Below are 57,671 nucleotides of genomic sequence, written 5' to 3' on the forward strand. Positions count from 1 at the left end.
CTGATTTCTATGACACTTGCAAGTTATTATTATATATTTTTTGATTTTTTATGATGGCAAAAATTCTATGAATGATCTTATTTCTTACAGCATTTAAGACGCTCATTTTGTTTTTGCCTTCATTTACCTTTCGATGGTAATATTGTTTTAAATCAGAAGGCAATTGGATCGCCCTCATGGCTGCTAAATGCAGTATTTTCTTAATGCCTTTATCTGCATAGATAGAAACCGATGCCCTACCAAAAACAGAAGTTCCTGAACTTTTTGAAAATGGCGCCACTCCAGCATAACAGGCAAATTTACGAGGATTTGTGATCGATTTAAATGCATTTGTTTTAATCAACATATTCCACGATAAAATAGGACCTACTCCAGGAATAGCACGTATTAAATGGTATTGGTGCTTCAATACACTATTGTGCTCAATAACCTCAATTATTGATTTGTCGGTTTGTTTTATTTTTTCAGTTAGTAATTGAATAAGTTCAGCTCCGTGCTCTTCCAGTTGCGGCAAGTCAAGATCTGCAATCAGTAGGTTTTCTTTGTTTTTTGCTTTGAGTTGGGCTCTTTGCTTAATTAACAGGTTCCTATGGGATATAAGTGCTTTCAGCTTTTCTATTCCCGGTTCTGGTTTTTGATGTGGTTCGAGTTCTGTGTGGTTTTTTTCCAGGAATTTAGCAATACGGAAGGCATCTATAATATCATCTTTTCCTCTGGTGAGTCCAATACTTTTGTGTAAATGCAAAGGATTTACTTCGTAAAAAACGATATTTAAAGAGGTTAAGACTTCAATAATCTTACGGCCATATCGCCCCGTATTCTCAATACAGACTTTTAAACTTTGTGGCTTTGAGCCACTAAAAAAAACTTTTATAGCTTTTTTGTTGTTATCAATACGTTTGGCCAGTTTCTTCTCACCTTTTATAGAACAAATATCCAATGTGTTTTTACTGATATCAATACCTACAAAAGTCAATGAATTTTTCATAATTTTGGTTTTAGTTATGAATGGATTAAATTAAATAGGACTCAATTCCTTAATAATGGGCTTTTAATCCCGAATTTCTATTTGAGTTACTATTTAGGGAAAGAGTAGGTACTGAATCAGCATATAGCTCTTTTAACTGGAACTTGTTATAGTTAGCCTACTCTTTTTTAATCCTTAATTTACACAAATTTTACTCTTGCAAGTCTAAAGGAACTTGTTTTCAGCTTCTAAGGTGTTTTGATTATCAATTTTTTAGATCCCCGATAAAGAATCGGGGCAGGCTCTGAAATAAATCCAGGATGACAATTTTAAGAACTTTTCAGACAGCTTTTTTTTAATACATCAGTTTAATTTCTTTTAAATCGAAGGTTTTAAACTTTTCGTCTTCAACTTCGATATTTAGCCTTCCACTCTTTGTCACCCCTCGAATAATACCGGTAAGAAAGGAAGCATCAGGTAGCTGAAAAGTAGACACCCTATCCCTTCTAAATAAATGCTCTGTATACTCTTTTAAAATAGACGTTTCGGCAAATGCAGTAATTTCGGTAATCTTTTTTTCGAATTCATCCGTAATTTTTTTAAGCAATTCGTCCAGGTTAAATTGACTTCCGGTAACAAGTTTAAGGGAAGAAGCTTGTGGCAAACCGGGAAAATTTGTTTGATTTACATTAAGGCCTACCCCAATTACCGAAGCTGCAATTTCATTGTTTTTTAGAATATTTTCGATAAGAATTCCGCTTATTTTATAGCGTTCTGACAATATGTCGTTAGGCCATTTCACCTTTAAAGCGGGAACATTAAATTCCTGAAGCACTTTAAGAATGGCCAAAGAAACCGTAGCGCTCATCAAAAATTGATGGTTTACATGTACCTTAATTTTTGGGTATAGTACGCTAAAGGTTAGGTTTTCACCTGCATTAGAATGCCAACCAGCACCCCTTTGCCCCCGGCCTCTAGTTTGCTCGTAAGCTACTACACATACCGGCTTAAATGAAGTATTTCCGCGATAAAGTTCCCGGGCAAATTCGTTGGTAGAATTGGTGGCATTAACTTTGATTATACGCATAATAGTAAATAGAAATAAAACAGGCGTTAAATGTTATGTAAACAACACCCATTAACAGCCAAAAAGTAATAACTTTGCGAAAATAATTAATTTTAATGGCAAACAAAGCACCGAACAACGATCAACTTATTGCACATATAATTAAAGGAATTGAAGACGTAAAAGGTAACGATATTGATATTCTGGACCTTAGACAAATTGAAAACACCGTTTGTGATTATTTTATAATTTGTAATGGTACTTCCAACACACAGGTAAACGCCATAGTGAATTCCGTTCAAAAAACTGTAAGTAAAGCTCTTAAAGATAAACCCTGGCACATAGAAGGTGGAGAAAATGCCGAATGGGTACTTTTAGACTATGTGAACGTAGTTGTACACGTTTTCCAAAAACATATCAGAGAGTTTTACGATATTGAAAGCCTTTGGGGGGATGCAAAAATCACTTCCATAGAAACAAATTATTAATTATCTAATTTAGAATTACCGAGAATGGCGAAACAGCAACCCAAAAAAAACATTGATCCCAAAAAGCCTAAATTTAGTGCTTATTGGATCTATGCCGCTATAATAATCTTCTTTTTAGGACTTAACTTTTTTAGCGGAGGCGGTTTTAGTGAACCTGCTAAAACCAACCCGGCAGAATTTCTTAATTTCTTAAGGGAGGGAGACGTAAAGAAGGTAGAAATTGTAAACCGTAAACAAGCCAAAGTCTATCTCACTGAAGAAGCTTCCCAAAAAGAGATTCATAAAAATGCAAACGATCCGGAATTATTCAATACCGGCGGGGAAACCCCTGCCTATAGTTTTGAGTTTGGAGATCTGCAAAATCTTGAAAACGATATAAAAGAGATAAAAGCAGAGAACAATCTTGAAACGACGGTGGTTTACGATACACAAAGCAATGTTTTGGGAGAAGTATTCTGGGCATTGTTGCCATTTATTTTAATAATTGGTGTTTGGATTTTCATCATGCGCAAAATGAGTTCCGGTGCCGGTGGTGGTGCAGGAGGCCAAATTTTTAATATCGGAAAATCAAAAGCTAAATTATTCGACCAAAATACCGATGTAAAGACATCTTTTAAAGATGTGGCCGGCTTAGAAGGTGCAAAAGAAGAAGTTCAGGAAATTGTAGATTTTTTAAAACAACCAGACAAATACACCTCTCTAGGGGGTAAAATTCCAAAAGGAGCACTTTTGGTAGGACCTCCCGGAACCGGTAAAACCTTACTGGCAAAAGCCGTTGCCGGTGAAGCCAAAGTGCCTTTCTTTTCACTTTCCGGTTCAGACTTCGTAGAGATGTTTGTAGGGGTGGGTGCCTCAAGGGTACGCGACTTGTTTAAACAGGCGAAAGAAAAATCACCATCAATTATTTTTATAGATGAAATAGATGCCATTGGACGTGCCCGTGGAAAAAGCAATTTCTCAGGTTCTAATGATGAACGTGAAAACACCTTAAACCAGTTACTAACAGAAATGGATGGTTTTGGAACAAACACCAACGTAATTGTAGTAGCTGCCACTAACCGTGCCGATGTTTTAGATAAAGCCTTAATGCGTGCCGGAAGATTTGACCGTCAAATTTATGTAGACCTACCCGATCTAAACGAGCGAAAGGAAATTTTTGAAGTTCATTTAAAGCCGCTTAAAAAAGTAGCCGATGAACTGGATACTGAATTTTTAGCAAAACAAACACCGGGATTCTCTGGTGCAGATATTGCCAATGTTTGCAACGAAGCTGCCTTAATTGCCGCTCGTAAAGGTAACAAAGCTGTTGGTAAACAAGATTTTCTTGATGCTGTAGACCGAATTGTTGGCGGCCTGGAGAAAAAGAATAAAATTATTACGCCCGATGAAAAAAAGGCCATTGCCTATCACGAAGCCGGTCACGCGACTGTGAGCTGGATGTTAGAGCACGCAGCCCCACTTGTTAAAGTAACAATTGTGCCACGCGGGCAATCTTTAGGAGCTGCCTGGTATTTACCTGAAGAGCGACTAATTGTTAGACCAGAGCAGATGCTTGATGAAATGTGTGCTGCCCTTGGAGGAAGAGCTGCAGAGAAGGTAGTTTTTAATAAAATTTCAACAGGTGCTTTAAGCGATCTTGAGAAAGTTACCAAGCAGGCCAAAGCAATGGTCACCATTTACGGTCTAAATGATAAGATTGGAAATTTAACCTATTATGATTCTTCAGGACAGGGCGAATATAACTTTACCAAGCCTTATAGTGAAAGCACATCTGAGCTTATTGATAAAGAGATTTCTAACCTAATTGAAACTCAATATCAGCGTGCCATAGATTTGCTTACTGAGCATAAAGACAAACTGGGTCAATTGGCAGATATCCTTCTGGACAAGGAAGTGATTTTTAAGGATGATTTAGAGCGTATCTTCGGAAAAAGGCCTTACGACAAAGAGGAGGAAAAAACCGAAGTGCAAGGAAAAAAAGAAACGCCTAAAGTTGAAGAAAAAGCTTCGGAAACCGAAGAGCAGCATCCAGCTCCCGGAACCTCAGAAGATAAAGATACATTAACCGAAAACAATTCGGTTAATAAATAGTTCACAACCACGGTTTAAAAAATCTTAATTTGCCATAGTGTTAAATTAAGATTTTTTACCTTTGGTTAAAATGACGTCGAGAACCACACCCAAAATTCTATGAGTCTATTTAGAAGATTTCTTAACCCTAAATCTAAATCAGACAAGAAGCAGGAATCTCCTGAAAAAGCTGAGCGGGGAAAATACATGCCTGAGGTAAAATTACCTACCGATGAACGTTTCATGTTGAATTTCAAAAACAACGGAGGTAAATTCCTTTATTGTGAGAACGATAATGAAATGCTTGAGGCTTTTGACAATATTTTACTGGAAAACGACTGGTACGAAAAACAGTGCTTTTGTCTGGATCCAAATCTTCAAGATAAATTTAAAGGTTTCAACCTGGATTTCACAAAGTCTGGTTCTGCCCCTTTTTTTCTATCTACCTGCGAGTATTTGGTAGCCAATGATGGTTCTATACTCATCTCTTCAAATCAAATTAAAGAGTGCAAACTCAATGATTTACCCGATAATTTTGTTATTATCTCTTCTACAAGTCAGTTAATTGATACTATTGGCGAAGGTTTACGTGGCATCAAATTTAGGAACAAGCAAAGAATCCCTTCTAACATCACGACCATTAAAAATTTTGAAACTCAAAAAGAGGGTGACTTTATGAGCTATGGAAGTAGTACAAAAAACCTATATTTGCTCCTGCTGGAAGATTTATAAATATGAGGGAAGCCATTATTAGAACTATTTCAGGATTATTGTATGTATCCATATTGGTTGCTTCCATACTTTCTTCCGAATTTATCTTTATTAGTTTATTTTATTTGCTCGGACTTGTGTGCCTCATAGAAATGCAAAAATTATTGCATCTCAAAAGCTATGCGCTTTATGCTGTACAAGCTTTGCTTTTCTACCTCTTTAGCTATCTTAAGTTTAATCAGGACGCCACCATACTCTTACTTTTTATAACCATTTTTGTAAATCTATTTTTGGTTAAAGATTTGTTGGTGGTAAGAAAAATACCCGTTTTTGAAAAGAAGAAATATATTATAATTATTTTTTATCTCATTTCTTCTGTTATTTTCCTTACACTAATCCCAACTATAGAAGGTGTCTTTATCCCTAAATTGGTAGTTGGCATCTTTATACTTATTTGGACTAACGATACATTTGCTTATATTGTAGGTAAGAATTTTGGCAGCAAGAAGCTTTTTGAAAGAATTTCGCCTAACAAAACAGTAGAAGGTTTCCTGGGTGGTGTGGTTTTTAGTGGAATAGCAAGTTTTTTTATTTTCTATTACACACAATTTCTCACTTTCCCCATTTGGCTTGGCTTAGCCATTATACTGAGTGTTTTTGGGACTTTAGGAGATCTTATCCAATCAAAATTTAAACGTCAGGCCGGTGTAAAAGACAGCGGAAAACTAATGCCAGGCCACGGCGGATTATTTGACAGGTTAGATAGTATTATTTTTTCAAGTCCGTTTGTATATGCTTATCTCTATATTCTAGATTATGTTTCATAAAGAAGGTTATAAAATTATGGCGATAGCAGCTGTGCTGCTTATTGCAATAAACGTAGTATCATATTCGTTTATAAACACCTATTGGATAAAATTTGCTATCCTGGTGGTTACTATCGTTCTATTTTTGCTAATCATTCAGTTTTTTAGAAATCCTAAAAGAAAAACTGTTTTAAATGATACCAATGTAATTGCACCCGTAGATGGTAAAGTTGTAGCCATTGAAGAGGTTGAAGAAAAAGAATACTTTAAAGATAAGCGTATTCAGGTATCTATTTTCATGTCGCCAATTAATGTGCACGTAACAAGGCACCCTATTGGTGGTAAAGTGAAATACAGTAAATATCATCCGGGTAAATTTTTAGTAGCCTGGCATCCTAAATCTAGTGAAGAGAACGAAAGAACCACGGTTGTTGTGGAAAACCCTGTTGCCGGTGAGATATTATACAGGCAAATTGCCGGAGCATTAGCAAAAAGAATTGTAAACTATGCTAAAGTTGACGACAAAGTTATTCAGGGTAGCGATAGTGGATTCATAAAATTTGGATCCCGGGTAGACGTTTTCCTACCGCTAAACACCCCTATTTTGGTTGAATTAGATCAAAAAGTAAAAGGTGGCCTAAGCGTGATAGCCAATATTGAAGAATAAGCAAAACGTTATGTCTTATACAACAGAAGAAAAATTTTTAAAAGCATATGAAATGGCGAGCAAAACCACTCAAAAATTTGCGCCAGATATTATGTTGCATTTTTATGCTTATTACAAAAAAGCCACTCAGGTAAATGGTTTTTACGCCCCTCCCATGAGCGAAGGCGATATTAGGAATGCCTTTAAAGTAAACGCTTTATTACAGATAAAAAATATTAGCAAGCAGGAAGCCCGCGAAAAGTATATAGAGCTGGTAGAAGAACATATTGGCGAAGTAACATAATTGTAGTTACTCCGCCTTTATTTTTGTTTTAACTTAAACCTTTTAAGCTGGCTTTAATAGCTTTAATCTTCGCCTCAGCATCAGCTTTCTTTGCTTTTTCTATAGCTACAACTTTTTCGGGCGCATTATTTACAAATCGCTCGTTAGAGAGCTTCTTCTCTACAGATTTTAGGAAGCCTTCATTATATTTTAATTCTTCTTCCAGTTTTTCAATTTCAGCTTCAACATCAATAGCACCGGCAATAGGAATAAAGTACTCATTAGATTTCACTCGGAAGGAAAGCGCACCTTCCACCTGTGTATCTACGTAATTAAAAGCATTTATATTACCCATCTTTAAGATCACAGGATCAAAGAATTCTGAAGCATTTTCGTTGTTCATTACCATTAGGTCTATGGTATTTTTAAACGAGATATTTTTCTCTTTTCTTACCTTTCTTATCCCTGCAATGACTTCTGAAGCCAAAGCAAATTCGTTAATTATTCCTTCGTTATAATCCTTAATCTCCGGCCATTTCGCTACAATTAAGGCTTCAGAAGGTTTTCTTTCAGTAATTTCCTGCCAAATTTCCTCAGTAACAAACGGCATAAACGGATGAAGAATTTTTAAGTTATCTTCTAAAATTTCTATTACTGCTTTATATGTTTTGCCATCTATAGGCTCACCGTAAGCCGGTTTTACCATCTCAAGGAACCAGGAACAGTAATCGTCCCAAATCAACTTATAAGTGCTCATTAAAGCATCACTCATCCTATATTTAGCGTAGTGATCTTCAATTTCCACGAGGGTTTTTCTAAACCTGGCGGTGTACCAATTAATTGCAATTTTTGAGGTTTCGTCCTGCTCCTTTTCTTCAGAAACTTCCCAGCCCTTTACCAGCCTGAATGCGTTCCAAATTTTATTTGAAAATGCACTACCCTGTTTACAAAGATCTTCTTCAAACATCAAATCGTTTCCGGCCGGAGAACTTAAAAGCATTCCTACCCTAACACCATCGGCTCCATATTGCTCTATTAAACCTAGCGGATCGGGTGAATTCCCTAAGGACTTGGACATTTTTCTCCGCTGCTTATCACGAACAATCCCGGTAAGATAAACGTTTTTAAATGGTCGTTCTCCCCTGTATTCGTAACCGGCCATAATCATTCGTGCTACCCAGAAAAATAAAATTTCGGGAGCAGTCACAAGATCGTTAGTTGGATAATAATATTTAATTTCTTCATTCTCCGGTTCTAAAATCCCATTAAAGACACTCATGGGCCATAACCAGGAAGAAAACCAAGTATCCAGAGCATCTTTATCCTGAATTAATTCTTCTGCCTTTAAATGGGCATTTCCAGACTTTTCTCTCGCTTTCTCCAGGGCTTTCTCTGCAGTTTCGGCAACCACAAAGTCTTCTTTTCCGCTACCGTAAAAATAAGCCGGAATTTGATGTCCCCATAAAAGCTGACGGGAGATATTCCAGTCACGAACATTCTCCATCCAATGCTTATAGGTATTCAAAAATTTATCGGGCACCAGGTTAATTTCATCACCAACAACAGCATCTATTGCAGGTTTGGCCATTTCTTTCATCTTTAGAAACCACTGGTCACTAAGTTTGGGTTCTATAACAGCACCGGTGCGTTCACTGGTCCCTACTTTATTAATATGCTCTTCAATTTTGGTAAGCACGCCCATTTCTTTTAGTTCTTCTACGATCTCCTTTCTAACCTGGAACCTATCTTTCCCTTCATAATGCATTCCGTAAGCATTAAGACTGGCATCGTCGTTAAGGATATCTATCACTTCAAGATTATGCTTATCTCCAAGCATTTTATCATTTTCATCATGGGCCGGCGTCACTTTTAAGCAACCCGTACCAAACTCTACATCTACATATTCGTCTTCAATAATTGGGATTACCCTATTACAAATTGGAACAATCGCTTTTTTACCTTTTAAATGGGCAAAACGTTCATCGTTTGGATTGATACAAATTGCCGTATCCCCCAATATAGTTTCGGGACGTGTAGTAGCTATACTTAATACGTCATCACTACCTTCTACTTTATAATTAAGATAAAAAAGCTCGCCCTGTTTCTCTAAATGAATTACTTCCTCGTCAGAAAGGGTAGTTTTTGCCTGTGGGTCCCAATTTACCATTCGATACCCGCGGTAAATGAGTCCTTTTTCATATAAATCAACAAAAACCTTAATTACAGAAGCTGACATCTTTTCATCCATGGTAAACTTGGTGCGTTCCCAATCGCAGGAGGCCCCCAGCTTTTTTAGTTGCTCAAGGATAATCCCCCCATGTTTATGTGTCCACTCCCAGGCATGCTGTAGAAATTCCTCACGACTAAGATCGTTTTTATCAATTCCTTCTGCCTTTAATTTTGCCACTACTTTTGCCTCAGTTGCAATAGAAGCATGATCGGTACCCGGCACCCAACAGGCATTATAGCCTTTTAATCGAGCTCTTCTCACTAAAACATCCTGAATGGTATTGTTAAGCATATGCCCCATATGTAAAACACCGGTTACGTTTGGTGGTGGAATTACAATAGTGTATGGTTCTCTATCGTCTACCTCTGAATGAAAATAATTGTTTTCCATCCAGTAGTTATACCATTTATCTTCTACTTTTTTTGAATCGTATTGGGAAGCAATCGCCATATTGGTCTGGTTTTTGAAAAATAAGAGCAAAAGTAAATATAACTTAAGGATTATAAAAGAAGTTGATTTGATTATAATTTTGTGTACACAGCAATTCGGCTTATTTTTATCATTCGTTTTTAAATATTAATAATTATGAAGAAATTTATTGCTATCGCCATTTTTGTTGTTGCTGGTATAGGCACGGTTATGGCGCAGGAAAAAGCCAAGATAGAATTCAAAACTGAAACTATTGAATATGGCGAAATAGAAAAAGGAAGTGATGGTGTTCGCGTTTTTGAATTCACCAATACAGGCAATGCCCCATTGGTTATTGCCAATGTAACCTCTAGTTGTGGTTGCACCATTCCTAAAAAACCGGAAGAACCAATTAAGCCGGGAGAAACAGGAGAGATTCAGGTAAAGTACAACACAAATCTTGTAGGCCCAATTAGAAAAACAATCACTGTATATTCTAATGCCGAAGAATCAACAAAATCACTTAAAATTAAGGGGCGGGTTATTGAAAAAGATAATAATAGTCTTAACTATTAAAGCCTAAAAAGCCGTTTAAAAAGTCTTATGCACATTAAAATAAGCTTGTAAAGTTTTTAAAATTATAAATCTTGAATCAAGTTTAGATTAGCGTTATCTGGCATTTTAAACGGCTACTTCTATACTTTTAAGTTTCAAATTTAATTTTAAGGAACAATTTTTAGTTTTTGATAAATTATAACTAAAAACTAATCAGAAATCTTCTTAGATTTTTGCATGTTTGCAATGTATTAAAATAAATCTCATGCCAAATATATCGAACAAAGGGCGCAATATGCCCGAATCTCCAATAAGAAAACTAGTACCCTTTGCTGAAGCAGCTGTAAAAAAGGGAAAAAAAATCTATCAATTAAATATTGGCCAACCGGATATTGAAACCCCAAAAGCAGCTTTGGCAGCAGTTAAAAGCAATGATATAGATGTGCTTTCATACAGTCATTCTGCGGGTTTTGAATCTTATAGAACCAAACTAGCCCAATATTATAGAAAAAATGATATCCCGGTAGATGCACAGGATATTATTATTTCAACCGGGGGCTCTGAAGCTTTGATGTTTGCTATGGGAAGTATTACCGACCCGGGTGATGAGGTAATTATCCCAGAGCCTTTTTACGCAAATTACAATGGTTTTGCAACCGCATCTGGGGTGCAAATCGTTCCCATTAAAGGAAGCATAGAAAATAATTTTTCGCTTCCTGCAATTTCAGAATTTGAAAAATTAATCACCGACAAAACAAGGGCTATTCTTTTATGTAATCCCGGAAATCCTACCGGTTATTTATACACCCGTGAAGAAATACAGCAACTTGCAGATTTAGCCCTGAAACATGACCTTTTTATTGTTGCCGATGAAGTGTATCGTGAGTTTGCATACGATGGGGTTAAGCATCATTCCATTATGAGTATTCCCGGCCTGGAACAACACGCCATTATGGTAGATTCGGTTTCTAAACGCTACAGTATGTGCGGAGCAAGAATTGGCTGTCTTGTTTCAAAAAACCTGGAAGTAATGCGTGCTGCCATGAAATTTGCACAGGCAAGATTGAGCCCGCCTACCTTCGCTCAAATAGCCGCAGAAGCTGCATTAGACACTCCAGATGAATATTTTGATGAAGTAAACAAAGAATATACAGAGCGAAGAAATCTTTTAATTGAAGGTTTAGAGAGTATACCGGGTGTAAAAGTTGCCAAACCTAAGGGGGCCTTCTATTGCATTGCCGAGCTTCCTGTTGAAAATGCCGACAATTTTTCACAGTGGTTGTTAGAAAGTTTCGATTACAATAATGAAACGGTAATGATAGCTCCTGCAGCCGGCTTCTACTCTACCCCTAACACCGGTCTAAACCAGGTGAGAATTGCATATGTATTAAAGAAAGAAAATCTGGAGAGAGCCATTGAAATCCTAAAGATTGCTCTAAAAGAATATAATAAATAACACATCATCTATGCAGGTTGCTGAAAATTTCTCCCTGAAGCAATACAATACTTTTGGTGTAGATGTAAAAGCCAGAAAATTCATATCTGTAAGCAGTAAAAAAGAGTTACGTGATGTTTTACAGCAGGCTTATGCAACAGAGATATTTGTACTGGGAGGCGGTAGCAATATGCTGCTTACCCAGGATATAGATAAAACGGTTGTTCATATTAACATTAGTGGAATTGAACTTATTTCTGAAAACAACGAAGAAGTTATCTTAAAAGTTGGTGCCGGCGAAAACTGGCACCAATTTGTATTATATTGTATTGAAAAAGGCTATGGCGGACTCGAAAATCTTTCTTTAATACCCGGTAATGTAGGTACTGCTCCTGTTCAAAACATTGGTGCTTATGGGGTTGAACTTAAAGACAGCTTTAAATCTTGTGAAGCCCTGCGCATACAAACTTTGGAAGTTGAAACCTTCAATAACGAACAATGTGAATTTGGTTACCGAAACTCTGTTTTTAAAAACAAACTAAAAGGTCAATACATTATCACCTCGGTAAACTTTAAACTTAGTAAAAAAAATCATGAGTTAAGCACTTCTTACGGTGCGATCCAGGCCGAATTAGACAAGCATAATATCAAAAAACCTACTATTAAAAATATTTCTGATGCCGTTGTACATATTCGTCAACAGAAACTACCAGATCCGAGGGAGTTGGGCAATAGTGGGAGCTTTTTTAAAAACCCAATAGTTAGCGAGACTGAATTCAAGAAGTTACAACAGCAATTTCCTGAAATGCCCTTTTACGCTGTGCAGGCCAACCAAATTAAAATCCCTGCAGGCTGGCTTATAGACCAGGCAGGTTTAAAAGGATATCGCAAAGCTGATGCCGGTATACATAAAAACCAGGCTTTGGTTTTGGTAAATTACGGAAATGCCAGCGGGCAAGAAATTTTAGAATTATCTAAAGAAATTCAGGAAAAAATTTATCAGAAGTATAATATAAAACTAGAAGCTGAAGTGAACATTTTTTAGATAAAAAGTTTAAAATTGATTTTACAAAAAATATCCCCGCAACAGGATACTAAAAAAAGAGGCTGTTTATAAACAGCCTCTTTATATTTGTTAATCAATCAATATTTACGAAGCTTTTTTCATTACTACACCGTCAATAAGGTGCACCATTCCGTTAGAAGCTTCAATATCTGTAGCGATAATGGTAGCTGTGTTCCCATTTCCATCCTTAAGCACAATATTATCTCCATCTGCCATAGCTGTAAGTTCTGCCCCTTCCATAGTAGCAAAAGTTACTTCACCACCTCCATCTTCAATCATCTGACTTAAATCTGAAGCCGTAATTTCTTTATCTACTACGTGATATTTAAGAACACCTGCTAATTGATCTTTATTCTCACTCTTCATCAATTCATCTAAGGTAGCTTTATCAACTTTTTCGAAAGCACTGTTGGTAGGTGCAAAAACTGTATATGGACCTTCATCTTCGGTAAAGGTTGTTGCCAATTCGGCATTTTTCAATGCACTAACTAAGGTACTTAGAGAATCGGTTGCCATCGCTTTGGCAGCAATACTATTAGATTCCATTTCCATGCGTTCCTCTTCAGCTTTCATTTTAGCCTCTTGCTCTGCTGCTTCCTGCTCCATTTTTGCCTTTTCCTCTTCCTTCTTCTTGGTATCTTCGCAAGAAGTAAAGCTAAATGCAAAAACAGCTAACATTATTAATAAAATTTTAGATTTCATAATTTAGTTTTTAATGGTTTAGACCTCCTAATTTATCACCTAAACTTTACAATTACAGCGCATTACGATTAAATTTTAGTTAAAGTGTGTAAAGCTTATGCTAATATGCGTTTGAATTTTCCCAAAAGTCAATTTATTGCTATTTTTGCACTAAATTTCATCGTGTGACGGCCAGAGGGGTATTACATAGATTTTTTAAGGTTTAGATATAAAATCTATAGTCTTTAAATTTCGATTTTTGGCTAAATATCTAATGTCACATTCATATTGAAATTAATTAGAAGGGGGAGAAATTAGAAATATCACGTAGTTATGCAGTTACTTATAATAACAGTTTTGCTTTTAGGGTTGGCTTTCGCCGGAATAGCCATTAAAATATGGGGAAAAAAAGACGGTAAATTTGCCGGAACCTGTGCCAGCCAGAGCCCATTTTTGAATAAAGAAGGAGAAGCTTGCAGTTTTTGCGGAAAATTACCCGAAGAACAAGGCGATTGTTCTGGAGAAAAGAAGGCTAACTAAGTTTCATGGCAGCAATTCTACTGGGGCTTTTTTTTCTGTTTTCAATAATTATTTTAGGCTTTTACCTCGCTTTTTTTGCTTTTGCCAAAGATAAAAGTAAAAATCCCGAAGAGATAGACTTGCCTATATCGGTTATTGTTTGTGCCAAAAACGAAGCCGAAAATCTTAAAAACTTCCTTCCTCCCATTCTAGATCAGGACTACCCTAATTTTGAAGTAATTATTATAAATGATGCTTCTTTAGATAATACCTTAGAAGTTATAGAGCATTTTCAAAGCCTGGACGGCAGGGTTAAACTTGTAAATGTTAAAAACAATGAAGCATTTTGGGCAAATAAAAAATACGCACTTACCTTAGGTATAAAAAAGGCTCAAAACCCGTATTTAATATTTACCGATGCAGACTGTGCGCCACAAAGCCCAAATTGGATTAAACACATGGCTAACGGATTTCTGCAAGAAAAAAGCATTGTACTAGGCTATGGTGGGTATTTTAAAAACAGTAAGTCTTTACTAAACAAGCTAATTCGTTTTGAAACCTTACTTACCGCTATTCAATATTTCTCCTATGCAAAATTAGGAAACCCGTATATGGGTGTGGGAAGAAACCTGGCCTATACTTCCAAACAGTTTTACGACCAAAAAGGTTTTGCCAATCATTTACATTTAAGATCTGGAGATGATGACCTTTTTGTTAACGAAGCAGCAAACTTTAAAAACACCTTTATATGTCACCATCCGGAAGCAAGCACGAGAAGTGTTCCTAAAACAGATCTAAAATCCTGGTTTCACCAAAAAAGAAGACACGCATCAGTAGTAGGATTTTACAAAACAAAAGATAAAATATTATTGGGCTTGTTTTTTACTGCACGCTTCTTCTTTTGGATTTTACTTGCCATTTTGCTTATACTCCAGTTTCAGTGGCAACTGGTTGTAGGTTGCGCAGCAGTCGTGCTATTGGTACAGGGAATAGTGTACACACAATCGGCTAGAAAATTACAAGAAACAGATGTAATTTGGTTGTTTCCCTTTTTAGAAGTATTTTTAATTTTCACCCAATTTGGCATATTTATCGCGAACAGCATTTCAAAACCAAGGCATTGGAAATAGATCAGCAATTGCTCCTTACCCGAATTAAAGCGGCAAAAAATGGAAGCCAGTCGGCTTTTAATTATCTACTCGATACATTTTGGGACAGCGTATATGGATTTCAGCTTAAGAAAACGGGCAACGCGTACGAATCAGAAGATATCACTATTCAAACTTTTTCCAAAGCCTTTAAAAGGATTGAAACTTTTGATGAGGAATATTCTTTTAACACCTGGCTAATAGCCATTTCAAAGAATATTCATGTTGATATGATTAGGAAGCAAAAATCTTCTATTAGCTCTCAAACTACCTCAGACCAAAATGAAAAAGTATACCGCATAGCTGATGAAACACCTACAATTGAAGACAAATTAATTAGCGAACAACACTTAGCTCAACTACTTACCGACATTAAACAGTTAAAACCACACTACCAGGAAGTTATTAATCTTAGGTACTTTCAGGAAAAATCTTATAAAGAAATTGCTGAAACCCTGAATGAACCCATGAATAATGTAAAAGTAAAACTTTTAAGAGCCAGGAAGTTACTGGCAAAAATCATTGAAGAAAGAAAATCGGTGTAAGTTCTTTAGGACTTAACGATCTAATTTATGCAGTTCATTAGATTATTGTATCTTTGAAATCTAGATTTTTACTATGAGTACAGACACTATAAGCCCCGTAAAAGAAAAGCCTAAAGCTAAACCAAAATGGCTAAGGGTAAAACTTCCAACCGGTAAAAAATATACCGAACTTCGCAGCCTGGTAGACAAATATGATCTACATACAATTTGTACTTCCGGCAGCTGCCCAAATATGGGGGAATGCTGGAGTGAAGGTACTGCTACCTTTATGATTTTAGGAAATATTTGTACCCGTTCCTGCGGATTTTGTGGTGTAAAAACCGGCCGTCCGGAAACAGTAGATTGGGACGAACCTGAAAAAGTTGCCCGCTCTATAAAAATTATGGGGATTAAGCACGCCGTGGTAACCAGTGTAGACCGCGACGATCTTAAAGATATGGGATCTATAATTTGGGCGGAAACCGTGAAAGCCATTCGCCGAATGAACCCTGAAACCACCCTAGAAACTTTAATACCAGATTTTCAGGGAAATGAACGCAATATAGACCGTATAGTAGAAGTAATGCCAGAGGTGGTTTCCCACAATATGGAGACGGTTAGAAGACTTACCCGGGAGGTTAGAATTCAAGCCAAGTACGATCGTAGTCTTGAAGTTCTTCGCTATCTCAAGCAACAAGGTGTAAACAGAACCAAATCTGGAATTATGTTGGGACTTGGTGAACAGGAAAACGAAGTAATACAAACCCTGCATGATCTTAGAGCAGCAGACGTAGATGTGGTAACTATTGGGCAATACCTACAACCCAGTAAAAAACATTTACCGGTAAAGCAATTTATCACCCCAGATCAATTTAAAAAATATGAGGCAATTGGGCTGGACCTCGGATTTCGCCATGTAGAAAGTAGCGCCCTGGTTCGTTCTTCCTACAAAGCACATAAACATATAGATTAAGGTTTTTTTTTTCCGATTTAAATGAACAAAAGCATCAATATAGCCATAAACGGTTTTGGCCGTATTGGGCGAAGCCTATTTAGGCTTTTAATATCACATAAAAGCATCAATGTAGTTGCTATTAACGATGTGGCCGACGCCAAAACCCTGGCTCACCTTTTAAAATACGATAGTATCCACGGAATTTCGCCTGCTGAGATTTCTTCCGAAGAGGACAAGCTTATAGTAAATGGAATCTCTATCCCTCTATTAAACGAATCCCATCCCAAAGAGATTAACTGGGAGAAACATAGAGTTGATATTGTAGTAGAATCTACAGGAAGGTTCAAGACCAAAGAGGAACTTCAACATCACATTACCAATGGCGCGAAAAAGGTAATTTTATCTGTTCCACCTGAAGATAATGATATTAAAATGGTGGTATTGGGCGTCAATGAACATATCTTGGATGGTAGTGAAGAAATTATTTCAAATGCCAGCTGCACTACCAATAATGCCGCCCCCATGCTAAAATTGATTCATGAAAATTTTATAGTAGAACAAGCATATATTACAACCATACACTCATACACCTCAGACCAGAGCTTACACGACAAACCACATAGGGACCTTAGAAGAAGCCGTGCAGCAGCCCAATCTATAATTCCTACTACTACTGGAGCAGCAAAAGCATTAACCGGTATTTTCCCCGAGATTAGTGAAGTTATTGGAGGTTGTGGAATTAGGGTTCCCGTACCCAACGGTTCCCTAACAGATATGACCCTTAATGTTCGTAAAGAAACCAACATAACGGCCGTAAACAAACTCTTTAAAGATGCGGCTACAACTTCCTTAAAAGGAATTCTTAGTTACACCGAAGATCCCATTGTTTCTATAGACATTAACAATAATCCGCATTCTTGTATTTTTGATGCTCAAATGACATCGGTGATAAGTGGTAAGCTAGTCAAGATTATTGGATGGTATGATAATGAGATCGGTTATTCCAGTCGTCTTATCGATTTAATTTCAATGGTTAATGAGAAATAACTATCTTTATATCCATTAAGCGTATGCTGATTTTCCATAATGAAGAGATTCAACTTTATACTAATATTCGTATTTTATTGTAATTTTTCTTTTGCAATTCAGCAAGACGATTCCAAACATCTTCAATTGGCCAATGAAAGAATTCAGCAGTTAATCAACGATGCTGAAGTTTCAGTAAATACATTAGATTTTGACCGCGCCATTGAACAATTAAATTCTTCTTTAGAACTTTCAAAATCTATTGATGATAAGCGCTTTATTGCATTATCCAGTAGTATTCTTGCCAAACTTTATTATATAAGACACGAATACGATAAAGCGATAACCGAGTTAAACCGGGCAATTTCTATTCAACGTGAAGTGGGCGACGAAAAAGGATTGGCTTACAGCTATGTAAATTTTGCTAAAATTTTTATGGCTAAACATAACAAAACCCGGGCAAACCGTTATCTCAACCTGGCAGAAGAACTCTACTTAAAATTAGACAATCAGGAATACCTTGGAATAGTTTCTTTAAACCGGGCGATTATCATTCAAAAATCTGAAAAACAGATCAATGAAGCCTTAAAACTTCTGGAAAAGGCAAAAATACAACTCTCAGAGTCTGAAAACATGTACGAACTTTCAAGACTCTATTACTATACCGGTAGAGCTCATATAGCCCTCAAGAACTACGAACTGGCCGAAGAGAACTGCAACAAGGCATTAGCAATTGCCAAGGCTAACAATTTTGGCGGCATGATAATGAGCATCTATAAGCAACTGAGTATAATTTATGAGGAAACCGGTAATTACAAGACTTCCCTGGATTATCTTCAAAAAAGTTATGCACGTAATGACTCCATAATTGCAATGAATAAGGAGGTACTGGCCGAACAAGCAAATGCCAAATATGGAATAGATGCCTTGCAAAGTAGTTTAAATGAATTGAGCCTTCAGAATGCCGAACAGGAAAGCAAGTTAAAAGTTAATAAACTAACCACAATTCTTAGTGTGGCACTTATTACCATTCTCTCGCTTTTAACCCTGTCACTCTACAAAAACAATAACTTAAGGGCCCGTGCCAACGAATTGCTACAAAAGAAAAACACAGAGCTTACAAAAGCCAAAGAAAATGCAGAAAAAGCTTCCCTGGCCAAAGCTCAGTTTCTCTCTACAATTACTCACGAGTTAAGAACGCCCCTATATGCTGTAACCGGCCTTACACACCTATTGTTAGAAGAAAGCCCTACCGAAAACCAAAAAGAGCATCTTAATTCATTAAAATTTTCTGGTGAATATTTACTTTCACTTATCAACAACATTTTAGACCTTAACAAACTGGAAGCTAACAAGGTAGAAGTTATGGAGGCTTCTTTTGACCTTAAAAAGCGTATTTCAGATGTATTGGTTGCACTTCAAAACTCGGCAGACCAAAAAAATACTAAAATCCACCTTAACTACGACAATTCTATTCCCGAAGAGATAAAAGGCGACCCATTAAAAATATCACAAATCTTAATAAATTTAATTGGAAACTCTATAAAATTCACCGAAGACGGGGATATATGGATTAATGTCTCTAAAAACTCTCACGAAGGAAATATTATTTTACTTGATTTTGAAATTAAAGATAACGGCGAGGGAATTTCAAAGGAAAAACAAAAAGCAATTTTTGAAAACTTCACCCAGGGCTCCACACAGATTAATCGTAAATTTGGGGGAACCGGTTTAGGATTATCTATAGTAAAAAATCTTCTTAGTTTACTAGGCAGTGAAATTGAGCTGGAAAGTGATTTGGGCAAAGGTTCAACTTTTACTTTTCAGCTAAAGTTTGAAGCTAAAGAAATAGAAAATAATACAAATAAAACATCCCAGGATGCAGAAGCACCTGTTGAAGATAGATTAGAAGGCAAAAACATACTTATTGTGGAAGACAATAAGATAAACCAAATGATTACCCGTAAAATCCTGGAAAAACATCAGGTTATTTGCGAGGTGGCCGATAACGGTACTATTGCTGTAGAAAAAACCAAGGAAAATGAATACGATCTTATTCTTATGGATATCCATATGCCGGGAATAAGTGGGATAGAAGCCACTAAAGAAATTAGAAAATTTAATACTGAAATCCCCATCATTGCCTTAACCGCTGTTACTTTAGACGATAATCTTGATGAGTTCTACTTAAACGGATTTAGCGATATTATTCCAAAACCCTATAAAACGGAAGAATTTTTCCTGAAAATTAATAAGCAATTAGCCTTAAAACAGAGTACGGTTTAAAAAGCACCCTAGCCACTTTATTAAACCAATTACTCACTATTAAGTAAGTACAAATAAAGCCTATTGTCCTTTTACAAATTTTATTATTTCGGCCTTAAATTCTGCTTCGTTATTTAAAAAAGCAGTCTTTACCGGCAGGTAGTAGAGCTGCCTGGGTTTAAAATAAGTATATAAACGCACGTAATCTTTTTCGGTAGTTAAAATTAGTGCTTCTTTGGTTAGCTCTGCTATTTCTTTATCGGTAAAATTATGATGGTCTTTAAAAATACGATGCTTAAAGTTAAAACCTTTTGTCTTTAAATAATTTACAAGTGGTTTAGGGTTTGCAATCCCCGTAACCAAAGTAAAACATTTATCTTTTAAATCATCTAGTTTAATGCTGGCTTCTTCAGAGTTTATTTCTTCAGAATAATCAATAAAACTAAAATATAATTGCTGGTAGTTATGTAATCTAAGTTTAGTTCTAATGGCATCCATTTCTCTATGTGTAAGCTTTCGCGGGCATTTAGTAACCACAATTATTTTAGCACGTTCTGCTCCTACTGTTGGCTCTCTTAAATTCCCCGTTGGCAACATAACATCATCAACATATAAATCATTGTAAGCAGTGAGTAAAATATTCAGTCCAGCCTTTACTTTTCTATGTTGAAAAGCATCATCCAATAAAATAATTTCTGCATTTTGTTTTCTAAGATTTGAAATTCCATTTTGTCGGTTGGCGTCTACCGCAATCATAACTTTATTAAACTTTCTTTTAAATTGTAAAGGCTCATCTCCCACCTCTGTTGCCGGCTCTTCTCCACTTAACAACTTATAGCCAGAAGTACTTCTCCTATACCCCCTGCTTAAAGTAGCAACTTTATAGTTTGGCAAAAGAAACTTCAGTAAAAACTCTATCATTGGCGATTTGCCCGTGCCCCCCGCATTTAGGTTCCCTACACATATCACCGGAAAATCATAAGATCTAGAATCGAGTATTTTGGCGTTATAAAGCAAATTTCTACTCCAGGTTATAAAACCATATAATAACGCAAAAGGAATCAGCATTTTTCGTAAAATCTTCATACAGGGCAGACTATAATAATTATATTTGGACTTAGCTGAATTAAAAATTATCACGAAATTAATAAAAACCAACCTCCTAAGTTTATAAAAACTAAAAACAAATGCTTGTAAAAGAAGTTATAGCTATAATTGAAGAATTTGCCCCGCCAGCTTATGCCGAAGATTTTGATAATGTTGGCCTTTTGGTGGGTAATATTAACGCAAAAGTTACCGGAGCACTTATTACCTTAGACAGTCTGGAAAGTGTTGTAGATGAAGCTATCGATAAAAATTGCAATCTCATTATTAGTTTTCATCCCATAATTTTTTCGGGTATAAAAAAGCTAACCGGTAAAGACTATGTGCAAAAAACGATTATTAAAGCAATTAAAAACGATATAGCGATTTATGCAATTCATACCGCTCTAGACAATCAATACAAAGGGGTAAACGATATGATATGCGAAAAGATAGGGCTTAAAAATAGACAAATTTTAATTCCGCGTAAAAACAGTATAAAGAAACTAACCACCTTTGTTCCAAACCAACAAGCCGCAGAGGTAAGAAACGCCCTTTTTGACGCCGGTGGCGGAAGTGTAGGAAATTATGACCACTGCAGTTTTAATGTTAAAGGAGAAGGTAGTTTTAAACCCAACGAAGAGGCAAACCCGGTAATTGGTTCCCGCGGAAACCTACATTTAGAGGAGGAAACACAAATAGGCGTTACCTACCCGGCTCATTTGGAGAGCACCTTGATTACCGCCCTGTTTAAAAGCCATCCTTATGAAGAAGTAGCGTATGAAATAAATACAATTGATAACAAAAATCAACATTTAGGAATGGGAATGATAGGTGAACTGGAAAATCCGGAAAGCCCTACAAGCTTTTTAAAAAGAATTAAAAATCAATTTAACTGTGGTTGCATAAGGCACTCGGATTTTGGAGATACACAAATCAAGAAAGTGGCAGTTTTGGGTGGTAGTGGCAGCTTTGCCATTAATGAGGCAAAAGGTGCCGGAGCCGACATCTATCTTACTGCCGACTTAAAATACCATGATTTTTACAAAGGCGATAAAAACTTTATTTTAGCCGATATTGGCCATTATGAAAGTGAGCAATTCACAAAAGATTTATTACATTCTTATCTTACAAAAAAAATTAGTAATTTTGCACTTATTTTAGCAGAGACAAACACCAATCCAATCAAGTATATATAACTATGGCAAAAAAGAACGATGTTACTGTAGAAGACAAGTTAAGAGCGTTATACGACCTTCAGCTGGTTGATTCCAGAATTGATGAAATAAGGAACGTACGCGGTGAGCTTCCACTAGAGGTAGAAGATTTGGAGGATGAAGTAACAGGATTGAGCAAGCGTTTGGAAAAAATGGATGCCGATATTGAAGTGATCGAGAACGACATTAAGAGTAAGAAAAACCTTATTGATGAGTCTAAATCGACCATGAAGAAATATGCTGAGCAACAAAAAAACGTGCGTAATAACCGTGAATTTAATGCGCTTAGCAAAGAAGTTGAATTCCAGGAATTGGAAATAGAACTTGCCGAAAAACACATTAAAGAATACAGGGCTCAAATTGAACAGAAAAAAGAGTTAATTGAACAAGCCAAAGGACGTTTGGAAGAAAGAAAAAAACACCTTGAGCATAAAAAAGGTGAATTAAATGAAATTCTTGCCGAGACAGAAAAAGAAGAAGAGGCACTTATAAAGAAATCAGCTGAGCTCGAAAAGGATATCGAAGAACGCCTGGTAAAAGCTTATAAGAGAATAAGAGCTAATGTTAAAAACGGACTTGCTATTGTACCGGTTGAAAGAGGTGCTTCTGGAGGTTCTTATTTTACTATTCCGCCGCAGGTAATTATGGAGATTGCCGGTAGAAAAAAGATTATTACCGATGAACATAGTGGTAGAATCCTTGTAGATCAAGAGCTTGCCCAGGAAGAACAGGAAAAAATGCAAAATCTTTTTGCAAAATCTTAAGATTAAAGCAAGCAAAAGCTAAACATTAAGCCTCACCGGTTAAAACATAAAAACCGCCTAAAATATCAATTTTTAGGCGGTTTTATATTTTCATAAGTAAACTACCTCGGGGCAAGCCCATGAGGCCATTCGTTGGAAATATTTTTTTTAATTTCGAGACAACCCAGGTACTAATAAAAAAGCTGTCTGAAAAATCTATTCTCGTCAAGCTGAACTTGTTTCAGCTTCTAACATGTTTTTAATTACCAACACCTTAGATATTGAAATAAATTCAAGATGACGGTTTTAAAAGCTTTTCAGACAGCCTCTTTTTTTAAAATTCTATTTGGTTACTCTGCACACTCTACAGAACAGTCTTCAATACCACCAAACCAAGAGTCGCCATTGGTTAGGCTAATTGTAGAATTGTTCCCTTCTTCAGCACAAGGGTCTGTAGAACCACATTCACTTAAAGAAACTTGTTGAGAAAGCTCTATCATTGCCCCTATTACCGGCGAAGGCTCCTCTACTATAGGCCAGCCGTCATGCCACTTATTTGAAGAGTTATTAGCCTTTCCTGGTTTAAATAATACTGAAGTTAAAACCTGTCCCGTACTCAATTCAATATCGAATTGATCAAAACCGTTTTTCAAGGCTTCGAAATTGGAAAATATCATATATTCCCCTGTATTTGGGTTAGTTATAGTTAAACCTTCAATAGCATGTTTACTGGTAGTAGAAGTACTGTAAGGGAATTCCTCAATAAATTTAAAGTTAAAATCTCTATACTCATCATTAAATTTGGAAGTTTCGCCAGTTTCCTTAAAAATATAGGTAATAGCTTCAACCTTAAGAACTCCTTTGTTTTCTAGCGCGAGCTCTTCTTCGAGTTCACTGGCATTAGGTGTAGCTTCTTCTGACTCTGCAGTACATGACTGAAAACTAATCAATAATACTAAAATACCTGAAAATAATGTAAATCTATTTTTCATTTTGATTGGGGGGGTTAATTAATAATTATAAAATTTCTAAGCTTGCTGTTAAGTCCTATTTATAATGGCATTTCTATAGAAATACTTTTTGAGTTTCATTTGAAATCAATTCTCAAATCGCTTTTTAACATTAAAGCGATAAAATTAAACAAAATTATTAAATCCTGTTAAATTGTGACAAAATTATTTACATCTTTCAAATATTTCAAAATGAAAAATACCTTAACCACAATAAACATACTATGGATTAACAAGCTTTTCACATATATTTTCTTTTTTAAAACTACCTTTATTATCAACTAAACCTTTTTAGTCATGAAGTTTTATATTAGCATACTTTGCCTCGCCTTGATGCTGGTATCCTGCAAGAACAACAGTCAGAACAGTGATTCAGGTACCCAAACAGAAGAAAACAATATTACTAAGTTTGATTCTACAAACACAAGCGCCGGGGTTGATATTCAAAAAAAGGCGGAAGGTAATACTAAGAACAATTTAGGTTCTTTAAGTGCCGCTATTTCTGGTAATACATATTTAAAAAACAACGAAACTAATTGTAGTTGTTATTGCCTAAAATTTGAAACAGATAATCGCATAGAGTTATGTTTGGCCGAAGATAAATTCTATATCGAAGCTAAATACAATCAGGCTGGCGATGTTGTGAACTTTTATTACGTAAAAGCCTTAAATCAGGAAAACAATCAGGACATTCCCTGGGATAAATTTGACACTAATATTCCTATTGCCGTATTGAACCAGGGACAAAACGGTATGCTTACATTAGATTGGAAAGGTTTTTCTATAGATGGAGAACTGGCCCTAGATTATGCTATCTATGGCAAAAAAACATTAGAAGGAACTTATAAAAAAATAGAGCAATGAAGCGATTTTTCTTACCCACAATCATATTCTTATTAATCTCTTGCGGAAATAATGCGCAGGAAAAAACCGTCACCAAACCAGAAATTGCCAATGCAGATCCGGTAGAGGTTCCCGCAGAAAATGGCTATGAAAAAGCCTACTTTGCCAGTGGGTGCTTTTGGTGTGTTGAAGCTATTTATGAAAGTGTAGCAGGAGTAAAAGAAGCCATCTCGGGATATGCCGGTGGCCATACCAAAAACCCAACTTACGAGTCAAGCAACACCGGAAGAACCGGGCACGCTGAAGCTGTAGAAGTTATTTACAACCCAGATGTGGTTAGCTTTAAAACTTTAGTAGAAGTTTACTTTGCTTCACAGGATCCCACCCAGGTAAATGGGCAAGGCCCCGATATAGGTTCCCAATACAGATCTTTAATTTTTTTTCAAAACAAGGAACAAAAAGAGATTATTAATGAAGTAAAGAATGCAATAGCTAAAGATTACAAAAAACCAATTGCTGCAGAAATCTTACCATTTCAGAAATTTTGGGTAGCCGAAGATTATCATCAGAATTATGAAAAAAATAATCCTAACAATCCTTACATCCAAAAGGTTTCTATTCCGAGGTTAAATCGTTTTAAGGAAAAGTTTCCTGAAATCCTTAAAGAAGAATCACATTAAAATTTTAAGAATTTAATATTCATTATTCCTAAAATTCAGCTTTATTGAAAAAGATGAAATATTTACTTTTACGGCTGAAATCAAACCCGGCTTCTTAAAATTGTATAATATAAAAATTAGCGAGCGTACCTTAAAGTTTAAAACTATTCCAAGGTAGTGCATCAACCTATCTCATGAGCATCACTATAGAAAACATTCTCTTAATAGGTTCGCTTTTATTATTTATAAGCATTCTTGCAGGCAAAACTTCCTATCGTTTTGGTGTACCGACTCTGGTGCTTTTTCTTGCTGTTGGAATCCTTTCAGGATCTGAAGGTATTGGGGGCATTTACTTTAACGACCCTAAACTAGCCCAATTTATAGGTATTGTTTCCCTAAATTTCATCTTATTCTCCGGTGGCCTGGACACCAGTTGGAAAACTATAAAACCGGTAATGTGGCAGGGAATTTCCCTTTCTATTCTTGGTGTTTTATTTACAGCGGTAAGCGTAGGCGCGTTTGTATGGTTTATTACAGACTTTACTATTTATGAGGGCTTATTACTTGGCGCCATAGTATCTTCAACAGATGCTGCCGCCGTCTTTTCAATTTTAAGATCAAAAAACCTGGCCCTAAAATCTAATCTCAGACCTACGCTGGAGTTAGAAAGCGGTAGTAACGACCCCATGGCCTATTTTCTTACCATTGCATTTTTAGGCCTCGTAGTAAATCAGGATCAAAGTATTTATAGTATAATCCCATTATTCCTACAGCAAATTCTTATTGGCGCATTACTTGGTTTTATTTTTGGAAAACTAAGTAAAATAGTAATTAACAGGATTAAATTAGATTTTGAAGGACTTTATCCTGTACTGGCCATAGCCTTAATGTTTATAGTATTTTCTGCTACCGATGCCCTTGGTGGTAATGGCTTTCTAGCCGTTTATTTAAGTGGTGTGTACCTTGGGAATCACAACATTATTCATAAAAAGACCATTATGCGCATGTTTGATGGGCTTGCCTGGCTTATGCAAATTGTACTCTTCCTTACCTTAGGTTTATTGGTTTACCCATCGCATATAGTTCCTGTGATTGGCGTGGGAATTTTTATCTCGGTATTCCTTATTTTTATAGCAAGGCCTTTGGGGGTGTTTCTAAGCTTAATTTTCTTTAAAATGAAGATGCGCCGGCGTTGGTATATTTCCTGGGTGGGCCTACGTGGTGCTGTCCCTATTGTATTTGCTACCTATCCTTTACTTGCCGGGATTGAAAAAGCCGATATGATTTTTAACATTGTATTCTTCGTTTCCCTTACTTCGGTATTAATTCAGGGAACAACTCTATCTATAGTGGCAAAATGGCTTAATGTTGCGCTCCCAATGAAAGCCAAGCAAAAATCGCCGGTCGATGCTTTTATGGCCGATGATGCCAAATCTTTTTTACGGGAAATAAACATCCCGGAACATAGTCATTCGGTAGGAAAAAGGATTGTAGACCTTAAATTCCCGAAAAAAGCAATCATTGCTATGATTTCCAGAGACGACCAGTTTATTACCCCAAACGGAAACACGGTGGTTGAAGCCAATGATATGTTAGTGGTGTTAACCGAAGATGAAGAAACTATGCTTGGAGTCTATGACTGCCTGAATATTCTAGCTGATGTTCAGGAAGATTTAGACTAAGAAAGCCGATTTGTTTTCTAAAAGTTCCAGAATTTTAGTTTCAACTTCAGCAGAATTCCACTTTTTTTCGATGTCGGGAAGCTCCATAACGCAATCCATAATTTTTCGCTGATAATCCCCAATAGCCAAAGCTTCGGCATAGGGTTTATCAGAAAAAGTAACCCTGGAGTATAAGGGTACCCAGGAATCTGGGTGCTTACTAGAGAACCAGGTCTCAATTTTCTTCCGAAGTAAAAAATCGGGGTCGGCTGTTTTACTGCTCATTTCTATAAAATTTCTATAGCTCAATTCTGCAATAGCATCAGCATTGGGTTTTCTGGATTTTTGGTATTCTTCAAAAATACTTTCCCAATCATCGCCAAATTCCTTCATTTTTTCACTTAAAACCAAAATATCTTCGAATCCGGCATTCATCCCCTGCCCATAAAATGGAACAATGGCATGCGCCGAATCACCCACCAACGTGACTTTTTCCCAATAAGACCAGGGAAAACATTTAACGGTTACCATACTACTGGTGGGGTTTTTAAAGAAATCCCGTTTTAGGTTCTCAATCTCATTGTTAATATCAGGGAAATGCTTTTGAAAAAAGGAATCAGCATCTTGCTCTGTTTTTATACTTTCAAAAGAATTTTCACCCTCAAAAGGCATAAACAAGGTACAGGTAAAGCTACCATCTAAATTGGGCATGGCAATTAGCATAAATTCGCCACGAGGCCAAATATGAAAAGAGGCATTATCTAATTTATGGGTACCATCTTCGTTTGCTGCGATACTTAGCTCTTTATACCCTACATCTATAAAGTGTTGTGAATAGTTAAACCTGCTCTGTCTTTGCATTTTATGCCTCACCCTGGAAAAAGCGCCATCGGCACCAAAAATCAAGTCAAATTGATATTCTTTCCACTCTCCTTTTTCACTTTCCCCCGTATACAATTTAGCTTCAGCCATAGCTATATCCCACACTTTTTCTTCAAACCTAAACTTAGCCCCGGCTTCCTCGGCCAGGCTAATCATTTTTCGGTTTAAAACACCTCTGGAAATAGAGTAAATTGCTTCTTCCTCTTTGCCGTATTTTTGGTAATAAAGTGGCCTATCATTCACATGCATTGCCCTTTTATCTAATGCTAAAGCCAACTTTTTTATTTCATCTTCAATCCCCACTGCCCTTAAAGCCTTCCATCCACGATTAGACATGGCCAGGTTAATTGAACGGCCAGAAAATTCAACTTTCCTAACATCTTTTCTACGATCAAAAACCTGGACCTCGTGCCCGGCTTTTCTGAGATAAATAGCGAGTAAAGATCCAACCAGTCCCGAGCCTACAATGGCAATTTTTTTTGGTGTTTGCATAAAGTGCCTACTGTGCATCTCCTTTTTTAAATTTTATAGTTTTCGGAAAATGCGATTTAAACTACGAAAGTACTTATTTCTACCGACTTTAGGCAGGGGGAACCTTTTTAAGAAACTTCTATTTACCATTTAATTAACAGCACTTACGTGATGCTTACCTTACATTTATTATTAAAAACATGTAATTATGAATAAAGATCAAGCTTTACTGAAACCAATTAAAATTGGAGATCTGGAATTAAAAAATCGAGTAATTATGGCTCCAATGACGCGTAATCGCGCTGATAATAAGGAAAATGAACCTACCAATTTACACGTCAAATACTATTCACAACGGGCAGGTGCCGGGTTAATTATCACCGAAGGTTCACAGATTTCTGAAGCGGCAGTAGGATATATTAATACTCCCGGAATCTACACCGAGGGCCAGGTAGAGGCCTGGAAAAAAGTTACCACGGCAGTTCATGAAAATGACGGTAAAATTTTCTTACAGCTATGGCATTGCGGTAGAATTTCACATCCCAAATTTCACAATGGAGAAAAGCCTTTAGCTCCAAGCGCCGTAAACCCAAACACCCAGGCCTATACTCCAGATGGTTTTGAAGATACCGTAGAACCCCAGGCAATGAGCATTGCAGATATAAAACAAACAGTGCTGGATTTTAAACACGCAGCAGAAAATGCAAAAAATGCCGGGTTTGACGGGGTGGAAATCCATTCATCAAATGGGTATTTAATTCACCAGTTTTTTAATAAAAACGCCAACATTAGAACCGATGATTATGGCGGAAGTATTCAAAACAGAGCTCGTTTCTTTTTTGAAGTGCTGGAAGCAGTTGGTGAAATATGGCCCGAAAATAGAATTGGAGTACGGTTAAACCCTTCCCTACACAATGCTTTTGGTATTACAGCCACAGATGAAACCATTGCTACCTTTGATTATGTCATCGAAAAATTAAATGCCTACGATTTGGCCTATACACATTTGTCTGAACCTTTTACCGATGTAAGCGACATAAACTACCTGGAACCAAATATTGCCAAACACTACCGGCCTATTTATAAAGGTAATTTAATGATTAATGCCGGTTTTGATCAGGAATCGGGGAACAAGGTAATTGATGAAGGAAATGCCGATATGGTTTCATTTGCAAAATTGTTTATTTCCAACCCCGATTTGCCCCTACGTTTTGCTAAAAATGCACCTATTGCCGACTGGGACGAAGATACTTTTTACACTCCCGGCGCAAAAGGTTACACCGATTATCCTAAATACGAGGATTAATATGTAGCCCTAAAAATTCATAATTTTAGATTAAAAGTCCTTAAAACCAGGTTAATTGGTTAAAATTTCGTCTTATAAAAAGCTAATTTTAGTAATCAACTTATAAAACAAAAATTATGGATGAGTCGAAACTTGAACAAATGAGAGCCACCTTAAATAAACTGGAAGACATTAAAAATAGCCAGGAAAGTATTATTGACAAGATAAATCATGTGATCACAGATTTGTTTCAACACCCCGACGATGAATTGGAAAAAGCCATGAATGCAGCCCATCAAAAATCTTCAGATAATGTTGATGCCGTTCGGGAAGCGATGGAAGAATATGAAATGAGGATTAATAAACTGGAAAATCAAGGCTAATCAATTTATAAAGAAAAGCTAATCATTAAAGCCTTCAGGTGATTAAAACTTAAATTTGTTTGGAAGAAAAAATATTTCATACAGACATTTTAAGTTTTAGTCACCTTTTTATTTCAACTATATGGAACACATTACTTCAGAAGAAATTAGGCAAATGGAAAAAATATTTCGCTTAAATCTTATCAATAGCGTTACCGGTTATAAATCTGCCAATCTTATTGCAACAAAATCTAGCAAAAACATTGTGAATGTGGCTGTATTTAGTTCGGTTACGCACCTTGGCAGCGAACCTCCCTTACTGGGCTTTATTACCCGGCCAACTAAAGAAGTCCCTAGAAACACTTACAAGAACATTAAAGAAAGTCAGTATTTTACGGTGAATCATATTCAGAAAGATATGATAGAAAAAGCACACCAAACAGCCGCGAAATACGACGAGGAAATCTCTGAATTTCAAAAAACCGGCCTGGAAGAAGAGTACCTGGACGGTTTTTTCGCCCCTTATGTAAAACAATCTACCGTAAAACTAGGCTGTAAATTTATAAATGAATATTACATCAAAGAAAATGACACCATAATGCTTATTGGCAGCATAGAACATATTTATTTTGATGAAGGCATACAAGCTCCAGACGGCTGGTTGCGCTTAGATGATGCCGAAACGGTAACCATAAACGGTTTAGATGGCTATGCACTTCCCAACTTGTTAGACCGTTTTCATTATGCCAGGCCCGACCAGGAGATCAAATCCTTTTTTAGTAAAGAAGAATGATTTATGAAATCGGTAAAGAAATCTAACTTTCCGGAAAAAATATGTCCTGTTTGCAAAAAACCATTTAGGTGGCGTAAAAAGTGGGAGAAAAATTGGGCTTCAGTTAAATATTGTAGTGAAAAATGTAGAAGAAATAAGTAATGAGTACAGCACTGGTTTGGTTTCAAAATAATTTACGTGTTACAGATAATATAGCCTTAAGCAAGGCCTGCAAAGAAAATCAAGCTGTAATAGCCGTTTATTTTTTTGATCCCAGGCAATTTGATTTTACAGAATATGGATTCAAAAAAACCGGGAAATTCAGGGCGAAATTTTTGATAGAAACAATTAAGGAATTAAAGGAGAACCTGGCAGCAATTAATATCCCACTATTTGTTTACCGGGAAAAACCTGAAAAAGTTTTACCCTGTTTTTTTGAGAAATATGCAATTTCCAACATTTATTTGCAAAAAGAATGGACCAGTGAAGAGCAGGATATAATCAAGAAAGTAGAAAAAGAAGCCATAGAAGAATTAGAGTTTAAAGATTTTTACGACCAGTTTTTATTTCATCCCACAGATATCCCCTATACGAACTTCAATGAGATCCCAAAGGTTTTTACAGAATTCAGAAAAAAATGTGAAGCCCAAGTTACTGTTAGGGAATGCCTCCCAAAACCCAAAGCCTTAACAAAGGAAAATTTCGAACTCGAAAACCTTACAAAAATACCCGATTTAAACGAGCTGGGATTTGAGGAATTTGAGCTGGATCCCAGGACGGCTTTTCCGTTTCAAGGTGGCGAAGATCAAGCAAAAGAAAGAATACAACACTATTTTTGGGAAACTAAAAACCTGGCTAAATACAAACAAACCAGAAACGGTTTAATTGGTGAAGCTTATAGTTCAAAACTTTCGGCCTGGCTTGCAAATGGTAGTATTTCGCCCAAACAAATTTATTGGGCGGTAAAAAAATTCGAAAAAGATATCACTAAAAACCAGGATACCTACTGGCTTATTTTTGAGCTAATTTGGCGCGATTACTTTAAGTTTATTTCATTAAAACACGCGAATAAAATCTTCAAAATTGATGGGATTTTAGAAAAAGAATTAAGATGGAATAAAGATAAACAAACTCTACAGCGCTGGGTTTGTGGAGAAACTAAAGAAGCATTTATAAACGCGAATATGAAAGAACTGGCCGCTACAGGATTTATGAGCAATCGTGGTAGGCAAAATGTTGCCAGTTTTTGGGCAAAAGAACTAAAACAGGATTGGCGAATTGGCGCAGCATATTTTGAAAGCTTGCTTATAGATTACGATGTACACAGCAATTGGGGGAACTGGATGTACAACAGCGGAGTTGGCAACGATCCGCGGGATCGTAAATTTAATATAAAACGCCAGGCCGAACGTTATGACCCTGATAAAAAATTTCAAGAATTATGGCTGAAAAAATAACTAAACTAAGATTAATTTTAGGCGATCAGCTTAACCATAAACACACCTGGTTTAAAGAGCAAGAAAAAAACACACTCTATGTGCTTATGGAAATGCGCCAGGAAACCGACTATGTGATGCATCATATCCAAAAAGTAGTTGGTTTTTTTTGTGTCATGCGCAATTTCGCCAAGTATTTAAAGGAGCGTGGGCATAAGGTACTCTATTTAAAAATTAGCGATAAAAAGAACAAACAAACTTTACCCGAAAATCTAAAGCAGCTAATTTCAGAATATAAGATTGAAAAATTTGAATATCAGCTTCCCGATGAATATCGTCTTGACGTTCAATTAAAAGATTTTTGTAATGACTTACATATTGAAACCGAAGTCTACGACACCGAACACTTTTTAACCTCTAGAGAAGATCTTACTAATTTTTATAAAGGTAAAAAAGATATGGTCATGGAATATTTTTACCGCGATATGCGTAAAAAATACGATGTGCTCATGCTTACGGAAAAAGACCCGGAAGGCGGCAAATGGAATTTTGATAAATCTAATCGTAAAAAATGGACCGGCAAGCCCGAAATTCCCCACGAACGCGGATTTAGAAAAGATGTTTCAGGAATACTCAAAGAAATAGAGAAATCTGGTATTAAAACTTTTGGAAACATTGATGCCGAAAAATTCAATTGGCCGACAAGCCGGGAGGATTCACTTTCGGTTTTAAATTATTTCTGTAAAAATTTATTGGTTTATTTTGGCGATTTTCAGGATGCGCTACATAGTGAACAGGCATATTTATTTCACTCCAGGTTATCATTTTCGCTTAACACCAAAATGCTGCATCCCAAAGAAGTAATAGATGCAGTAATAGCGCATTGGAGAGAGCATAAAGACGAAATAGACATCTCACAGGTAGAAGGTTTTGTACGTCAAATTTTAGGTTGGCGCGAATATATGCGTGGCATATACTGGAAAGAAATGCCGGGATATAGACGTACCAACAAGTTAGACAATCAAAATAAACTACCGGAATTTTACTGGACCGGAAATACAAAAATGAATTGCCTAAAACACAGTATAAAGCATAGTTTAGACAATGCCTACGCGCATCACATTCAGCGCCTTATGATAACCGGTAATTATGCACTACTTACACAAACCCACCCTAACGAAGTAGATGCCTGGTACCTGGGTATTTATATAGATGCCATAGAATGGGTAGAAATAACCAATACCCGGGGTATGAGCCAGTTTGCCGATGGTGGAATTGTAGCTACCAAACCCTATGTTTCCAGTGGTTCTTATATTCATAAAATGAGCAACTATTGTAAAACCTGTGCTTATGATGTCAAAAAGAAAACCGGTGAGAATTCCTGCCCTTTTAATACTTTATACTGGAATTTTTTAGCTGAAAAACGTGAATTCTTCAAGGGAAACCGCAGAATGGCTATGATGCTTTCTATGCTTGATAAAAAGTCGGGAGATGAAATAATTACAATAAAAAACCGGGCAAACGATATAATAAATAATCCTGAAAAATTTTAACATTCAAGTTAAACACTAGTTAAAAAATATCGCTCCAAATAAGTTATTCTATAAATTCGTTAAAAACAATTAACCAATGTAGCTTAGCTACTAAAAACCAACCAATATGAGAGATTTAATTTGGCTTATTGTAGTATTACTAGTTATAGGATGGCTTGTTGGCTATTTTGCTTTTCCAGATTTAGGAAGCATCATCCATATACTAATTGTTCTGGCTGTAATTCTAATTTTATATAGATTATTAACAGGACGCCGACTTTAATTTAGTAATACAATCGAATCATAAGAGGATGCCTGAAAAGTTATTAACTCTCGTCCTGAACTCGTTTAAGACGAAGAACCACTTTTCAGACAGCCTCTTTTATTTTTATTTTTCCTCTAAAAACACAATAATTCTATATACAGACAGTAAAACAGGCTTTTTTCACCAAACTCTGTAATTTTTTTTTAATTCTCTATATTCTTCTGCTAAAACAAAAATATCCAGACTCATTTTATTTCAAATATCTTTTATAAAACTTGCGTAGAATGCCCATGACTCCTATTTTAAAAGCAGTTTTTGTACCTTTATGCGAAATAAATCATTATGAAAAAACTAATCTTTATTAGCTTTCTTGTTATTGGCTTAACTGCTTGCAAGAACAACAAAGAAACTAAAATTGGGCAGGAAACTACAGAAGAAGCCCAGAAAAGCATTGAAGAGCAAATTGCTGTGGCTCACGGATTAAATAATTTTGATGCTGTTGAAGAAATTCGTTTCACATTTAACGTAAAGGTTCAGGATTCCCTAAGAACCAGCCGTGCGTGGACCTGGAAGCCAAAAACCAATGAGATTAGACTAACCCAGGGTGATATAAGCCAAACTTATACCAAAACCAACAATATTTCTGAAGACGATAAGGATATAGATCAAAAGTTTATAAATGATTCTTACTGGTTATTATTCCCATATCAAATGGTATGGAGTGATGCTACTATTTCAGAAGAAAAAACCGGTACTGCTCCCATTAGCAAAAAAGAGATGAACTATTTAGAAGTTTCCTATAAGAATGAAGGCGGCTATACTCCGGGGGATACCTACGTGGTATATTATAACGACGATCTTCTTTTAGAGGAATGGATTTACAAATCGGCTGACGGAAAAAGAGAAATGCCTACGACCTGGGAAGATTTTGAAGATTTTCAGGGCTTAAAAATTGCTAAATCCCATAAATCTCCCGATGGAAGTTTTGAATTGTTCTTTACCGAAATTGAAGTAAGGTGATCGTAATTTACCTCGTAAAAAACCAACGAACGCGGCATTAAAGCTAGATTATCGGGTAAATTCCCAAAAAATTTAAAGCCACGAATTCAGTAAAAAATATTGAATTCGTGGCTTTTTATTGAAATCTAGCATTAATAATTTAAACCCCTAAGCAACTCCCGAGCCCCTTTGGCCGGTTTCCAATTAGAACCGGGCTCAAAATAATTCCAAAGCAAGGCTGAAACTTGCCTTTGTAATTCCCAGGCTTCATTCGTATCGCCCCAGGATTCGTCCTCATTATTTTTTGTGGCTATATAACATACATAATCTCCCGAAGGGGCATTTACCATAAAAAGCTCTGAACGTGATTTATTTACCATACCCTGTTTTGCCGCAGCCTGCACATAAGGTGGCACCTGGGACAAAGCATAATCCTGATAGAAAGAATTACCCAGCAGCCTATACATTTCGTCACTGGCTGCAGCACTTATTAATTTACGCTCTCTAATTTGTTCTAAAATAGAAGCCATTTCCCTGGGCGTGGTTTGTCCCCAACCATATTTTCCCCAATCTTTATCACGACCTTTTGTTCGTGAGTTTACGCGCGTATGTTCCAGGTTAAGCTCTTCCATTAATTCATTGATGGCTTTCCCGCCACCGGCAAGTTCCTGGTTCCATAAGGAAGTGACATTATCGCTATAGCTAATCATTAATGCCACCAGGGTCCTTAAGTCTGTTCGGGTACTATCTTTATAAAACTGCATTAACCCCGAACCTCCGTAAATACGGTCTTTCGAATACACCAGGCTATCGTTGTAATGTAAATCTCCTTTTTCAATTTTATCAAAAATCTTTATAAGAATAGGAACTTTCACGATACTTGCTGTTGGGAAAATAGTGTCGGCATTTATCCCAACTTCTTTTCCGGTTTTCAGGTTTTTCACATATACGCCTGCATCTCCATTGAAATTTTCGATAAGTGTTTCTAATTTCTTTTGAAGTTTTAGATCAGTTTCAGGATTTTGGGAAAATCCGAATACGGAAATTATCAAAAAACAAAATACAAGTATCTTTTTCATCTTAATTTATTTAGATTTCTCTAGAATTCCCTTTTTAAGAATTTGACCAAATTGGTACATATCTTCGAAAGAGCAATAGAAAGGTGCCGGGGCCAGACGAATTACATTGGGTTCCCGCCAGTCGGGAATTACGCCGTTTTTCATTAAATAATTGAATAATTCCCTGCCTTCTCCGTGTAAAAACACCGAAAGTTGTGTACCTCGCTCTTCCTGATTTGGAGGTGTAATAATTTCAAAAGTGCTCTCAACTTCTTTATCAATTTCGTGTAAAACAAACTCGAGGTAGGCCACAATCTTATTTCTTTTTTCTATTAATGCCGGCATTCCTACCTCATCAAACATTTCAAGCGAAGCTAAATAAGGCGCAAGGGCCAGGACAGGAGCATTAGAGATTTGCCAGGCATCTGCTCCGGGTTCGGGTTGAAATTCAGGCTCCATTAAGAATCTACGTTCTTTGCTATGGCCCCACCAACCTTCAAAACGAGGAATATCTTTTTGGTTATGATATTTTTCATTAATAAAACAACCGGAAGCATTCCCGGGACCGCTATTCATATATTTATAACTACACCAGGCGGCAAAATCCACCTCCCAATCGCTTAATTTTAATTCTATATTACCGGCAGCATGAGCAAGATCCCAGCCCACAAAAGCACCTACTTTATGTCCTGCTTTGGTTATGCTTTCCATTTCCAATACCTGCCCTGTATAATAGTTTACGCCTCCTATAAGCACCAAAGCACACTCCTCTCCTACTTCATTTATTTTGGAAAGAATATCTTCGGTTCTAAAGTTATTTTCCCCTTCACGCCTTTTAATTTCAACAATAGCATCCCTGGGATCATATCCATGAAAACGAACCTGACTGGAAATCATATATTGATCGCTGGGAAAAGCTTTTTCTTCACAAATAATCTTGTAACGTTTTCCTTTTGGCCTGTAAAAAGACACCATCAACAAATGTAAATTAACCGTAAGGGTGTTCATAACTGTAACCTCAGCAGGTTTCGCACCTACTACTTTAGCCAGCTTCTTTGAAAAACGCTCGTGATAATCCCACCAGGGTTTTTCGGCATAAAAATGACCTTCTACGGCGAGATTAGCCCAATCGGTCATAATCTCATCCACATATTTTTTAGCTGATTTAGGTTGAAGACCAAGCGAATTTCCGGTAAAATAAATCACATTTTTCCCTTCGTGCTGCGGAAAAATAAACTGGTCGCGATATGATGATAGTTTGTCCTGGGAATCCAGTTCCCGGGCATATTCTAGAGTATTTTGAAATTGCATGTGTGGTTTTAGTTTTAAGTAAAAATACAATTTCTTGGCAGAAATGCCTGAAGCAAATTACTTCCTGGCAAGCCTCATAGAGTTAAAAGTTAAATAAGGAGTAATAGCTAATTAGTATTTGTCCTGAAAGCTTTCATATTAAAAACATTAAATTCTCTAAATTTGAAAAAAATTAGAATTCCCATGCATTTTCTACCCGAAGCTATAGACGATTATATTTTAGAACATTCAGCTAAAGAACCTGATTTTTTAGCAAAACTAAACCGGGAAACCAATCAAAAAGTTTTACAACCCAGGATGTTAAGCGGAAATTACCAGGGTAGAATTCTAAGCTTAATTTCAAAAATAATAGCACCAAAAACTATTCTGGAAATAGGAACCTATACCGGCTACTCGGCCTTATGTTTAGCAGAAGGCCTGCGTAAAGATGGACTGTTACACACCATAGACATCAACGAGGAATTATACGATTTTCAGCAAAAATATTTTGAGGCTTCAAACTTCAAAAATAATATCAGGCAATATATAGGAGATGCCAGGGAAGTAATTCCTGAAATCAATTCAACATTCGACCTTGTTTTTATTGATGCCGACAAACCTAATTACCCTGCCTATTTCGACTTAATAATAGACAAAATGAATCCAGGGGGCGTTATTTTATCAGATAATGTATTGTGGAGTGGCAAAGTTGTAAAGCCGTTAAAAGCCGATGACGAATCTACCCGTGCACTTTTAAAGTACAATAAGATGCTTGCGGAAGATGAACGCATAGAAACAGTTATTTTACCGATTCGGGACGGGTTAACCTTAAGCCGACTTAAATAAAACGTTTTCCGGAGCGCTGGTAAAGCATAAAAAACACCAGGGCAAATATTACTCCTACCGCCGCACCAACAAGTACGTCTCCCGGGTAATGAACCCCTACATAAATTCGGCTTAACATAAACAATAGCGGCCAGATAAGCACTACCCAAATCCAGGGGTATTTATCTTTTAGTGCCAGTATTAGAAACAGGGCTGCAGCAGTAGAAACCGCAGAATGGCCGGAGAAAAAACTGTAATTATCCGGAGTTTGTAAAATTCTAATAATATCTGCAATTTCCGGCTCGTTGTTGGGCCGAAGCCTAAGAAAGAAATTTTTTACAAGATTGGTAAAACCATAAGTAGAAAGTGCTGTAGCCAACGTAAAAAGGCTGGTGAAAAGCGCTTTTTTCCAATGAAAAGCTACAAAATAAAGCACAAAAAAAGCAATATATAGTGGAATCCAGTTTTGGATTGTAGTAACGGTAATCCAAAAATTATCGTAAGATTCGATTCCAAGGCCGTTAAGGTAGATAAACAGCTCTCTATCCCATTGTTCTAGCTGCTCTAACATTAGTAATTAAAACCTACGTTTAACCGAACCGGTTATTTCATCTATATCTTCTTTCACCTTATCTATTTCACCTTTTACATCGTTAGTAATGTCGGTATTGATACCTTGCTTATCGGCACTTTTTTGAATTTCAGTTTTAATGTCGTTAGAGGCATTACGAAGCATTTTCATTCCTTTACCCATTCCCCGGGCTATATCAGGAATTTTATCGGCGCCAAATACCATTACCAAAATAAAAAGGATAAAAGCAATTTCGGCTCCACTAATAAAAAGAGGTATCATATTCATAGCTTAACAAATATAACGACAAATTTAAGCATAAAAAAAGCCGACTCGTTAAAGTCGGCCTAAAAATGTTTTAGTTTGTTAGATTCTCTTTGAATTTCTCGAACTTATTTGTGGTTTCTTCTTTTGGCCAGGTATTGTTACTTATGTCAACATCGGCCGTTTCAAGCTCGGGATCTACTACAATTTTAATAATTTCTTTATCGGCAGCAATGGCTTTTGTTGCTACCTCATCGTTCATTCTCCATAACTGAGCCGGATATTTTTTTAGCGTGGAAGAACTATCGGCATAGGTAAATTCAACAATTAATGGCATCGGAATTCCGCCCGGCTTTTCAAAAGTAACCTGGTAGAAATATTTTGGATTTTTTAAACCTGCTCTTTCCGACTCAGAGAAATTATCCATTACAAATTCATTTAGGGTTGGAGAATTCTCCAAAACAGATTTTCCTTTTAAATTTTCATCAAATTCCTCGCTATCCTCACTAACTACGTAAATGGCCTCTATCTCTTCGGGATCAGCTCCATACTGCTCCAAAAATTCTTTCCCTTCTTTAGTAGCCTTATCGGTTACATAAAGTTTTTGAACTTCCTTAATTCCCATATCTACATTATGCGTAGTATAGAACCAACCTCTCCAAAACCAATCTAAATCTACGGCTGAAGCATCTTCCATAGTTCTAAAAAAATCTTCGGGAGTTGGATGCTTAAACATCCATCGCTGGGCAAATGTTTTGTAGGCATAATCAAAAAGCTCGTGCCCCATCACCGTTTCCCTTAAAATATTTAAAGCAGTTGCCGGTTTTCCGTAGGCATTATTTCCTAACTGATATACATTTTCGGGGTTGCTCATAATGGGCGCAATATATTTCTGATTACCTCTCATATAAGGTACAATCTTAGAAGGGATTCCCCTTCTAGAGGGATACTGCTCTAGTGAACCAATAGCTTCAGGGTATTTTTTGCCAAACTCCTGTTCTGCCAAAAATTGGCTAAACGTATTTAAACCTTCGTCCATCCACCCCCATTGGCGCTCATCACTATTTACAATCATGGGAAAAAAGTTATGGCCAATTTCGTGAATTATTACACTTATCATCCCAAATTTAGTCCTATCAGAATAATTTCCATCTTCATTTGGGCGCCCATAATTCCAGCAAATCATAGGGTATTCCATTCCCTGGTTTTTTGCATGAACCGAAACAGCCTTATGGTAAGGATATTGAAATGTTTGTTTAGAATAAGAAGTAAGCGTACTTGCTACAACCCTGGTAGACCATTTTTCCCATAATGGATTGCCCTCTTTAGGGTATAAAGAAACGGCCATCACATCTTTGCCAAGTACATCGGTAGCCATCATATCCAGAATAAATTTTCTAGAGGTAGAAAATGCAAAATCCCTAACCATTTCGGCTTTATATTTCCAGGTTTTGGTTTTAGTGGAAAAAGATTTTTCGGCCTCTACAGCTTCTTCCTGAGTTCTAACAATCACAGGTTTGTCGTAAGATTTTTTTGCCTGCTTATAACGGCGCATCATCTCTTTGGTATATACTTCATCGCGGTTTTGAAGTTCTCCTGTAGCTTCCATAATATGATCTGCAGGAACTGTAATATTTACTTCGTAATCTCCAAAAGGAAGGGCAAACTCCCCATCTCCCCAAAACTGCATATTTTGCCAGCCTTCCACATCGTTATAAACCGCCATTCTTGGAAAGAATTGTGCAATTACATAAGCATTGTTTCCATCTTTAGGGAAATGTTCATACCCGCTTCTAGCACCATCTGTTGTATGTTTATTGATCTTATACCACCATTTTATATCAAATTCAAAAGATTCACCCGGTTTCAGGGGCTCTTCCAGGTTTATCCTCAACATGGTTTGATTGATGGTAAACTTCAATTTATCTCCATCCTGACTTAAGTCGGTGATGTTAAAACCACCGTCAAAAGACTCCTGCATATATTCACTTACAAAGCCCTGGGGTGTAGTCACAGGTCGCATTACACTGGGATTACGATCTAAACCCGGAGCGTCTTTTTTTCTTATATTTTGGTCTAATTGCACCCATAAATATTCTAATTTATCGGGTGAGTTGTTATAATATGTCACCTGAGCCTCTCCATCTAAACGCGTATTTTTATCGTCTAAAACAATCTCCATTTTATAGTCGGCCTGGTTTTGATAATAAGCCTCTCCGGGAGCACCCGCACCGGTCCTGTATTGATTGGGAGTTGCAAAAGTTTCATGCAGTTGTTTAAACTTGTTATTATTTTCGTGACCTTCCTGTTTGGCTTGTTGCTCTCTTTCTCCCGAGTCTTGAGCCTGTATACCGCTCACAAAAAGTATTATAAATGCGAAACTTAATAATCGTATATTATTCATTAATGCTTGGTTTGTTTTAAGGATTTTTAAAAGTAAAAATAATTTCTAGGCTTTTGCGGTAATTTAAGGAAAACTAAGTTTTTCAGTTTCTTGCTGTCGCATAAGCAGTAAACTTTTAGTTTTATCGTTCACTTTTACGTGTACTATATTTTTTTGATCATCAAATAAATCTGTTAATATGCTATTGGTTACTTCAATATTATTGAAAGGAGTAACATTTTCAACTTCAATATATAGTATCAATTGATCGGCATCGTATTCTTTTCCCAAATAATTTAGCTGAAGTTCTTCGCCATGTACCCGAAGCTTTAATTTTTGCTGAAGATATTTTGAAATATTCCCGGCAATTGCACCTTCTTCAGCTTCTTCTGAAAGCTGAAGCTTTGCGCCATAGCGTTGGTTTAAAACATTCTGGAAATCGTCTATAAAAACCCGGGTAATAATTTGAAGGCTTTGCTGTTGCCTATTATATTCAATCTCGGTAACGCTTAGATAAAACTCATGGGCTCCAGATTTGAAACCTGAAAGCAAAAAAAAGCTGGCCAAGATTAGGCTTATTTTTCTCATTATTTTTTCCAGTTAGGTGCAAATTTCAATCCAAAACCTTCAGTGCCTTATATTCTGCAGCTTTAGATTGAAAAAACTCGTATAGTTCTAGAGGATTATTTAGTAGAACCTTTAGATCATAATTCTCGGCACAATAATACGCAAAATTCATTATCTCCCTTTCCGGAATTTTAAAGTCTGTTATAAAGGTTTCTTCAGAAATAAGATACACTGCTTTTTCAACCACGGACCTGAATTCATATTTTTCTTTTCGCGCCTTTAGGTGAGCTGTTCTACCACTAATACCATTTATAATAGGGTCTAATGGAATTGTTCCGGTTAACACACCTAAAACACTAAGTCTAGATCCTCCCGCCCCAGTAGTAGCGGTGAATAATTGCCTATCTACCTGAGACGGCGGCGGCTTCCTCGCCATAGGCGCATTTAAATCGAACTTATTAAAGGTCTCGATTCCCTCAATATCTTTTGCCAGGTTCCCGGATAGCTTATGAAGTTTCACTTCCTCTAATTCCGTAAAATCTTCCACGAGTTTAATGGTGAAATTGTTTTGCTGAAGTTTTTCAAGACTTACTACAATCCTTTCCTTTTTATATTGAACCGAAGAAAAGACTAAAGTATCGCCTACACTGACTTCTACTGAAAAACGCCCTGAAAGTTCACTTACCCCTCCTTTTTTTCGACTAATATTTATGATGTGCACCGGTGAATTTAGAGGTTCTTCAGTAATAATTTGACCAGATAATACCTTTATTTCTTGAGAAAAGCCTTCACTGAAAATTAGCAGAACGGCCAATAGAATTATTAAATTAATCCTGGGTAAATTCATTATATTCAGCGATCATTCCTTTAACGAATTCCATTAAAATTAATGGATAATTTTTGTTGACTAATTCCTTAAAATTTGGTTTCTGGCTGCAGTAGTAGAGAAAATCCATGATTTTGTTTTCCTTTAATTTAAGGGTTTCAGTATAAAATTCATCTGGCATCAATTCCCTGGCTTTAGAAACAAGGGCGCTTAACTTAGAGTTTTTAATAGCTTTTTCATACATTTTCTTTTGGCCCGAAATAATTCCGTAGAGTGTTCCCACAGGATCATCAGGCCTGGTAATTGCAAAGAGTTTTCGCTCTTCTATAATTAGAGGTTCTTTATCTGAAAGTACAAAACCAATAATTCTTGGGTCAAAAGTTTCAATGCCTTCAATATCTTTAGAGAGATTTCCACTAAATTCATGTAACCTCACCTCCTCTAATTCGGTAAGCTCTTTTTTCAATTCGACTTCCAAAACTCCGGATTCTAAAATTTCTGGAGTAACCAATATTTCTTTTTTTTGAAATTGCACCGAAGAAAACAATAAAAGATCCTGCTCCTTCACCTCTATTGCAAACACAGCATTTGCATCGCTAACTGTTCCTTTTTCTGCTTTAACATTTATAATATGAATGGGCGCTTCAATAGAATCGGCCAGGATCTTTCCTTTTAGAATTATTCTTTCCTGAGAAAATAATTGAGAAGAAGCAAACAGTAGAGAAATAAGAAAAAAGCTTTTTCTCATTTAATCAGCAATAAATTTGCGATAAGCTTCGCTTTTATTCTCTAAAAACACTACCAGTTCCAGAGCGTGTTCTTCTTTTAGTAAGTTTTCCCGAAAACCATTATCAAAAACATAGGTGAGGAAAATCATGATATGTTCGGCATCAATTTTCAAATGATTGGTAAAAAAGTAATCATCAAACCTATAGCGTAAACTGTTCACTATTTCTCTTTCTCCCTTTTTTTGGGGAGCCACAGATTTGCCCAACGAACCAAAATTAGGCTTCCCAATAACCAAACCCACCAGGCCTAAAATATTAGCTCCACCCGGTGCCTGAGCTTGGCTGGCATTAAAAGCTGCATTTGGCGTTCCCCTGGGTGCCAGGCTGCGTGGGGCCGGCGGCACTTTAATAATAGGCATATCAATAACTTCAATATTGGCAATATCCTGTTTAAGATTTCCGCTTAAATTATGAAGCCTTACCTGTTCTAACTCGGTTAGTGCCGGTAATAGTTCAACTTTTAAAGTTTTTTGATTTAGTATTTGAGAAGTAATCACAACTTCTTTTTGCTGAAATTGTACTGAAGAAAAAAGCAGTAAATCCTTTTCTTTAGCTTCAATGGTAAAATTCCCTGATTTATCGCTTAGCGTTCCTTTTTCCAGGGTTACATTTATAATATGAATGGGTGCTTCAATACTATCGGCTTTAATTTTACCGGTAACAAGTGTGGTTTCCTGCGCACTTACGGTAAAAATGCAGCAAAAGCTTAAGATTGGTAAAAGATATTTCATTTGTTGATGTTGATGATAAGTTTTTATTGATTGATGCAGTTTTTAAAAGTTAGTCACGTGCGTGAAAAGCCTTATATTCTTCACTTTTTGTTATTAAAAATTCAATGAGGTTAAGTTCATTCCCATCCTCTAGTAATTCCTGGTCCAACCCATGATCTGTAACATAGTAGATAAAATCATTAATCCTGTCCCGTTCAATATTCAGATTGGCCTTAAAAAACTCATCATCATATAAATCACGTAATTTCTCATCTAACTCGCGTTTCGTAAACGGATTGTTCTCTACTTCGGCACCAACAAGCAATTTAAAAACATTCACAAAGTTAAGTCCGTTTACCAGTCGCGTATTACTGGCTGCCAGTGCATCGTTTCTTCCCGGCCCCATTAAGGAATCGGGCTGTCTTTTAACATTCATAGCTTCCAAATCGGCAGCAGAATACAGGGGTACATCGGGATCTTCGACTTCTATTCGGGCTACATCTACCCTAATATCTCCAGAGAGTTCGTTATTAGACAAGCGTATTTCGGGCAATTCGGTTATATTTTCAGTAAGAAACACATTCATTTCGCCCGAATTTATAACCCCTTCTTCTACCACTACTTTAAAACTTTTAAATTGTATGGCAGAAAACACAACAGTATCCTGTAAAGCTACCTGTAATTTAAACTCGCCATTAGAGTTTGCTATGGTTCCACGGGAGGTGCTTTGATTAAAAATAGTCATTCCCTCGGGAGAATCATTTTCAGGAACAATAATTTTCCCGTTAATCACAATTCTGTCCTGATCTTGCGCAAACAAGACACAGTTAAACAAAATAAAAGCAATATAAAACGCATTCTTTATCATAGTGGTAAATTTCCTGTTAATAAAGTAACAATTCTTACTTCTTAAAACCAGCAAACCTGCTTGTAAACTTTTGTTAAAAACCCTAATTAATCTAATTTTAAACCTTGTAAATCCTATACTAGCATCTAAAAACAGCTTAAACAATGAGTAAAGCATTATTAGCAAGTACCTCTACCTTACACAATGAGGAATACCTGGAATACCTAATTCCAGAAATAAAACTATTTTTTAAAGAAGTAGAAGAAGTAATTTTTATCCCATTTGCCAGGCCCGGGGGAGTATCTCATGACGAATACACCCAACTAGCGGCCAAAGCTTTTAAAAAAGCAGGAATTAAATTACGTGGAATTCATGAATTTACAAATATGCAGGAAACCATCCTTAATGCTAAAGGCATTTTTACTGGTGGCGGTAACACATTTTTACTGGTTTCAGAACTTTACCGCCACAAATTAATGCAGCCATTAAAAGAAAGTGTTCAAAATGGTGCCGCTTATATGGGAACCAGTGCGGGTACCAATATCGCCGGGCTAACAATGCAAACCACTAACGATATGCCTATAGTTTACCCACCAAGTTTTAAAACTTTGGGCATAGTACCTTTTAATATTAATCCGCACTACTTAGACCCAGATAAAAACTCTACACACAAAGGTGAAACACGTGAAACAAGAATTAAAGAGTTTCACAAGATAAATACACAGCCTGTAATTGGGTTAAGAGAAGGTAGTTGGTTACTGGTTTCAGATAATAAAATTGAGTTAAAAGGCAGGTTAAGTGCCCGTATTTTTAAGACAGAAAAAGTACCTTACGAAATAGAAACAAACAGCGACCTAAGCGAATTAAATTAGTTATGGATTATCCCAAAATATTAGAGACCATTAATAACGAATTAAGTTACCGTGATGTTTCCGGTAAAGTGGCGTCTTATATCCCGGAACTTGCCAAGATAGACCCAAGGAAATTTGGTATGCATGTGTATTGCGGAGATTGTCAACATTATAGTTTTGGAGATAGTGAAGAGCTTTTTTCCATTCAAAGTATCGCAAAGGTTTTTAGTCTTTCTATGGCTATGCGGCTTATGGGCGAAGATCTTTGGGACAGGGTAGATGTAGAACCTTCTGGAGATCCGTTTAATTCCCTTAGTCAGCTGGAATATGAAAGCGGTGTTCCCCGAAATCCGTTTATTAATGCCGGTGCGCTGGTAATTTCAGATATTTTAGTAGATCAACTGGAGGATCCCAAACAAGAATTACTAGATTTTGTTCGAAAGATTACAAATGACGACAGCATTAACTTTGACCATAATATTGCAGCATCAGAAAGATCTACCGGCTATAGGAATGTTGCCCTGGTAAATTATATGAAAGCACTTGGCAACATTAAATGTGAGGTAGAGCCCATAGTTGATTTTTATTTTCACCTATGTTCTTTGGCCATGTCTTGTAAACAGTTATCTCAGGCTTTTATGATTTTTGCCAACAAAGGAAAAATTTTAGGTACCCAAGAAAAAATTTTAACCCCTACTACAGTTAAAAGGATTAATTCTTTAATGCAAACCTGTGGCTTTTACGATGAAGCCGGAGAGTTTAGTTTTGAAGTTGGACTACCTGGAAAAAGTGGTGTTGGTGGTGGTATTGTAGCTATACACCCAGACCAGTATTCGGTTGCTGTTTGGAGCCCTATTCTAAATGAAAAAGGAAATTCTGAATTAGGAATGAAAGCTTTGGAACGCTTAACTACCTTAACCGGGCTTTCAGTATTTTAGGCAGTAAACTATCTCGGGTTATTATACCCTTTAGCGGTACCAATAAAAAAATGCTTCCTGAAAATTCAGAAAGCATTTTTTTATAATTGAACACTGTAATTCTTATTAAAGCGCGGCTACGTGCTTTGTAAGTTGCGATTTTAAGTTCGCAGCTTTATTGTCGTGTATAATATTTTTCTTCGCCAATTTATCTACCATCGAGATAACAGAAGGCAACAAAGCTTCAGCTTCTTCCTTTCCAGACTCCTTCAACTTCTTAATTGCATTTCTGGTAGTTTTATGCTGGTAGCGGTTTCTAAGACGCTTGGTCTCATTGCTACGAATCCTCTTCAATGCTGACTTATGATTTGCCATTACAAAATTGCTTTAATTATTTTTTTAAAGTAGTCCGTAGGGGAATCGAACCCCTGTTACCAGGATGAAAACCTGGCGTCCTAACCCCTAGACGAACGGACCATTAATTTATTTCAAATTGCCTTTTCAGGACTTTAAAAACACAAAACTAAAACTTGTGTTCTTTTGTAGTCCGTAGGGGAATCGAACCCCTGTTACCAGGATGAAAACCTGGCGTCCTAACCCCTAGACGAACGGACCATTTTTTGTTTCAATGCGGATGCAAAAATACAACTATTTTTCAATGCCACAAGTGTTGAACAAAAAAATTTTAAAAATTAATATGCTTTTGCAAAAAGCACTCTTTGTTCTGAAGGTTTACCAGTAAGCACGCAGTTTCCAGACTCTTTTACGGAACCAAATGGTATACAGCGAATTGTAGCTTTGGTAAGCCCCTTAATTTTGTTTTCTGTCTCTGTAGTTCCGTCCCAATGTGCCGAAATAAATCCGCCTTTATTTTTTAAAACTTTTTTAAATTCATCAAAAGAATTCACTTCTGTGATGTGCTCGTTTCTAAAATTATTTGCTTTTTCAAAAAGGGCTTCCTGCATTTCTACCATTAAATGCTTCACCTTCTCCACCACTTCAGTTTGATTTACAAACTCTTTGGTGAGTGTATCCCTTCTTGCCAGTTCTACACTTCCTTTCTCAATATCTTTGGGGCCAATTGCCAATCTAACCGGAACACCCTGTAATTCGTATTGCGCAAACTTCCAGCCCGGCTTTTGTGTATCCCTATCATCATATTTAACCGAAATTCCGGCCTCTTTAAGCTCATCGGCAAGTTTATTAGCCACTTTAGAAATTTCCTGCAGTTGTTCCTCTCCTTTATAAATAGGAACGATTACCACCTGAGTGGGTGCTAATTTTGGTGGAAGTACCAAACCATTATCATCACTATGTGTCATTATAAGTGCTCCCATTAAACGCGTAGAAACGCCCCAGGAAGTAGCCCATACATTTTCAAGCTTACCTTCTTTTGAAGTAAACTTTACATCAAAGGCTTTGGCAAAATTCTGTCCTAAAAAGTGAGAAGTACCTGCCTGCAGTGCTTTCCCATCCTGCATCATTGCTTCAATACAATAAGTATCTACCGCACCGGCAAAACGTTCCGCTTCGGTTTTAACACCCTTAATTACCGGCATTGCCATAAATTTTTCGGCAAATTCAGCATAAATATTATTCATTAATTCTGTCTCTTCCAAGGCTTCCTGTTTGGTTGCATGGGCAGTATGCCCTTCCTGCCAAAGAAACTCTGAAGTCCTTAAAAATAAACGCGTACGCATTTCCCAACGAACTACATTTGCCCATTGGTTAATTTTTATGGGTAAATCTCTATATGATTGAATCCAGTTTTTATAAGTATTCCATATAATGGCTTCAGAGGTTGGTCTCACTACCAGTTCTTCTTCCAGTTTAGCTTCGGGATCTACTATTAATTTAGTTTTATCTTCAGGATTGGTCTTTAACCTGTAATGCGTAACAACCGCACATTCTTTGGCAAAACCTTCAGCATTCTTTTCTTCTGCCTCAAAAAGATGTTTGGGGACAAATAGTGGAAAATATGCATTTTGATGACCGGTCTCTTTAAACATCTTATCAAGCTCTGCCTGCATCTTTTCCCAAATAGCAAAACCATAAGGTTTAATAACCATACAACCTCGTACTGCTGAATTCTCAGCTAAATCGGCTTTTACAACCAATTCATTATACCATTTTGAATAATCTTCGCTTCTTTTACTTAACTTTTTACTCATTCTATGGATTTGGCATAAATCTTGTATTTTACAAACACAAGATAAATGCAGTTTTAGTTAGCGCAAAACTAACTATTTTTGCAATGTTCAACAATAAAATACTTGGCTAATGATACGCAATTACAACTTACCTAGAAAAGCAATTCTTTTTATTGCTCCAGCATTCTTGCTATTGTTAGCATCTTGTGGTTCCTACCAATATTCTGGTTACGAAGACGGAATATATGGTGATTCTAACCAGCGGCAATCAACTTCTGATGAATCATCGCAATATGCTAATAATAATCAGGATCAGGGAAACACTTACTACAAAAACCTTTTTTCAGAAAAATCTGAATTTTATGGCCAAATGGCCGATGATATAGTTTTTACCGATGTAGATTCTTATTCTTCTACAGAAACCGGTGAAGACGAAATTTATTATGAAAACAATCAGGGGTATAATACAGGTCGTGCTCCCTGGGGCGAAGATCCAGACCAATACACCATAAATATATACAATAATGGTTTTTATGGTGGATTTTATAATCCCTGGAGATGGAACCGTTTTGGATACGGTTATGGTTTTGGAGGATACTGGAACAACCCATATTATTGGGATCCTTTCTATGGTCCCGGTTATTGGGGTGCAGGCTTTGGCCCGCACTGGAGATGGGGACACTCCTTTGGGTTTAGATATGGTTATAGTTGGTTTTACACAGGCTACTGGGGCCCGGGTTACATACATAACCCTTATTATAGCCATCATAATCATTATAGGGATGTAGCTTACAATAGCGGCAGAAGAGCCAGCTATTCAGACTATAGTTCTAATAGAAGGAGTAATATATCTAATGTAAGAAGCAATGAATCTTCTTATTCCAGAAGCATAAGGAATATAAGAAGCAATCAAAATTCTGATAGAAGCTTTACAAGAAGTAGCTCTAACAATTCCAGGGTTTACACACGTTCTAACAGAAGAAGCGAACCGGCAAGAGTTAACTCTTCCTCTACCAGGAGAAGCTCATCTATAAATAGATCAAGCCGAAGCTCAAGGCCCAGTACTTACAATAGATCATCTTCACGATCGTCCAGGAGTAGTGGTACAGTGAGAAGTAGCTCAAGCAGCTCAAGAAGTTCAGGTACCAGAAGTTCTGGCGGAGGTCGCTCATCATCTTCCAGAGGTGGTGGTAGAGGATAATTAGAACTTGTTTAAAATATTTGTAGAAAGCCAGAAAGCTTACAATATAAAGTTTTTAAATTAGAGATAAACTAAAGCGCAATTAAAATTCGATTATCGAGTTATAAACAATTAAAATTAACCTTACGGCTTCTGGTTGTAAGGTTTTTTAAGAAACTGTTTTCCAAAAAGTATCGAATTAATTTAAGCAAACACCCCTTAAATTAGGGATTAAAAGACATTTATGAAAAAGATATTCTTAACGCTGGGCGTATTGTTCATTGCAGGAATTGCCAGCGCTCAAAACATTACCGATGCATACAGGTATAGCTCTGAAGAATTAAATGGAACCGCCAGATTTAGGGCTATGAGTGGTGCTTTTGGTGCTCTTGGCGGTGATCTATCAGCTATTTCGGTAAACCCGGCCGGTTCTGCTGTGTTTTTAAATTCTTTTGGAACCATAACGTTAGCACACCAAAATTCTGATAAAAAAGTAGATTATTTTGGTACTACTACCTCGAATGAAAATTCAGACATCAATTTTAACCAGGCTGGTGGTGTACTTATTTTTGACACTCGAACTAACAGCCCCTGGAAAAAATTTAGTCTAAGTGTAAATTATGAGCAAACAAATAATTTTGATGATGCCTATATAGCCACCGGAGTTAGTCAAAATTCTATAGATAGTTACTTTTTAAGTCATGCAGAAGGAGTTCCTCTAGATTTGCTTCAAACCAGAGAAGACGAAAGCATTTCAGACCTATACGCCTACCTTGGAGAAAACTACGATTTTAGTGCCCAACAAGCTTTTTTAGGATACCAGGGCTATGTTATTGACCATGCTAATAATTCTCCCGAAAACACTTCTTATGATTCTTTTATAAGCCCGGGAAATTTTAACCAGGAATATCGAAACGTGGCTACCGGGTTAAATGGAAAATTCTCTTTTAATGTTGCAACGCAATTTCAAGACTTTCTTTACTTGGGCGCAAACCTTAATACCCATTTTTTAAATTACGATCGCTCTACCAGGTTTAGGGAAAGCAATGATAATGCCGGAAGCGCTACAAATGAGGTACGATTTAATAATAATTTAAGTACAATTGGAGATGGTTTTTCTTTTCAATTGGGTGCCATTGCTAAACTTAGCCAAAGATTTAGAATTGGAGCTTCTTACCATTCCCCTACCTGGTTTAATATTACTGAAGAAGCCACACAGTACCTTGAAACCAACAATAATGCAAATGAACGTGTAATTGTAGATCCAAACGTTTTAAACATATACCCGGATTACACCTTAAAAACTCCTGGAAAATTAACCGGAAGCCTTGCCGTAATATTTGGTGCCAGAGGATTAATTAGTTTTGATTATTCATATAGAGATTATTCAGCAACTGAATTTAGACCTACCAGCGACCCCGAATTCGAATTTCAAAACGACCTTATTTCAGAAGAGCTTCAGGCAACTTCTACTTTTAGGTTGGGTGGAGAATACAGAATTAATAATTGGAGCTTAAGAGGCGGTTACCGCTTTGAGCAAAGCCCTTATTCAAATGAAACTACTATGGGCGACCTTACCGGATATTCAGGAGGACTTGGGTATGATTTTGGAAATATGAAAATAGACCTGGCCTACACCAACACCCAATACGAAGAAAACCCAAGACTTTATGAAAGAGGCCTAACAAACACAGCAAAAATAGATAGAGATTTCACTAATGTGATTCTATCTTTAAGTTTCGGGTTATAAATACAAGAACGAAAATTGAAATTTAAAAACGTCCTTTTGGGCGTTTTTTTATACTTGCAAATTAAAAAAACAAAAAAGCACCACACATATTAAACTATTTTTCAGTAACTTAGAGAACCTATTTATAGTTGCCTCCTCTATCATAGCTGCATTATTAACACTTAATTAAACAGCTTATGAAATCAATTTTTTACTGGATGATGCTAATTCCTTTTTTAGTAATCTCCCAAAATCAGGACAGTAACAATGAGGAATACCTTATTGTAGGAACTACAATTTTTTCAGCCAAAAGCGATAAAGCAAAAGAGTTTTCAGAAGGGATGAAAAACCACAACGAGCAATTTCATGCCGAAGGTGCTATGGGGGTACGAATTTTCAATATTATGAACGGCCAAAACGCCTATGATTACATGGCGGTAATAGGCCCCATGACCTGGAGTGATTTAGACAAACCTAACCCCAACCAGGATGCACACGATGAAGATTGGAACACGAACGTAGTTCCTTATATGGAAAACGAAGATGAGGTGACTTACTGGAGGTTTCATAGCAATTTCTCCAATTTTCCTACAAACTTTGAAATGAGTAAACTTAGAGTTACCATTTGGGATATTGAAAGAGGAAAATATGACGCTATGTTATCTAAATTAGAAGAAGTAACAAAAGTATTAAAAGAAAAATCTCCTGAAACCCCTTTTGGAATTTATACCAATGAATTCTCTTCAACCCAATCTGGTCAGGATTTATCGGTGGTCTATTTTTTTGATGATTTTGCCTGGCTGGGAAAAGACCAAAGGCTAAAAGAAAAATTCAATGAAGTTCACGGTTCAGGTTCCTTTGATTCTTTCGTGCAGGAATGGATGGATATTAGCAAGGGAGCCTTACAGGAAGTATGGATATACAACCAAAGTCTTAGCGGCATTGGACCTCAGGTTACCACCTCTACACAAGATTAGAAATTCGGGTAAATACCCTGGCTATAGGCCCACAAGAGATTATACAACAAAGTATTAAAGTTCGAGAGATATCTTAGAGTGTGAGATCTTATTTTTCGACTAAATCCTAATTAAAGTCTGTCTTGCAAAATTGCAGGCCAGACTTTGTAATTTTTCAGAAGTTTTGTTTCAAATATCCCTTCTATTTCTCTGTTTTAATCACGAAAAGAATTAGAAATTCTTATCTTGTAAAAAATTAATAGCCTATCATGTTTGAGTTTGACCAGGAAACCTGGATTTACTTCGCGCTTATAGCGGTATTTCTTGTTTATTTTATCTGGAATTCCCGCCGAGCCAAAAAGAACCGAAAAGCACGTAAAAACCGAAATTTCAGAAAGCGGTATTTCGCTCGTAGAAATGAGGAGAAATCAGAAACCAACACCTAAAGCTATATTTTGCTTAATTCTTCATTTTGTACCTTTGGCAATCAACTAAGTATTAGCAAAGAATTATATGAAGATTTATACAAAAACCGGTGATAAAGGTACTACCGCATTGTTTGGAGGCACAAGAGTTCCAAAACATCATATTCGCATAGAAAGTTATGGCACAGTAGACGAGCTAAACTCTCACATTGGTCTTATTCGCGACCAGGATACTGGAGCGCATACGGCGAACATATTAAGCAGAATTCAGGATAGACTTTTTACCATTGGCTCTACTTTAGCCACCGATCCCGAAAAACAAAAATTAAAGAATGGAAAAGATCGTTTAAACATTCCAAAAATTTCTAACGAAGACATTGAGCTTTTGGAAAAGGAAATGGATAAAATGAATGAAGACCTTCCGGAAATGACCCACTTCATCCTTCCAGGAGGCCACCAAAGCGTGTCATTCTGTCACATAGCACGTTGTGTTTGCCGTCGCGCCGAGCGTCTTGCCACTGCTTTATACGAAATTGAAGCTTTTGACGAAGCCGTATTACAATATCTAAATAGACTTTCTGACTACCTATTTGTACTGGCACGAATGTTGTCTAAAAGATTACAGGCCGAAGAGGTAAAATGGATTCCAGAAAAATCATAATACCCAACCCAGGCTCTTGCAATAATTATATAAACTATCTGATAAAATGCCCTATTATAGCTTTTCAGGAAATAAATTTTCAATTTCACTACAGGTTTTAGAGCATTTAAATTCCAATCATCTAGAAAATTTTATAATTTTTGCGTAAGTTCTTAATATTATTGATTAAATAATAGATTTTTTTCTTGGCTATTACCACAAAAAATTTATTTTTGCAAAAATAATAAACCTGATCAACCCATGTATTGGACATTAGAATTAGCATCCTATTTAAGTGACGCACCCTGGCCAGCAACTAAAGACGAGTTAATTGATTATGCGATTAGAACAGGTGCTCCCCTGGAAGTAGTTGAAAACCTGCAGGCAATTGAAGATGAAGGCGACTCGTATGATTCTATTGAGGAAATTTGGCCTGATTATCCTACCGATGATGATTATCTTTGGAATGAGGATGAATATTAAATAACAACACGCAAAAAATAGAAAAAAGTCTCCAAAGTGAGGCTTTTTTTTTGCGTACATTTGAACCCCGTATTAAACAAAAACTATTATGAGTTTTTTAAATTCTGTATTAAAAGTATTTGTTGGCGATAAATCAAAAAAAGACGTCAAAGAAATACAACCCATAGTCAACAAGATAAAAGCGCTTGAAGGAGACTTTGAAGCTTTATCGATAGACGAACTTAGAGCAAAAACTACCGGTTTTAAAGCAAAAATCGCTGAAGCTTTAAAAGATACCAAAAAACAAATTGAAGAACTGGAGGCCGAGGCTGATGCCAGTGAAGATATTACCAGGAAAGAAGATATTTATGCTGAGATAGATGCCCTTAAAGCAAAGTCTCATGAAATATCAGAAGGGGTTCTAAACGAAATACTTCCTGAAGCTTTTGCTACTGTAAAAGAAACGGCTAAACGTTTTTTCCATAACAAACAAATCAAGGTTGTAGCATCTGAATATGATCGTGAAATCTCTGCCGAAAAAGATTATGTAAATCTTGAGGGAGATCATGCAATTTGGAACAATTCCTGGGATGCTGCCGGTAAACCGGTAACCTGGGATATGATTCATTATGATGTACAGCTAATTGGTGGTGTAGCCATGCACCAGGGTAAAATTGCCGAAATGCAAACCGGTGAAGGTAAAACCCTTGTAGCAACATTACCAATGTACCTTAATGCCTTAACCGGAAACGGAGTGCACCTTGTTACTGTTAACGATTACCTGGCAAAAAGGGATAGCGCCTGGATGGCCCCTATTTTTCAATTTCATGGGTTAAGTGTAGATTGTATAGATTATCACAGACCAAACTCTGCAGCTAGAAGAAAAGCCTATAATGCCGATATTACTTACGGTACTAACAACGAATTTGGTTTTGATTACCTACGCGATAATATGTCTCACGCTCCAGACGATTTGGTACAGCGCCCACATAACTTCGCTATTGTAGATGAGGTAGATTCTGTATTAATTGATGATGCCCGTACCCCACTTATTATTTCCGGACCTATTCCAAAAGGAGATGTTCACGAATTTAACGAGTTGAAACCTGCAATTTCCAATATTGTAGAATTACAACGTAAACACCTTACCAAAGTCTTTGCCGAAGCTAAAAAGCTTATAAAAGAAGGCAATACTAAAGATGGTGCTTTTCTACTGCTACGGGTTTACCGCGGACTTCCAAAGAACAAGGCTCTTATTAAATTCCTTAGTGAAGAAGGTATTAAGCAACTGCTGCAAAAGACCGAAAATCACTATATGCAGGATAACAACCGCGAAATGCCTAAAGTAGATGCCGATCTTTATTTTACCATTGAAGAGAAAAACAATCAAATAGACCTTACCGATAAAGGAATAGAGTTTCTTTCTGCAGACGGAGATGCCGATTTCTTTGTATTGCCCGAAATGGGAATGGAGATTGCCAAAATTGAAAAAGAAGGACTTTCAAAAGAAGAAGAGGCCCAGAAAAAAGAAGAATTATTTAGAGATTATAGCGTAAAGAGTGAACGCATTCATACCTTAAGACAATTGCTTAAAGCTTACACCCTATTCGAAAAAGATGACGAATATGTGGTGATAGACAACAAAGTAAAAATTGTAGACGAGCAAACCGGTCGTATTATGGACGGGCGTCGTTATAGCGATGGCTTACACCAGGCAATTGAAGCAAAGGAAAATGTAAAGATTGAAGATGCCACCCAAACTTTTGCAACCGTAACCCTTCAGAATTATTTTAGAATGTACAGTAAGTTATCGGGGATGACCGGTACTGCTGTAACGGAAGCTGGAGAGTTCTGGGAAATTTATAAGTTGGATGTGGTAGAAATTCCAACCAACCGCCCCATTGCAAGAAATGATAAAGACGATTTAGTTTATAAAACCAAACGTGAAAAATACAACGCGGTTATAGACCATGTTACCGATCTTTCTAATGCGGGAAGACCTGTGCTTATTGGTACCACTTCGGTTGAGATTTCAGAATTACTATCAAGAATGCTGAAATTGAGAAATGTACCGCACAATGTACTTAACGCAAAACTACACAAACGAGAAGCCGATATTGTTGCTGAAGCCGGTAAATCTGGGATTGTAACTATCGCTACAAATATGGCCGGTCGTGGTACCGATATTAAACTTAGCAAAGAAGTAAAAGAAGCCGGTGGTTTGGCTATTGTAGGTACCGAACGACACGATTCACGTCGTGTAGACCGCCAGTTAAGAGGTCGTGCCGGTAGGCAGGGAGACCCTGGAAGCTCTCAGTTTTATGTGTCTCTGGAAGATAACCTAATGCGTCTATTTGGTTCAGAAAGGATTGCCAAATTAATGGATAAAATGGGACTGGAAGAAGGAGAAGTAATTCAACATTCCATGATCTCCAAATCTATTGAACGCGCGCAGAAAAAAGTAGAAGAAAATAACTTCGGAATAAGAAAGCGTTTGCTTGAATATGACGATGTGATGAATGCGCAACGTGAGGTGATTTACAAACGTAGATACCACGCACTATTTGGCGACAGGCTTAAGGTAGATATAGCTAATATGATCTTTGATACTTCTGAAGCTATTACCGAAAACAACAAAGTAGCCCAGGATTACAAGAATTTTGAATTCGAACTAATTCGCTACTTTTCTATGAGTGCCCCGATTTCGGAAGAAGAATTCGAAAAAATGGGCGTTCAAAAAATTGCCGGAATTGTTTATAAAGAAGCATATAAGCATTACGAAGAGAAAATGAAGCACAGTGCCTCCAGGGCATTCCCGGTAATTAAGCAGGTTTATGAAGATGAAAGTAACAACTTTGAAAGAATTTCGGTTCCATTTTCAGATGGGCAAAAAACCTTACAGGTAGTTACTAATCTTGAAAAAGCATATGAAACCGAAGGTATTCAATTAGTAAAAGATTTTGAAAAGAATATAAGTCTTGCCATAATTGATGATGCCTGGAAAACACACCTTCGCAAAATGGACGAATTGAAACAAAGTGTTCAATTGGCCGTTCACGAACAAAAAGATCCTTTACTAATCTATAAGTTTGAAGCTTTTGAATTGTTTAAAGCGATGCTGGATCAGGTAAATAGGGATGTGATTTCATTCCTCTTTAAAGGT

56 protein-coding genes and 2 tRNA genes (1 of these 58 running past the window's edge) are annotated in these 57,671 nt (G+C 36.7%); 37 read left to right on the forward strand and 21 right to left on the reverse strand.

The window, feature by feature from the left end; genetic code table 11:
• Positions 1-7: 7 nt before the first annotated feature.
• Positions 8-988 (reverse strand): IS110 family RNA-guided transposase, encoded by a 981-nt coding sequence (locus I6U49_RS03210; protein ID WP_198627550.1) that lies wholly within the window; start codon positions 986-988, stop codon positions 8-10.
• 334 nt (positions 989-1,322) lie between these two features.
• Positions 1,323-2,054, reverse strand: coding sequence for a biotin--[acetyl-CoA-carboxylase] ligase (locus I6U49_RS03215; protein WP_198627551.1), 732 nt, complete (start codon positions 2,052-2,054; stop codon positions 1,323-1,325).
• Between the two features lie 95 nt (positions 2,055-2,149).
• On the opposite strand from I6U49_RS03215, the gene rsfS reads away from it, so the two are divergent.
• The 6 genes from rsfS to I6U49_RS03245 all read left to right on the forward strand — a co-directional run bounded on the left by rsfS (position 2,150) and on the right by I6U49_RS03245 (position 7,058).
• Positions 2,150-2,521 carry a ribosome silencing factor gene (rsfS, locus tag I6U49_RS03220; protein ID WP_193711044.1) on the forward strand — a complete coding sequence of 124 codons (372 nt, stop codon included), beginning with the start codon at positions 2,150-2,152 and terminating at the stop codon, positions 2,519-2,521.
• Between the two features lie 24 nt (positions 2,522-2,545).
• Positions 2,546-4,612: an ATP-dependent zinc metalloprotease FtsH gene (gene ftsH, locus I6U49_RS03225; protein WP_198627552.1), complete on the forward strand. Its 2,067-nt coding sequence runs from the start codon at positions 2,546-2,548 to the stop codon at positions 4,610-4,612.
• A gap of 99 nt (positions 4,613-4,711) precedes the next feature.
• Positions 4,712-5,323, forward strand: coding sequence for an LUD domain-containing protein (locus I6U49_RS03230; protein WP_198627553.1), 612 nt, complete (start codon positions 4,712-4,714; stop codon positions 5,321-5,323).
• A 2-nt stretch (positions 5,324-5,325) separates the two neighbouring features.
• Positions 5,326-6,129: a phosphatidate cytidylyltransferase gene (locus I6U49_RS03235; RefSeq protein ID WP_193711047.1), complete on the forward strand. Its 804-nt coding sequence runs from the start codon at positions 5,326-5,328 to the stop codon at positions 6,127-6,129.
• Entirely contained in the window at positions 6,119-6,775 is a 657-nt protein-coding gene (locus tag I6U49_RS03240) for a phosphatidylserine decarboxylase family protein (RefSeq protein WP_198627554.1), read from the forward strand. The genes I6U49_RS03235 and I6U49_RS03240 overlap by 11 nt, the downstream gene beginning before the upstream one ends.
• A gap of 10 nt (positions 6,776-6,785) precedes the next feature.
• On the forward strand, positions 6,786-7,058 hold the full coding sequence (locus I6U49_RS03245) for an acyl-CoA-binding protein (protein WP_198627555.1): 273 nt from the start codon (positions 6,786-6,788) through the stop codon (positions 7,056-7,058).
• Positions 7,059-7,086: 28 nt separating this feature from the next.
• On the opposite strand, the gene I6U49_RS03250 is transcribed toward I6U49_RS03245, so the two are convergent.
• The gene (locus I6U49_RS03250) at positions 7,087-9,717 is read right to left on the reverse strand and encodes a valine--tRNA ligase (protein WP_198627556.1); all 2,631 of its coding nucleotides are present in this window, start codon (positions 9,715-9,717) and stop codon (positions 7,087-7,089) included.
• 135 nt (positions 9,718-9,852) lie between these two features.
• On the opposite strand from I6U49_RS03250, the gene I6U49_RS03255 reads away from it, so the two are divergent.
• From I6U49_RS03255 to murB, 3 genes are all read left to right on the forward strand, one after another.
• Positions 9,853-10,251: a DUF1573 domain-containing protein gene (locus tag I6U49_RS03255; protein ID WP_198627557.1), complete on the forward strand. Its 399-nt coding sequence runs from the start codon at positions 9,853-9,855 to the stop codon at positions 10,249-10,251.
• 244 nt (positions 10,252-10,495) lie between these two features.
• Entirely contained in the window at positions 10,496-11,686 is a 1,191-nt protein-coding gene (locus I6U49_RS03260) for a pyridoxal phosphate-dependent aminotransferase (protein ID WP_198627558.1), read from the forward strand.
• Between the two features lie 10 nt (positions 11,687-11,696).
• Positions 11,697-12,710 carry a UDP-N-acetylmuramate dehydrogenase gene (gene murB / locus I6U49_RS03265; RefSeq protein WP_198627559.1) on the forward strand — a complete coding sequence of 338 codons (1,014 nt, stop codon included), beginning with the start codon at positions 11,697-11,699 and terminating at the stop codon, positions 12,708-12,710.
• Positions 12,711-12,815: 105 nt separating this feature from the next.
• Here the strand turns inward: murB and I6U49_RS03270 are convergent, their stop codons facing one another.
• Positions 12,816-13,433, reverse strand: a complete 618-nt coding sequence (locus I6U49_RS03270) for a fasciclin domain-containing protein (protein ID WP_198627560.1) — start codon at positions 13,431-13,433, stop codon at positions 12,816-12,818.
• 312 nt (positions 13,434-13,745) lie between these two features.
• Between I6U49_RS03270 and I6U49_RS03275 the strand changes: the two genes are divergently transcribed.
• From I6U49_RS03275 to I6U49_RS03300, 6 genes are all read left to right on the forward strand, one after another.
• Positions 13,746-13,952 (forward strand): membrane or secreted protein, encoded by a 207-nt coding sequence (locus I6U49_RS03275; RefSeq protein ID WP_193711055.1) that lies wholly within the window; start codon positions 13,746-13,748, stop codon positions 13,950-13,952.
• Between the two features lie 5 nt (positions 13,953-13,957).
• A complete protein-coding gene (locus I6U49_RS03280) occupies positions 13,958-15,061 on the forward strand; it encodes a glycosyltransferase (RefSeq protein WP_193711056.1) in 1,104 nt (367 codons plus the stop codon).
• A complete protein-coding gene (locus tag I6U49_RS03285; protein WP_198627561.1) occupies positions 15,052-15,624 on the forward strand; it encodes an RNA polymerase sigma factor in 573 nt (190 codons plus the stop codon). Before I6U49_RS03280 ends, I6U49_RS03285 begins: the two co-directional genes overlap by 10 nt.
• A 73-nt stretch (positions 15,625-15,697) precedes the next feature.
• Positions 15,698-16,576, forward strand: a complete 879-nt coding sequence (gene lipA / locus I6U49_RS03290; protein WP_193711058.1) for a lipoyl synthase — start codon at positions 15,698-15,700, stop codon at positions 16,574-16,576.
• Between the two features lie 21 nt (positions 16,577-16,597).
• Entirely contained in the window at positions 16,598-17,605 is a 1,008-nt protein-coding gene (gap, locus tag I6U49_RS03295; protein WP_198627562.1) for a type I glyceraldehyde-3-phosphate dehydrogenase, read from the forward strand.
• Positions 17,606-17,644: 39 nt separating this feature from the next.
• On the forward strand, positions 17,645-19,870 hold the full coding sequence (locus tag I6U49_RS03300) for a tetratricopeptide repeat-containing hybrid sensor histidine kinase/response regulator (RefSeq protein ID WP_193711060.1): 2,226 nt from the start codon (positions 17,645-17,647) through the stop codon (positions 19,868-19,870).
• Positions 19,871-19,930: 60 nt separating this feature from the next.
• Here the strand turns inward: I6U49_RS03300 and lpxK are convergent, their stop codons facing one another.
• On the reverse strand, positions 19,931-20,935 hold the full coding sequence (gene lpxK / locus I6U49_RS03305) for a tetraacyldisaccharide 4'-kinase (protein WP_198627563.1): 1,005 nt from the start codon (positions 20,933-20,935) through the stop codon (positions 19,931-19,933).
• 101 nt (positions 20,936-21,036) lie between these two features.
• Between lpxK and I6U49_RS03310 the strand changes: the two genes are divergently transcribed.
• Positions 21,037-22,131, forward strand: a complete 1,095-nt coding sequence (locus tag I6U49_RS03310; protein WP_198627564.1) for a Nif3-like dinuclear metal center hexameric protein — start codon at positions 21,037-21,039, stop codon at positions 22,129-22,131.
• Positions 22,132-22,133: 2 nt separating this feature from the next.
• Positions 22,134-22,913 carry a zinc ribbon domain-containing protein gene (locus I6U49_RS03315; protein ID WP_198627565.1) on the forward strand — a complete coding sequence of 260 codons (780 nt, stop codon included), beginning with the start codon at positions 22,134-22,136 and terminating at the stop codon, positions 22,911-22,913.
• A gap of 329 nt (positions 22,914-23,242) precedes the next feature.
• On the opposite strand, the gene I6U49_RS03320 is transcribed toward I6U49_RS03315, so the two are convergent.
• Entirely contained in the window at positions 23,243-23,884 is a 642-nt protein-coding gene (locus I6U49_RS03320; RefSeq protein ID WP_198627566.1) for a hypothetical protein, read from the reverse strand.
• 315 nt (positions 23,885-24,199) lie between these two features.
• Here I6U49_RS03320 and I6U49_RS03325 point away from each other — a divergent pair, with 315 nt between their 5' ends.
• From I6U49_RS03325 to I6U49_RS03335, 3 genes are all read left to right on the forward strand, one after another.
• On the forward strand, positions 24,200-24,766 hold the full coding sequence (locus I6U49_RS03325) for a hypothetical protein (RefSeq protein ID WP_198627567.1): 567 nt from the start codon (positions 24,200-24,202) through the stop codon (positions 24,764-24,766).
• Positions 24,763-25,425: a peptide-methionine (S)-S-oxide reductase MsrA gene (gene msrA, locus I6U49_RS03330; RefSeq protein WP_198627568.1), complete on the forward strand. Its 663-nt coding sequence runs from the start codon at positions 24,763-24,765 to the stop codon at positions 25,423-25,425. The genes I6U49_RS03325 and msrA overlap by 4 nt, the downstream gene beginning before the upstream one ends.
• Before the next feature lie 173 nt (positions 25,426-25,598).
• On the forward strand, positions 25,599-27,086 hold the full coding sequence (locus I6U49_RS03335) for a potassium/proton antiporter (protein ID WP_198627569.1): 1,488 nt from the start codon (positions 25,599-25,601) through the stop codon (positions 27,084-27,086).
• Here I6U49_RS03335 and I6U49_RS03340 read toward each other — a convergent pair.
• A complete protein-coding gene (locus I6U49_RS03340; protein WP_198627570.1) occupies positions 27,078-28,439 on the reverse strand; it encodes an FAD-dependent oxidoreductase in 1,362 nt (453 codons plus the stop codon). The two genes, I6U49_RS03335 and I6U49_RS03340, sit on opposite strands and share 9 nt — an antisense overlap.
• Before the next feature lie 187 nt (positions 28,440-28,626).
• On the opposite strand from I6U49_RS03340, the gene I6U49_RS03345 reads away from it, so the two are divergent.
• The 8 genes from I6U49_RS03345 (at position 28,627) to I6U49_RS03380 (ending at position 35,090) form a co-directional block, all read left to right on the forward strand.
• A complete protein-coding gene (locus tag I6U49_RS03345) occupies positions 28,627-29,724 on the forward strand; it encodes an alkene reductase (protein ID WP_198627571.1) in 1,098 nt (365 codons plus the stop codon).
• 116 nt (positions 29,725-29,840) lie between these two features.
• Entirely contained in the window at positions 29,841-30,086 is a 246-nt protein-coding gene (locus I6U49_RS03350; RefSeq protein WP_193711070.1) for a hypothetical protein, read from the forward strand.
• 121 nt (positions 30,087-30,207) lie between these two features.
• On the forward strand, positions 30,208-30,858 hold the full coding sequence (locus I6U49_RS03355) for a flavin reductase family protein (RefSeq protein ID WP_193711071.1): 651 nt from the start codon (positions 30,208-30,210) through the stop codon (positions 30,856-30,858).
• Positions 30,859-30,861: 3 nt separating this feature from the next.
• On the forward strand, positions 30,862-30,999 hold the full coding sequence (locus I6U49_RS03360; RefSeq protein ID WP_193711072.1) for a DUF2256 domain-containing protein: 138 nt from the start codon (positions 30,862-30,864) through the stop codon (positions 30,997-30,999).
• Positions 30,999-32,294, forward strand: a complete 1,296-nt coding sequence (locus I6U49_RS03365) for a DASH family cryptochrome (RefSeq protein ID WP_198627572.1) — start codon at positions 30,999-31,001, stop codon at positions 32,292-32,294. Before I6U49_RS03360 ends, I6U49_RS03365 begins: the two co-directional genes overlap by 1 nt.
• A complete protein-coding gene (locus I6U49_RS03370) occupies positions 32,279-33,826 on the forward strand; it encodes a cryptochrome/photolyase family protein (RefSeq protein WP_198627573.1) in 1,548 nt (515 codons plus the stop codon). The genes I6U49_RS03365 and I6U49_RS03370 overlap by 16 nt, the downstream gene beginning before the upstream one ends.
• A 106-nt stretch (positions 33,827-33,932) precedes the next feature.
• On the forward strand, positions 33,933-34,088 hold the full coding sequence (locus I6U49_RS03375; protein WP_193711075.1) for a lmo0937 family membrane protein: 156 nt from the start codon (positions 33,933-33,935) through the stop codon (positions 34,086-34,088).
• Between the two features lie 324 nt (positions 34,089-34,412).
• Entirely contained in the window at positions 34,413-35,090 is a 678-nt protein-coding gene (locus tag I6U49_RS03380; protein ID WP_198627574.1) for a hypothetical protein, read from the forward strand.
• A gap of 131 nt (positions 35,091-35,221) precedes the next feature.
• On the opposite strand, the gene I6U49_RS03385 is transcribed toward I6U49_RS03380, so the two are convergent.
• Positions 35,222-36,148 (reverse strand): serine hydrolase, encoded by a 927-nt coding sequence (locus I6U49_RS03385; protein ID WP_198627575.1) that lies wholly within the window; start codon positions 36,146-36,148, stop codon positions 35,222-35,224.
• A gap of 6 nt (positions 36,149-36,154) precedes the next feature.
• Positions 36,155-37,438, reverse strand: a complete 1,284-nt coding sequence (gene kynU / locus I6U49_RS03390; RefSeq protein ID WP_198627576.1) for a kynureninase — start codon at positions 37,436-37,438, stop codon at positions 36,155-36,157.
• 183 nt (positions 37,439-37,621) lie between these two features.
• Here kynU and I6U49_RS03395 point away from each other — a divergent pair, with 183 nt between their 5' ends.
• Positions 37,622-38,263: an O-methyltransferase gene (locus tag I6U49_RS03395; RefSeq protein WP_198627687.1), complete on the forward strand. Its 642-nt coding sequence runs from the start codon at positions 37,622-37,624 to the stop codon at positions 38,261-38,263.
• Here the strand turns inward: I6U49_RS03395 and I6U49_RS03400 are convergent.
• From I6U49_RS03400 to I6U49_RS03435, 8 genes are all read right to left on the reverse strand, one after another.
• Positions 38,256-38,813, reverse strand: a complete 558-nt coding sequence (locus I6U49_RS03400) for a phosphatase PAP2 family protein (RefSeq protein WP_193711079.1) — start codon at positions 38,811-38,813, stop codon at positions 38,256-38,258. The genes I6U49_RS03395 and I6U49_RS03400 overlap by 8 nt on opposite strands.
• 6 nt (positions 38,814-38,819) lie before the next feature.
• Entirely contained in the window at positions 38,820-39,101 is a 282-nt protein-coding gene (locus I6U49_RS03405) for a Sec-independent protein translocase subunit TatA/TatB (protein ID WP_193711080.1), read from the reverse strand.
• 70 nt (positions 39,102-39,171) lie between these two features.
• Positions 39,172-41,481: a M1 family metallopeptidase gene (locus I6U49_RS03410; protein ID WP_198627577.1), complete on the reverse strand. Its 2,310-nt coding sequence runs from the start codon at positions 41,479-41,481 to the stop codon at positions 39,172-39,174.
• Positions 41,482-41,544: 63 nt separating this feature from the next.
• Positions 41,545-42,048 (reverse strand): DUF6702 family protein, encoded by a 504-nt coding sequence (locus tag I6U49_RS03415; RefSeq protein ID WP_198627578.1) that lies wholly within the window; start codon positions 42,046-42,048, stop codon positions 41,545-41,547.
• A gap of 25 nt (positions 42,049-42,073) precedes the next feature.
• A complete protein-coding gene (locus I6U49_RS03420) occupies positions 42,074-42,874 on the reverse strand; it encodes a carboxypeptidase-like regulatory domain-containing protein (protein WP_198627579.1) in 801 nt (266 codons plus the stop codon).
• Positions 42,855-43,601: a hypothetical protein gene (locus tag I6U49_RS03425; RefSeq protein WP_198627580.1), complete on the reverse strand. Its 747-nt coding sequence runs from the start codon at positions 43,599-43,601 to the stop codon at positions 42,855-42,857. Before I6U49_RS03425 ends, I6U49_RS03420 begins: the two co-directional genes overlap by 20 nt.
• Positions 43,602-44,372, reverse strand: coding sequence for a carboxypeptidase-like regulatory domain-containing protein (locus I6U49_RS03430; RefSeq protein ID WP_198627581.1), 771 nt, complete (start codon positions 44,370-44,372; stop codon positions 43,602-43,604).
• A gap of 49 nt (positions 44,373-44,421) precedes the next feature.
• Entirely contained in the window at positions 44,422-45,219 is a 798-nt protein-coding gene (locus I6U49_RS03435; protein WP_198627582.1) for a peptidase associated/transthyretin-like domain-containing protein, read from the reverse strand.
• A gap of 143 nt (positions 45,220-45,362) precedes the next feature.
• Here I6U49_RS03435 and pepE point away from each other — a divergent pair, with 143 nt between their 5' ends.
• Both pepE and I6U49_RS03445 read left to right on the forward strand, forming a co-directional pair.
• On the forward strand, positions 45,363-46,070 hold the full coding sequence (gene pepE / locus I6U49_RS03440; protein ID WP_198627583.1) for a dipeptidase PepE: 708 nt from the start codon (positions 45,363-45,365) through the stop codon (positions 46,068-46,070).
• Between the two features lie 2 nt (positions 46,071-46,072).
• Positions 46,073-46,987, forward strand: coding sequence for a glutaminase (locus I6U49_RS03445; RefSeq protein ID WP_198627584.1), 915 nt, complete (start codon positions 46,073-46,075; stop codon positions 46,985-46,987).
• A 105-nt stretch (positions 46,988-47,092) separates the two neighbouring features.
• On the opposite strand, the gene rpsT is transcribed toward I6U49_RS03445, so the two are convergent.
• From rpsT to proS, 4 genes are all read right to left on the reverse strand, one after another.
• On the reverse strand, positions 47,093-47,341 hold the full coding sequence (gene rpsT, locus I6U49_RS03450) for a 30S ribosomal protein S20 (RefSeq protein WP_193711092.1): 249 nt from the start codon (positions 47,339-47,341) through the stop codon (positions 47,093-47,095).
• Positions 47,342-47,371: 30 nt separating this feature from the next.
• Positions 47,372-47,443: transfer RNA gene (locus I6U49_RS03455), tRNA-Glu, on the reverse strand.
• A gap of 66 nt (positions 47,444-47,509) precedes the next feature.
• A tRNA-Glu gene (locus I6U49_RS03460) sits at positions 47,510-47,581 on the reverse strand.
• A 77-nt stretch (positions 47,582-47,658) separates the two neighbouring features.
• A complete protein-coding gene (proS, locus tag I6U49_RS03465) occupies positions 47,659-49,137 on the reverse strand; it encodes a proline--tRNA ligase (protein ID WP_193711093.1) in 1,479 nt (492 codons plus the stop codon).
• Positions 49,138-49,246: 109 nt separating this feature from the next.
• On the opposite strand from proS, the gene I6U49_RS03470 reads away from it, so the two are divergent.
• From I6U49_RS03470 to secA, 6 genes are all read left to right on the forward strand, one after another.
• Positions 49,247-50,317, forward strand: a complete 1,071-nt coding sequence (locus I6U49_RS03470) for a hypothetical protein (protein ID WP_198627585.1) — start codon at positions 49,247-49,249, stop codon at positions 50,315-50,317.
• Positions 50,318-50,540: 223 nt separating this feature from the next.
• Positions 50,541-52,046 carry an OmpP1/FadL family transporter gene (locus I6U49_RS03475; RefSeq protein ID WP_198627586.1) on the forward strand — a complete coding sequence of 502 codons (1,506 nt, stop codon included), beginning with the start codon at positions 50,541-50,543 and terminating at the stop codon, positions 52,044-52,046.
• Positions 52,047-52,222: 176 nt separating this feature from the next.
• Entirely contained in the window at positions 52,223-53,002 is a 780-nt protein-coding gene (locus tag I6U49_RS03480; RefSeq protein WP_198627587.1) for a hypothetical protein, read from the forward strand.
• A gap of 492 nt (positions 53,003-53,494) precedes the next feature.
• Positions 53,495-54,067, forward strand: coding sequence for a cob(I)yrinic acid a,c-diamide adenosyltransferase (locus I6U49_RS03485; RefSeq protein ID WP_193711097.1), 573 nt, complete (start codon positions 53,495-53,497; stop codon positions 54,065-54,067).
• Positions 54,068-54,307: 240 nt separating this feature from the next.
• Positions 54,308-54,529, forward strand: a complete 222-nt coding sequence (locus I6U49_RS03490; protein WP_013070580.1) for a DUF2795 domain-containing protein — start codon at positions 54,308-54,310, stop codon at positions 54,527-54,529.
• A gap of 88 nt (positions 54,530-54,617) precedes the next feature.
• Positions 54,618-57,671, forward strand: the 5' portion of a protein-coding gene (gene secA / locus I6U49_RS03495) for a preprotein translocase subunit SecA (RefSeq protein WP_193711098.1). It continues 303 nt past the right edge of the window; the window shows 3,054 of its 3,357 coding nt (coding positions 1-3,054); its start codon is at positions 54,618-54,620; its stop codon lies off the right edge, out of view.

This window comes from Salegentibacter maritimus, assembly GCF_016236915.1.
Taxonomy (GTDB): Bacteria; Bacteroidota; Bacteroidia; order Flavobacteriales; family Flavobacteriaceae; genus Salegentibacter; species Salegentibacter maritimus.

Coding starts and splice junctions, on each gene's coding strand:
- ftsH (WP_198627552.1), top strand. CDS start 2,546: ATGGCGAAACAGCAACCCAAAAAAAACATTGATCCCAAAAAGCCTAAA.
- I6U49_RS03245 (WP_198627555.1), top strand. CDS start 6,786: ATGTCTTATACAACAGAAGAAAAATTTTTAAAAGCATATGAAATGGCG.
- I6U49_RS03335 (WP_198627569.1), top strand. CDS start 25,599: ATGAGCATCACTATAGAAAACATTCTCTTAATAGGTTCGCTTTTATTA.
- I6U49_RS03360 (WP_193711072.1), top strand. CDS start 30,862: ATGAAATCGGTAAAGAAATCTAACTTTCCGGAAAAAATATGTCCTGTT.
- I6U49_RS03215 (WP_198627551.1), bottom strand. CDS start 2,054: ATGCGTATAATCAAAGTTAATGCCACCAATTCTACCAACGAATTTGCC.
- I6U49_RS03405 (WP_193711080.1), bottom strand. CDS start 39,101: ATGAATATGATACCTCTTTTTATTAGTGGAGCCGAAATTGCTTTTATC.
- I6U49_RS03415 (WP_198627578.1), bottom strand. CDS start 42,048: ATGAGAAAAATAAGCCTAATCTTGGCCAGCTTTTTTTTGCTTTCAGGT.
- lipA (WP_193711058.1), top strand. CDS start 15,698: ATGAGTACAGACACTATAAGCCCCGTAAAAGAAAAGCCTAAAGCTAAA.
- I6U49_RS03395 (WP_198627687.1), top strand. CDS start 37,622: ATGCATTTTCTACCCGAAGCTATAGACGATTATATTTTAGAACATTCA.
- I6U49_RS03400 (WP_193711079.1), bottom strand. CDS start 38,813: ATGTTAGAGCAGCTAGAACAATGGGATAGAGAGCTGTTTATCTACCTT.
- I6U49_RS03370 (WP_198627573.1), top strand. CDS start 32,279: ATGGCTGAAAAAATAACTAAACTAAGATTAATTTTAGGCGATCAGCTT.
- rsfS (WP_193711044.1), top strand. CDS start 2,150: ATGGCAAACAAAGCACCGAACAACGATCAACTTATTGCACATATAATT.
- rpsT (WP_193711092.1), bottom strand. CDS start 47,341: ATGGCAAATCATAAGTCAGCATTGAAGAGGATTCGTAGCAATGAGACC.
- I6U49_RS03315 (WP_198627565.1), top strand. CDS start 22,134: ATGGCAAAAAAGAACGATGTTACTGTAGAAGACAAGTTAAGAGCGTTA.
- I6U49_RS03240 (WP_198627554.1), top strand. CDS start 6,119: ATGTTTCATAAAGAAGGTTATAAAATTATGGCGATAGCAGCTGTGCTG.
- I6U49_RS03310 (WP_198627564.1), top strand. CDS start 21,037: ATGCTTGTAAAAGAAGTTATAGCTATAATTGAAGAATTTGCCCCGCCA.
- I6U49_RS03430 (WP_198627581.1), bottom strand. CDS start 44,372: ATGAAATATCTTTTACCAATCTTAAGCTTTTGCTGCATTTTTACCGTA.
- I6U49_RS03255 (WP_198627557.1), top strand. CDS start 9,853: ATGAAGAAATTTATTGCTATCGCCATTTTTGTTGTTGCTGGTATAGGC.
- I6U49_RS03380 (WP_198627574.1), top strand. CDS start 34,413: ATGAAAAAACTAATCTTTATTAGCTTTCTTGTTATTGGCTTAACTGCT.
- I6U49_RS03365 (WP_198627572.1), top strand. CDS start 30,999: ATGAGTACAGCACTGGTTTGGTTTCAAAATAATTTACGTGTTACAGAT.
- I6U49_RS03480 (WP_198627587.1), top strand. CDS start 52,223: ATGAAATCAATTTTTTACTGGATGATGCTAATTCCTTTTTTAGTAATC.
- I6U49_RS03375 (WP_193711075.1), top strand. CDS start 33,933: ATGAGAGATTTAATTTGGCTTATTGTAGTATTACTAGTTATAGGATGG.
- pepE (WP_198627583.1), top strand. CDS start 45,363: ATGAGTAAAGCATTATTAGCAAGTACCTCTACCTTACACAATGAGGAA.
- I6U49_RS03275 (WP_193711055.1), top strand. CDS start 13,746: ATGCAGTTACTTATAATAACAGTTTTGCTTTTAGGGTTGGCTTTCGCC.
- I6U49_RS03475 (WP_198627586.1), top strand. CDS start 50,541: ATGAAAAAGATATTCTTAACGCTGGGCGTATTGTTCATTGCAGGAATT.
- I6U49_RS03210 (WP_198627550.1), bottom strand. CDS start 988: ATGAAAAATTCATTGACTTTTGTAGGTATTGATATCAGTAAAAACACA.
- I6U49_RS03300 (WP_193711060.1), top strand. CDS start 17,645: ATGAAGAGATTCAACTTTATACTAATATTCGTATTTTATTGTAATTTT.
- gap (WP_198627562.1), top strand. CDS start 16,598: ATGAACAAAAGCATCAATATAGCCATAAACGGTTTTGGCCGTATTGGG.
- I6U49_RS03485 (WP_193711097.1), top strand. CDS start 53,495: ATGAAGATTTATACAAAAACCGGTGATAAAGGTACTACCGCATTGTTT.
- I6U49_RS03235 (WP_193711047.1), top strand. CDS start 5,326: ATGAGGGAAGCCATTATTAGAACTATTTCAGGATTATTGTATGTATCC.
- I6U49_RS03445 (WP_198627584.1), top strand. CDS start 46,073: ATGGATTATCCCAAAATATTAGAGACCATTAATAACGAATTAAGTTAC.
- I6U49_RS03280 (WP_193711056.1), top strand. CDS start 13,958: ATGGCAGCAATTCTACTGGGGCTTTTTTTTCTGTTTTCAATAATTATT.
- I6U49_RS03260 (WP_198627558.1), top strand. CDS start 10,496: ATGCCAAATATATCGAACAAAGGGCGCAATATGCCCGAATCTCCAATA.
- I6U49_RS03340 (WP_198627570.1), bottom strand. CDS start 28,439: ATGCAAACACCAAAAAAAATTGCCATTGTAGGCTCGGGACTGGTTGGA.
- kynU (WP_198627576.1), bottom strand. CDS start 37,438: ATGCAATTTCAAAATACTCTAGAATATGCCCGGGAACTGGATTCCCAG.
- lpxK (WP_198627563.1), bottom strand. CDS start 20,935: ATGAAGATTTTACGAAAAATGCTGATTCCTTTTGCGTTATTATATGGT.
- I6U49_RS03355 (WP_193711071.1), top strand. CDS start 30,208: ATGGAACACATTACTTCAGAAGAAATTAGGCAAATGGAAAAAATATTT.
- I6U49_RS03425 (WP_198627580.1), bottom strand. CDS start 43,601: ATGAGAAAAAGCTTTTTTCTTATTTCTCTACTGTTTGCTTCTTCTCAA.
- I6U49_RS03325 (WP_198627567.1), top strand. CDS start 24,200: ATGAAGTTTTATATTAGCATACTTTGCCTCGCCTTGATGCTGGTATCC.
- I6U49_RS03420 (WP_198627579.1), bottom strand. CDS start 42,874: ATGAATTTACCCAGGATTAATTTAATAATTCTATTGGCCGTTCTGCTA.
- murB (WP_198627559.1), top strand. CDS start 11,697: ATGCAGGTTGCTGAAAATTTCTCCCTGAAGCAATACAATACTTTTGGT.
- proS (WP_193711093.1), bottom strand. CDS start 49,137: ATGAGTAAAAAGTTAAGTAAAAGAAGCGAAGATTATTCAAAATGGTAT.
- msrA (WP_198627568.1), top strand. CDS start 24,763: ATGAAGCGATTTTTCTTACCCACAATCATATTCTTATTAATCTCTTGC.
- I6U49_RS03435 (WP_198627582.1), bottom strand. CDS start 45,219: ATGATAAAGAATGCGTTTTATATTGCTTTTATTTTGTTTAACTGTGTC.
- I6U49_RS03345 (WP_198627571.1), top strand. CDS start 28,627: ATGAATAAAGATCAAGCTTTACTGAAACCAATTAAAATTGGAGATCTG.
- I6U49_RS03250 (WP_198627556.1), bottom strand. CDS start 9,717: ATGGCGATTGCTTCCCAATACGATTCAAAAAAAGTAGAAGATAAATGG.
- I6U49_RS03320 (WP_198627566.1), bottom strand. CDS start 23,884: ATGAAAAATAGATTTACATTATTTTCAGGTATTTTAGTATTATTGATT.
- I6U49_RS03270 (WP_198627560.1), bottom strand. CDS start 13,433: ATGAAATCTAAAATTTTATTAATAATGTTAGCTGTTTTTGCATTTAGC.
- I6U49_RS03470 (WP_198627585.1), top strand. CDS start 49,247: ATGATACGCAATTACAACTTACCTAGAAAAGCAATTCTTTTTATTGCT.
- I6U49_RS03230 (WP_198627553.1), top strand. CDS start 4,712: ATGAGTCTATTTAGAAGATTTCTTAACCCTAAATCTAAATCAGACAAG.
- I6U49_RS03385 (WP_198627575.1), bottom strand. CDS start 36,148: ATGAAAAAGATACTTGTATTTTGTTTTTTGATAATTTCCGTATTCGGA.
- I6U49_RS03410 (WP_198627577.1), bottom strand. CDS start 41,481: ATGAATAATATACGATTATTAAGTTTCGCATTTATAATACTTTTTGTG.
- I6U49_RS03490 (WP_013070580.1), top strand. CDS start 54,308: ATGTATTGGACATTAGAATTAGCATCCTATTTAAGTGACGCACCCTGG.
- I6U49_RS03350 (WP_193711070.1), top strand. CDS start 29,841: ATGGATGAGTCGAAACTTGAACAAATGAGAGCCACCTTAAATAAACTG.